The following is a 56548-nucleotide window of genomic DNA, read 5'->3' as shown; positions in this document are numbered from 1 at the left end:
ACTGCTGCAAGCCGGTGATATTTGGCTTGCCAGGCGGCGCCGAGGGCGCAGGCAATGGCGATCAGCCAGAGAATCACGAACACGCCAGAGCCCGGGATTTTCGGTCGATCGCCCCAAGTCAGTCCACTGGAATACATCGGGACGAAGCCTGCAATCAGCGCTGCAAACACCATCAGAAATAACTGCGCCTGCAAGCGGCGGGTGGTCAGCAGTCGCTCGAAACGTTGGGCCAGGCGCATGAAAATCACCAGCGAACGCTCAAACAGGCGCTTGCCGTTCAGGCGTGACACCAGCGGCGGGCCGTTGAAACGTTCGCGCTTGAGCGGGTTGCGCAGCAGCAGGTAGAGCACGATGCCGGCGCCCATGGCCACCAGACTCATGATCATTGGCGCGTTCCAGCCGTGCCAGATGGCCAGACTGTATTCGGGCAGTTCCCCGCCAACGACAGGCCGCGCGGCTGCGGCCAGCAACGGTCCCACCGATTGCGCCGGAAACACCCCGACAATGAGGCAGGCCAGTACCAGAAATTCAACCGGTGCACGCATCCAGCGCGGCGGTTCGTGGGGGGTGTGCGGCAAGTCGGTGGCCTTCGGACCGAAGAACACATCCACGGTGAAGCGCAGGGAATAGGCGACGCTGAACGCCCCGGCGATGGTGGCGATCACCGGCAAAGCCATTTCGACCCAGTCGGTCGCGCTGATAAATACTGTTTCGGCGAAGAACATTTCTTTGGACAGGAAGCCGTTGAGCAACGGCACGCCCGCCATGGAAGCGCTGGCGACCATCGCCAGGGTCGCGGTGTAAGGCATGAGCTTTATCAGCCCGCTGAGTTTTCTGATGTCCCGGGTGCCACTTTCGTGGTCGATGATCCCTGCAGCCATGAACAGGGACGCTTTGAACGTGGCGTGGTTGAGGATATGAAACACCGCCGCGACCGCAGCGAGCGGACTGTTGAGGCCCAGCAGCAGGGTGATCAGACCCAGATGGCTGATGGTGGAATAGGCCAGCAAGCCCTTGAGGTCGTTCTGGAAAATGGCCGAATAGGCGCCGATCACCAAAGTGCAGGCCCCTGCGCCGCTGACGATCCAGAACCATTGCTCGCTGCCGGACAGAGAGGGCCAGAGTCGCGCGAGCAAGAACACCCCGGCCTTGACCATCGTCGCCGAGTGCAGATAAGCCGAGACCGGTGTGGGCGCCGCCATCGCGTGGGGCAGCCAAAAGTGAAAAGGGAATTGCGCACTTTTACTCAACGCGCCAATGAGGATCAGCGTCAGCAGCACCGGGTACAGCGCATGGGCGCGGATGGCGTCGCCCGATGCCAGTACGCGGTCAAGGTCATAACTGCCGACCACATGCCCGAGCAGCATCATGCCCACAAGCAATGCCAAGCCACCGGCGCCGGTGACCATTAGCGCCATGTAGGCGCCGCGTCGTGCATCGGCCCGGTGATGCCAGTAGCCGATGAGCAGGAAGGAGAAAACGCTGGTCAGTTCCCAGAAGAACACGATCTGGATGAGATTGCCGGACAGCACCAGGCCGAGCATGGCGCCCATGAAGGCAAGGAAGAAGGAGAAGAAGCGCGGCACTGGATCGTTGGGAGACATGTAATAGCGGGCGTACAGCGAAACCAGAGTGCCGATGCCCAGGACCAACATGGAAAACAGCCAGGCAAAGCCGTCCATGCGCAGCGAAAAGTTCAGGCCCAGGCTGGGCAGCCAGAAGAACTCCTCGCGGATCACCCCGCCGTGGGCGATCTGCGGGTACCACAATGCCACCTGAACCGCGCCGATCAGGGCGATCAGGCCAGCCAGGATGGATTCACTGTTGCGAGCGTTATGCGGTAGTACCGCTGCGATACAGCTGCCAATGAACGGCAGAAGCAGTAGAACTATCAGGGACATAGGCTTCTAATCTGCGGGGAAATGTCAAGGATCATACGTGGCGCATCCGGGATCACCAAATGCCAAGGTGTCGCAGAATCCTACAAAGAACAACGCATTTGACTGTAGGAGATTTCCCTCGGGGCCGCTGCGCATCCCATCGCTGACGTCGTAACCTCCGTGAGCTCCTACGCCCTTCGGGCAGAAGCGGGAATGCGGCGGCATTACGCCCTCGGGCAGAAGCAGTAATGCAGCGTCATCACGCCCTTTGGGCAGAGGCGGGAACGTGGCGACCTCAGGCCCTTTGGGCAGAGGCCGGAATGTGGCGACCTCAGGCCCCTCGGGCAGAGGCGGGATTGCGGCGATCACACGTTTTGATTCTGGGCGGAGCCCGTAGGAGCCTCGCTTGCAGGCGATCTGGCGCAAAGCGGCAGTGAAACCGGTGCATGCGGTGTGTCAGATGTAACCGAGGTCGTTGAATCAGGGCCGCTGCGCACCCCATCGTCGGCAAGCCGGACTCCTACGCCCTCCGGGCAGAGGCGGGATTGCGGCGACCACACGTTTTGATTCTGGGCGGAGCCCGTAGGAGCCTTGCTTGCAGGCGATCTGGCGCGAAGCGGCAGTGAAACCGGTGCATGCGGTGTGTCAGATGTAATCGAGGTCGTTGAATCAGGGCTGCTGCGCACCCCATCGTCGGCAAGCCGGACTCCTACGCCCTTCGGGCAGAAGCGGGATTGCGGCGTCATCAAGCCCTTGGGGTAGAGGCGGGAATTCGGCGGCATTACGCCCTTTGGGCGGAGGCGGGGATGTGGCGACCTCAGGCCCTTTGGGCGGAGGCGGGAACGTGGCGACCTCACGTTTTGATTCTGGGCGGAGCCCGTAGGAGCCTTGCTTGCAGGCGATCTGGCGCAAAGCGGCAGTGAAACCGGTGCATGCGGTGTGTCAGATGTAATCGAGGTCGTTGAATCAGGGCTGCTGCGCACCCCATCGTCGGCAAGCCGGACTCCTACGCCCTCCGGGCAGAAGCGGGATTGCGGCGTCATCACGCCCTCCGGGCAGGAAGCGGGATTGCGGCGTCATCACGCCCTTTGGGCAGAGGCGGGAATGCAGCGTCATCACGCCCTTTGGGCGGAGGCCGGAATGTGGCGACCTCACGCCTTCCGGGCAGAAGCGGAGGCGTGACAAGCCTCACTCCAGCAAAGTGCGGCGTTCAGTCATTTGGCGCCTGCAGTCATTTAGGCGACAATGCTCGCCAGTTTTTGGAGCCGCTTATGACTGAATCCATCGAAAGCCTTTCCGCCGACGCTGTCCTCGACGCCAGCGGCCTTAATTGTCCTGAGCCGGTAATGATGCTGCATCAGAAGGTCCGCGACCTGCACGCGGGCGGCTTGCTCAAGGTTATCGCCACCGACCCGTCTACCCAGCGCGACATTCCCAAATTTTGCGTGTTCCTCGGCCACGACTTGATCGAGCAAAACGCGGCTGACGGCGTTTATCTATACTGGATACGTAAAAAGCAGGACTGAATTCCCCCGCGACGCTGTCAGAAATCCTCAGCTAGCGGGCAGCTCCCCGCCGCACTGGCCCGCTGTCGCGCCAGCGCCTACACTGCCGCGACCTCAGGGAGCCCATCATGCGCATAGTTGCTGACGAAAACATTCCACTGCTCGACGCTTTTTTCGAAGGGTTCGGCGACATCCGCCGTTATCCGGGACGCACCATCGATCGCGCGGCTGTGGCCGATGCCGACATCCTGCTGGTGCGCTCAGTCACCAAAGTCAGCCGCCAGTTGCTCGAAGGCAGTGCGGTGCGTTTCGTCGGTACCTGCACCATCGGCACCGATCATCTCGATCTCGATTACTTCGCCCAGGCTGGCATCCAATGGTCCAGCGCACCCGGCTGCAACGCCCGTGGTGTGGTGGATTACGTGTTGGGTAGCCTGTTGACCCTGGCTGAAATCGAAGGCGCTGATCTGACTCAACGCACCTACGGTGTGGTCGGTGCTGGGCAAGTGGGCGGGCGCTTGATCGAGGTGCTACGCGGCCTTGGCTGGAACGTGCTGGTGTGCGATCCGCCACGTCAGGCAGCTGAAGGGGGTGATTACGTCAGTCTGGACGAGATCATCCAGCGCTGCGATGTCATCAGTTTGCACACCCCTTTGAACAAATCCGGCGACCTGCCGACCTGGCATTTGTTTGATCGCGCCCGCCTTGAGCAACTGAAACAAGGCACTTGGCTGATCAACGCCGCCCGTGGGCCTGTGATCGACAACGACGCCCTGCGTGAAGTGTTGCTGGCCCGCGAAGACCTGCAAGCGGTGTTGGATGTGTGGGAAAACGAACCCCACGTCGATGTCGATCTGGCAGAGCTGTGCGTCATCGGCACGCCGCACATTGCCGGTTATAGCCTGGACGGGAGGCAGCGCGGTACCGAGCAGATTTATCAGGCGCTATGCGCTCATCTGGGCAAGACGCCTGAACTGAATCTCAGCGATCTACTGCCCCAACCCTGGTTGGCGCAAGTAACGCTGGACGCAGCGACCGATCCGATGTGGGCGTTGAACACGCTGTGTCGCGGGGTGTACGACCCGCGACGGGATGACGCCGACTTTCGCCGCAGTCTGGTGGGCAATGCCGAGAGCCAGCGCCTGGCCTTCGATGCGCTGCGCAAACACTACCCGCCGCGCCGAGAGATCGAGGGCTTGCCGGTACGCATCAATGGCGAGTCCGATGTGTTGCGCAAGCTGGTCGCGGCGCTAGGCTGCAAATCTCTGTAGGAGCCAACTTGTTGGCGAAGGGGCTGATGCAGTGCGCCAGTCCTGACGCCTCGCGAACAAGTTCGCTCCTACAGAAAGGAGGCCAGGTTTCCTGTAGGAGCCAACTTGTTGGCGAGAGGGTTGGGCGTATTGCTTTATGAGCGCGCAGAAAAAACCCGGCCTGGTGGCCGGGTTTTAAATGAGGTTTCGCATCAATCTTGTTTTTCAGGTTTGACCCAGGACTTCTCGCATTCCTGACACGCAACCTGCACCATTTCCTCGGTAATCAGGATTTCTTTACCGTCTTTGTCGAGAATCGCTCCACCGACATTCAGGTTCGGATTGGCTTGGACCGCTGGTACGTGATTGCTGCTTTCATGCAAGCTCATGGCTTGTCTCCTCATCAGGTTTACGCTTTGAAACTACCCTACGTTTGATGACCGCTCCATGACGGGCTGGGGGGCTTCAAACGTTGTTTCAGTCCACCAGAATGGCTGGAAAACCACCACCCTGACGTTAGATCGATCGTGTCTAGCCCCCCTGCGGTACGGTCTAAGTCAACTGACTGAGGTAATTTCCCTGAGTTCAGCGCAAGCCGACGAGCGTGTCGTGCTCTGTGGGGTGTAGGCTCTGCGTTCGAGTCATTTCCCAGGGCAGTCCTCGTTATGGTTTCAGTGCTTTCCGGTCGCCAGCGCCATGCCCTTCGTCTGGCGCTGCGAATGATCGCGCCTTACCGCAAACAGGCCATTGGCGCGTTGTTGGCGCTGATCGTCACCGCCGGCATCACCTTGTCCATGGGGCAGGGCATCCGCTTGATGGTCGATCAGGGCTTCATGACGCGTTCGCCGACCTTGCTCAACGAAACGATCGGCCTGTTCATGTTGCTGATCCTGGCGTTGGCGGTTGGCACTTTCGCGCGATTTTATCTGGTGTCCTGGATTGGCGAACGCGTGGTGGCCGATCTGCGCAAGCAAGTGTTCGACCACCTGGTTAATCTGCATCCGGGCTTCTACGAGAACAACCGCAGTTCGGAGATCCAGTCGCGACTGACCGCCGACACCACATTACTTCAATCGGTGATTGGCTCCTCGCTGTCGATGTTTCTGCGCAACGCGTTGATGGTGATCGGCGGCATCGTTCTGCTGTTCTTCACCAACCCAAAACTCACCAGCATCGTCGTAGTGGCATTGCCTTTGGTGGTCGCGCCGATTCTGATCTTTGGCCGGCGCGTGCGCAGTTTGTCGCGGGAGAGTCAGGATCGGGTCGCCGATGTTGGCAGCTACGTGTCCGAAGCGCTCGGCCAGATCAAGACCGTCCAGGCCTACAACCATCAGGCGCAGGACAAACAGCGTTTCGGCAAGACCGCTGAAGATGCATTCGAGACCGCGCGCAAGCGGATTTTGCAGCGCTCATGGCTGATCACGCTGGTGATTGTGCTGGTATTGGGCGCGGTGGCGGTGATGCTCTGGGTGGGCGGGATGGACGTGATCGCCGGGCGAATTTCCGGCGGCGAGCTGGCAGCATTCGTGTTCTACAGCCTGATTGTCGGCAGCGCGTTCGGCACCTTGAGTGAGGTCATCGGCGAACTGCAACGGGCGGCCGGTGCTGCCGAGCGAATTACCGAGCTGCTGCAGGCGCGCAGTGAAATTACCGCACCGACCAACAATCTGCTGCACTTGCCGGTAAGGATCAGCGGGCGTCTGGTCTTGGATAACGTCACTTTTGCTTATCCGTCGCGGCCCGAGCGCAATGCTATCGATGCGTTGAGTCTGGTTATCGAGCCGGGCGAGACAGTGGCGTTGGTTGGCCCGTCCGGCGCTGGCAAATCGACGTTGTTCGACCTGCTGCTGCGCTTTTACGACCCGCAGCAGGGTCAAGTGCTGATTGAAGGCCTGCCCGCTGAGCGCCTGGACCCGCTGGACTTGCGCCGTTGTTTTGCCTGGGTATCGCAAGCCCCGGCGCTTTTCTTCGGCAGCGTCGAGGACAATATCCGTTACGGCAATGCTAACGCCACTCTTGAGCAGGTTGAGGCTGCCGCAAAAATCGCCCATGCCCATGAATTCATCCAGCAGTTGCCCAAGGGCTATCAGACTCATCTGGGCGACAGCGGCATGGGCCTGTCGGGCGGTCAGCGTCAGCGACTGGCGATTGCCCGTGCGTTACTGGCGGACGCGCCGATTCTGTTGCTGGACGAGGCGACCAGCGCATTGGATGCGCAAAGTGAACACTTGATTCAGCAGGCGCTGCCGACATTGATGCAGGGCCGCACCACGCTGGTTATCGCCCATCGGCTGGCAACCGTGCAAAACGCTGATCGCATTGCGGTGATCGATCAAGGGCGTTTGATGGCGGTCGGCACCCATCAGCAATTGATCGCCAGCAATCCACTGTATGCGCGGCTGGCGGCGCTGCAATTCAATCAGGGGGTCGAGGAGGGGGTGTAGCGATTGAGCCTGTTGGGTCGGCGCGGGTTCCTGTAGGAGCCAACTTGTTGGCGAGACGGCCAACGCGGAGTGTCAGCCAGAACGCTTCGCGAACAAGTTCGCTCCTACAGGGGGACGGCCGTTATCAGTGGTACTCACACAGGTAAGCAGTATCGACTTCTACTTTCAGCTGAAATTTACTTTCGCCCGGCACTTCAAAGGATTCACCGGCGGCGAAGGTTTTCCAGTCGCTGCTTTCCGGCAATTTGACGGTCAGGGAGCCTGAGACGACCAGCATGGTTTCAGGTTGGCCGGTGCCAAATTCGTATTCGCCCGGAGCCATGACACCAACTGTCGCAGTCTTGCCTTCAACGGGTGTGAACGCGATGGACTTGACCGTGCCGTCGAAATATTCGTTGACCTTGAGCATGAAGGGTCTCCTTGAAAGGGCTGAAAAGGCCCGACAGTATGCCGAACGTACAAAAGGTCGTCATCCGCTTTGAGCGATGCGTCATGGTCAGGCCGGAATGATCAGCGGCAGCAGCCTCGCCGTGTTGCGTGCATCGTTCAGGGCGCGATGTTGCTGGCCGTTGAAATGCATACCCGCCAGTTGCAACGCGCCGTTCAAGCCAGGTGCCTTCTGCAGTTGGCGAGCGTGGGCAAAACGCTGTTTGAGATTGAGATGGGGCAGGGTGCTCAGGGCACTGCTGATTTGCTGTTCGCGCCACTGCACTTCAAGCTGCAAACGATCGTAATCACCCCAGCTTGCCCAGCCGTCCAGCTTGTTCTGGTGATGCCCCAGCCAGCGTTCGAACATCGGCCAGACCACGCTGAACGGCGAGGCGCTGTCAATATTGCTCTGGCTGATGTGGGTCAGCTCCCTGCAAAACGGCGTCAGCAACGGGCGGCGCTGGGGGCGTACGAAACGCTCGAAATGATCGACCTCGCGTCCGTCCCGATTGACCACCGTGGCGCCGATTTCGATGATTTCCATTTCTGCTACCGGCCAACCCCCTTCTTCGGTGGTCGCCTCCAGATCAATCACCAGCCAATGCGGCATGTCGAACTCCAGTTTCAACCCAGTACGCAATGGACTGGAGCGTAGTCATATTCAGCCCGTGCCGTCCAACTGCAACGTGGTATTCGTTTAGATAGCCCAAGAATGGGGCTCACCGGGCAGCCGATGATTTCGCCCCGAGCCGATTTTTTGTCACGCACCCGCTAAATGCACCTGGACGAATGACTACCGAAAATAAAGGTTCATGTTGCACTTGTTTGATCGTTGTCTAATTGTGTCGAAACGCCTAGCTTAGCGGGACTTGATTCGCTTGAGGTGCTTTGTCTTGAGTTCTACGCCCGTGCGGATGGCGGTTGAAGCCGCTTCCATGAACCTGTTCAACGCTCTGACTCTGGCCGCATTAACGCTCTGGGCGTGCCCCTCTGGCGCGGCGCAAGTGGTCCGCATCGGTGCGGCGCATTTTCCGCCGTATGCGATACGTCCCGAGCGCGGTGAGCAAGCCGGCTTGCTCGCGCAGATGGTGACGGCGTTGAATGCCATGCAAAACGATTTCAAGTTTGAAATGGTGCCGACCTCGATCCCTCGCCGTTTCAGGGATTTTGAGCAGGCGCGCTTTGACATGGCGATCTTCGAGAACCCCGCCTGGGGCTGGAAAGATATCCCCCATGTCGCGGTGGACATGGGCCTGGAAGACGCGGAAGTGTTCGTCACGCACCGGATCGAAGGGCGCGAGCAGAGTTATTTCAATCACTTGCGTGGTAAGCGTCTGGCCTTGTTCAACGGCTATCACTATGCATTCGCGCAGTTCAACGCTGACCCCAAATACCTGAGCGATACCTACAACGCGACGCTGACTTACTCCCATGACAGTAACTTGCTGATGGTCCTGCGAGACCGGGCAGACATTGCCTTGGTCACACGTTCGTACCTGAGCACTTTTTTGGCAGCCAACCCCGTGGAAGTAGATCAGTTGCTGGTGTCAGACCGGATCGATCAGGTTTACCGCCATTACGCACTGCTGCGCCCCAACGCTCCCATCAGTGGCGCACAATTCGATGCTTTGTTGCAGCGGTTACGTGATGACGGCCAACTGTTCCAGATATTTCAGCCCTATCGGATAGCAGTGGTCCCGCAGACGGGTCATCGCGCCATGGCGTTTGATCTGGATCGGGATTAGAGAGGGGGGATGCAGGGGCGCGCTTGCCAGCGACGAAGTGGTATCTGCAGCATTGGTTTGGCTGACGGATAGCAGTCGCGGGCAAGCGCGCTTCTACAAACAGGAAAATCAGGATCAGCGATCCCGTGCTTCCTTGGCGTCCATTTCTGCATTGCGCTCATGGACGCGCTTGAGTTGTTCATCAGTCAGGGGCAGCTTCTTCGCTGAGTCTTTGAGCATCAACAGACCGCCAACGATCGAGCCGATTGCAATTACCAGAATTAACCAGGCATACCATGGCATTTGGGCTTTCCTCTTGTGATACCGGTTGGAACAGCAGCGTGGTCCAGTGGTTCAATTGTAGGTGCCCGACGGGCCCGCGTCGCCCTCGCGCGGCCCCGTTTTATGCTGGTGGTGAATGCTCGCGGATCAGAGCCCTGTAAGCATTGCGTCGGCGGGCGCCGCAGCACGTGAATGAGCGGTGAGGAAGAAGTAAACAAACCCCACTGCCATGAATGCCAGGAAGATCAGCCCGATCAGCGGGTTGAACCACGCCATCGCGATCAGGCAGACCACCGCCAGCACCAGTGCGATGCCTGGTACAACGGGGTAGCCCGGCGCGCGAAAGGTACGCTCCAGCGACGGTTCAGTTTTACGCAGCTTGAACAGGCTCAGCATGCTCATGATGTACATGACGATTGCGCCGAACACCGCCATGGTGATCATGGCCGCAGTCAGCGTCATGCCGCTCAGATTGATCAGGCCGTCGCTGTAGATCGCAGCAATGCCAATGATACCGCCGGCGATGATTGCCCGGTGCGGAGTCTGGAATCGCGAGAGCTTGGCCAGCGAAGAGGGCAGATACCCAGCGCGAGCCAGCGCGAAGAACTGCCGCGAGTAACCCAGAATGATGCCGTGGAAGCTCGCCACCAGACCGAACAAGCCGATCCAGACCAGCATGTGCAACCAGCCGGAGCTTTCGCCGACCACGGTTTTCATGGCCTGTGGTAGCGGGTCGTTGATATTCGACAGGGTGCGCCAGTCGCCAACGCCACCGGCGAAGAACATCACGCCCATTGCCAGCAATACCAGAGTGATGATGCCGCTGATGTAGGCTTTCGGGATGGTGCGCTTGGGGTCCTTGGCTTCTTCGGCAGCCATGGCGGCACCTTCGATTGCGAGGAAAAACCAGATCGCAAACGGGATCGCTGCGAACATGCCGGAAATCGCGCCGGGGCCGAAGCTGTCTGAGCCGGCCCAGCCGTTCAACGCAAAATTACTGAAGCTGAACGCCGGGGCTACCACGCCCATGAACACCAGCAACTCAAGAACGGCGAGTACACAGACCACCAATTCAAAGGTGGCGGCGAGCTTGACCCCCAGAATGTTGAGCGTCATGAACACGATGTACGCGCCCACCGCGGCATGCTTGGGGTCCAGTCCCGGAAATTGCACGTTAAGGTACGCGCCAATGGCCAGGGCAATCGCGGGTGGGGCGAATACGAATTCAATCAACGTCGCCAGTCCGGCGATCAATCCGCCTTTTTCACCGAAGGCGCGGCGGCTGTAGGCGAACGGGCCACCGGCGTGGGGGATCGCGGTGGTCAATTCGGTGAAGCTGAAGATAAAGCAGGTGTACATCGCGGCGACCATCATAGAGGTCACCAGAAAGCCGAGGGTTCCCGCCACGCCCCAGCCGTAACTCCAGCCGAAGTATTCGCCAGAGATGACCAGCCCGACGGCGATCCCCCACAAATGCAGCGTGCCCAGCGTGGGCTTAAGTTGCGTATTCATGCGTCTCTCCCTGGATTCATTGATTCATCGAGCAACCTGTTGCAGTGGTCATGCCAGTGCATGGCGGGTATGTCGTTATGTTTCAAATACCGTCGCATGCAGAACGGTTGTTACGGGATGTAAGCGTAGACGAGCAGCAATGGTGCAGGGGATGCTCGGCGGGGGTGCAGTTGGCGCAAATCGATGCTTGGGCAAAGGGCAAAGCGGGAGCGGCCTGGTCTTCAGCTATTTACCGATTGCCGGCCCCCGCGCGCCGACAGGTTCGGCTACAATGCGCGCCGATTTCGACTTGCCAGAGAACCCGCTCATGTCCGTCTGCCAGACCCCTATCATCGTCGCCCTGGATTTTCCTACCCGTGAAGCCGCGTTGAACCTGGCCGATCAACTGGACCCCAAGCTGTGCCGGGTCAAAGTGGGTAAGGAACTGTTCACCAGTTGCGCATCCGACATCGTCGAGACCCTGAACAGCAAGGGTTTTGAAGTGTTCCTGGACCTCAAATTTCACGACATTCCCAACACCACCGCCATGGCCGTCAAGGCTGCAGCGGAGATGGGCGTGTGGATGGTCAACGTCCACTGCTCCGGTGGCTTGCGCATGATGGCGGCCTGCCGGGACGTGCTGGATCAACGCAGCGGACCGAAACCGTTGCTGATCGGGGTGACCGTGCTGACCAGCATGGAACGCGAAGATCTGGCGGCCATTGGTCTGGACATCGAGCCTCAAGAGCAAGTGCTGCGGCTCGCTGCGTTGGCGCAGAAAGCCGGGATGGACGGGTTGGTGTGCTCGGCGCTGGAAGCTCAGGCGTTGAAAAGCGCTCACCCTTCGCTGCAACTGGTGACGCCGGGGATTCGTCCTGCAGGCAGCGCCGTCGATGATCAGCGTCGCATCCTGACGCCACGTCAGGCGCTGGATGCAGGTTCTGATTATCTGGTGATCGGCCGACCGATCAGCCAGGCGGCTGATCCGGCCAAAGCGTTGGCGGCGGTGGTGGCGGAGTTGGCGTAACAGCAGCGAAAACGCTTCTGTAGGAGCGCGCTTGCCCGCGATCCCGGTCTGTCAGTCGACGCATTCAGTCCAGACAGACCGCCATCGCGGGCAAGCGCGCTCCTACAGTTCGGATGTCCTAAGGCTTTAGAAATTATTACGCTTCAAAATCGCGTCCATGCTCTCCTTCGACGCACGACCGTAGAACTTCAACAGCTCCGAAGCGCGGTTGGTGAAGAAGCCATCGACACCGTCGGCGCTGATCGCCTTGAAATCCACCGCGTCGTCCACCGTGTACGGGTGTACAACCATCCCGCGGTCATGGGCCATCTTGTTCATCCACGGCTGCACCAGATCCATATAGCTCTGATCCCCGCCGTTCTTCAGCGCTGACGCCGGGCCCGTGCCGACTGCACCGTGATCTTTGGCCCAGTCCATCCACGCGGCAAACTCTTCCTTGGATTTCACCTGCTGGCCTGCGTAAAACGTCGCCTTGTCCTTGGCGCCCGAGGTTTTGAACGTTGCGTCGGAGCTGGCCTGGATCGAGCCGTCACCCAACCACAGCAACAGGACTTTGGGCGTATTGGGCATGCTTTTCTGCAGCAGTTCCAGGCTCGGTTTTTCGAAGGTTTGCAGCACCACGCGGCCCGGCATATGGGCGGTGTTGACGTAGCCTTTCTCGGCGGCAGGGCGCTGACTCAACCAGCCCCGTTGTTCGAGCTTCTTCTGCAGGTCCGCTTCGATGCCCGGAAACTGCGCCGGCACCTTGGTTTCGATGTACAGACCAGGCTTGTTCTTGCCGCCTTCGGCAATGTCGATCACCTCATCCAGGGTCAGGATTTTCAAGCCCGCGTAGCTGGCGCGGGCGCGGTCCGGGAACGCCTTGTTGAACCACGAACCCGCGTCCAGACGCTTGATTTCTTCCAGGGTGAAACTGCTCAGCGGCTGCTTGGCACGGTCGGGATAGACCTGGGCAATGTTGGTGGTACGTTCCAGCGTGTCATCGTGCAGCGCGATCAACACGCCATCTTTGGTGCGCTGGATATCCATTTCCAGGTAATCAGCCCCCAGTTCCCGGGCCAGCGTATAGGAGGGAACGGTTTCTTCAGGCGCATCAAACGACGCGCCTCGATGGGCAATCACCGCAGGCCACGGCACGCCGATCTTCTGTGCAATGGCTTTGCCCGGCTCGTCGGCGGCGACCGCCATGCCCGACGACAACATCACACCAGCCAGTGCCGCAGTGCTCAGGGTTCTGGAAATTCCTTTCAGCATGGTTTCAACGTTCCTTATGTACATGATGGAGTCATGACGGGGCACGACATCGTTCAAGTCAACGCCCCAGGGGATCAGGCAAAGCATTATCAGCTACACCACCTGCGGGCAACCCACGCGTCGTTGTGGGAGAGAATCTGTCGCGGGGAATGCGCTTGGCGAGTGTTCGAGGCACACCCCTGATCTGGTTCGGCGCTATGTCCGGCAGCTTGCGGTTTGCAGTAGTGAGTGTCATGGCCCCGGATGAAGACACGTTGTCGGGTGTGTGACGGTTTAACTTCTCAATGAGCTTGAGCGAAGAAGGGTGTGGGAGCCTGTTTGAGCGGTGAGTCGATCTATTGATTGTCGACGAGCTTGCGCGGACGTCCACCTTTCAGGCCGTTCGCCCGCGAGGCGCTTGCTTTTGCACTGCTGCTGCGACGCCCGTTGCGGGCAGCGATGACACTGGCGGCCATTTCCATCAGCGACTTGCTGTCTGAAATCATGCCAGCCAGGTCAAGGTGCAGATCCTGCGATTCCAGGCACAAGGCACTGCCGCCGAATCCGAGCGTTACCTGGCTAAGTTCATCGACCGTCAGGTCCGCCAGCTCTGGGTAGTTGTTGATGGGGAGCAGCACCGCCGTCTGATCCGCAAGCCCCACCATCAGCGCTTGAAACTCCTCCAGATAGCGCACTGTTGTTGCGTTTAACGCACATTGAGTGCGCTTGCGCCCTTTATTGAGCGCCTCGGCCAGCACCGCATCTGTGACGGCCTGATCGTGCTGTTCTGACGCTTTAATCGGTTTCATAACTCTATCTCCAGCAGGCTCGCGTGCCCTGATAATCGTATTCGTGTGGTGTAAGCCAGTGGGTCAAAGCTGGCGGACAAGATGGGACAAGTGGCAGGCCGGTTCAGTCCGATGGGTGCGACTTCCTGAGCGTCCACATCCCAGCCTTGATTCTCCAGACACAGGGTGCTTCGGCTGATCCACCAGCATTCTCGAGCGCGTCGCAGATTCCTGCGACGCTTGAGCACTTGCCTCAGCTCCTCCAGCACTCTCGTGCAGGGCGTGTGTTGCGTCGGTGTGACATCCCATAGCGAAACACCGTTGTGCCAGAAGCTGAATAAAAAGCGCGCATCCCACTCCTTGGTGCCGACGTGAACATGAGGCGGACAATGCTCATCGCGAGTGAACACGGCGATTCTGTAACCCTTGTGACTGCACACCTTCATCTTTAACCCATCAGTTAGGTTTTTGAGTCTACGCCTCTGACTGCATCCGTGCGACGCTCAAAAGCTCGAAATACCGACCGGCCGGTTTTTTCGGAAATCGGCTACAGCCAAGGGGGAGTTGATCGCATACCCGCGCGAGCTGCCACGTCGCAGCCAATACAAAATTTGGCTGTGTTCTCGGACCCATGCGCTACGTGGTTGGCGCAGATGTAACGTGAAATTTGCGCGTTCGACCTGCCCAACCGCTCTAACTCGCGCTACTGTCTGCCCATTATTTTTTTTCTGCGGAGCGGGGCGATGTCAGCGACTGTTTTGGTGTTGGTCGAGAGTGTGAACGAGTATTTGCCGATTCTTGAGGCCAGCGGGTTCCGACTGATTCTGGCGCCCACCCCGGCGATGCGTGCTGAGGCGGTGGCCACCCGGGGTGACGAGATCACGGCGGTGCTGACCCGCGGGCCGTTGGGGTTTTTTGATGAGGAGATGGCCGCGCTGCCCAAGCTTCAGATCATCTGCGTGATCGGTGCCGGCTATGAGCAAGTGGATTTGCCAGCCGCTGAGGCGCGGGGTATCACCGTCACTAACGGGGCGGGCGTCAACGCGCCAACGGTGGCAGATCATGCGATGGCGCTACTGCTGTCGATGGTGCGTGACATTCCCCAAGCTGACGCATCGGTGCGCCGCAGCGAATGGCGCAAGGTGACGCGGCCGACGTTTGCGGGTAAACGCATCGGCATTCTCGGACTGGGTTCGGTAGGCATGGCCATCGCCAAACGCGCTCTGGGGTTTGACATGCAGGTGAGCTACCACAGCCGCACACCGCGCACCGATGTGGATTTCCAATACTGCGACACGCCACTGAAGCTGGCTCAAGCGTCGGACTTTCTCATCGTCGCGACGCCGGGCGGCGCAGGCACACGTCACCTGATCGACAGCGCTGCGCTGGACGCCTTGGGGCCAGGAGGTTTCATCGTCAACATCGCTCGCGCCAGTGTGATCGCCACTGATGATTTGATCGACGCGCTGCAGCAAGGCCGCATTGCCGGTGCCGCGCTTGATGTGTTCGACGATGAACCGCAGGTGCCGGACGCACTGAAGACGCTGAACAATGTCGTACTGACGCCCCATGTGGCGGGCCTGTCCCCGGAAGCCTCGCGGGACACCGTGCAATTGGTCGCCGATAACTTGCTGGCCTATTTTGCTGGCGAACCGGTGCTGACGCCGGTGCACAGCTGAGTACGCTTGAGTCCATTTTCCCAACAAAAACAAGGAAACCCTATGTCCACATCCCCCACATTGAAAGTCGCGCTGGTCACTGGCGCAGGCAGCGGTATTGGTCGCGCGGTCGCTGAACAGCTGCTTGAAGATGGTTTCGCCGTGGTGCTTGCCGGGCGCCGCATCGAACCGCTGAATCAACTCGCTGAACAAGCCAAAGCGAGAGGTCAACAGGCGTTGGCGGTATCCACGGATGTGCGTGATCCGGCAAGCGTCGAGGCCTTGTTCGCGCAGATCGAGCAGACCTACGGGCGCCTGGACGTGTCGTTCAACAATGCAGGGATCGGCGCCCCGGCCGTGCCGATGGATGAGTTGTCGGCCGAGCAGTGGAAAAACGTTGTCGACACCAACGTGACCGGGGTTTTCCTGTGTGTGCGGGCGGCGTTCGGGCTGATGCGTCGACAGGTGCCGCAGGGCGGGCGGATCATCAACAACGGCTCGATTTCATCGCACACGCCACGCCTGTTCAGCTCGCCCTACACCTCCAGCAAGCACGCGGTATTGGGGCTGACCAAAAGCACAGCGCTGGATGGCCGTCAGTACAACATTGCATGCGGGCAGATCGACATCGGCAATGCGCTGACGGAAATGACCCAACGCATGACCCAAGGCGTGCTGCAGGCCAACGGCGAGCTGGCAGTGGAACCTACGGTTGACGTGCGGCATGTGGCAGAGGCGGTGAGTTACATGGCCGGACTGCCATTGTCGGCCAACGTGCTGAACATGACCGTGATGGCCAGCAGCATGCCGTTTGTGGGGCGCGGGTAAAGCGGTGATTGACGCTTACATCTGACGCATCGCAATCGCGGCCAGGGAAATGTTCAGGCGTCCCAGGCCTGACGCGATCCTCGTAGGAGCTGAAGAGCCACGCGAGGCTGCGATCGCGGTACATCCGACAAACCGCAATCTGAGCTTCGCGGGCAAGCCTCGCTCCAACAGGCGTCAGGGCAACACCGTTGTTGCGTCCAAAATCCTGTGGGATCTGTCCAACCCGTCGCGCAGGAAACCGCCCACACTGGCGTCATCCCGATCACCGTTCATTTGAGGAGCAATCATGAGCGAATTCGTCATCGCACCTGTCGCCGTCCCGTCGCTGGCCGTCGAAGGTACGTCCAGCCGCTTTCCGATCCGTCGTGTGTTCTGCGTGGGCCGCAACTATTCCGAGCACGCCCGGGAAATGGGCCACGACCCTGACCGCGAACCGCCGTTCTTCTTCATGAAGCCCGCCGATGCTGTCGTCCCCGCCGAAGGCAACATTGCCTATCCGCCGCTGACCCAGGACCTGCACCACGAAATCGAACTGGTGGTGGCCATCGGCAAGGACGGCGTCGACATCAGCCCGGAAAATGCCCTGAGCCACGTATGGGGTTATGGCGTGGGTCTTGACCTGACCCGTCGTGATTTGCAGGCGCAGGCCAAGAAAATGGGCCGCCCGTGGGAGTTCGCCAAGGCGTTCGACGCCTCCGCACCCGCCACGCCGCTGCTGCCAGTGAGCAAGATCGGGCACCCGGCCAAAGGCTCGATCTGGCTGGACGTGAACGGCGAAAGCCGCCAGCGCGGTGACTTGTCCGATCAAATCTGGCCGGTGCAGGACGTCATCGCCTATCTGTCGCAGTCGGTAGGCCTCAAAGCCGGGGATTTGATCTACACCGGCACGCCTGCAGGCGTTGGCGCGCTACAAGAAGGTGATGTGGTCACCGCCGGCGTCGAAGGCATCGCCGAGCTGACCGTCACCATCGGCTGATCCGACTTGGTGAAGTGACACCCAAATCGCTTGGTCCGACTGCAGCCGTTGCCCTAACATGCGGCGGTCAGATCCGGCGATATCAGGTGTTTGAGCGATGACCAGTCAGTCCCGCATCCCCACATACGGCATGCAACAACGCAGCGACCGACCGGATTTTTACATCCGTGACAAGTTGGGTCGTCCGGCCCTGACCTCGCCCCATCGCCACGAATACTTCCAGATTCAGATCAACCTCGGCGGCGACACCGTGCAGCACATCGGCGGCGCGATCCGGCCGTTTCCGCGCAACACGCTGGCTTTCATCCTTCCTCATCGATTGCACGTGATTCCCCACCCCGATGACGGAAATTTCGTGTTGATCAACTTCTCACAGGAATTTCTCCTACAGCACTTGCATTGCGACCCCCTGGATCTGGAAGACATCCCTGTGGCTCAGGCCCCCGAGCTGGCGCCGTTTCGCTTTCAGGAACACCTGGATTTCATTCTGAACGATGAGGATTTCGCCCGGGTCCAGGCGTTGTTGGTGCAGATGCGTGTGGCGGACCAGTCTCGGCAGTTGGGCAGTGGGTCGATTCTGCGCGGCTTCCTGCTGCAGCTGATTGGCATGATCTGCAATGTGTTTGAGGCGCAACTGCTGGCGTTGGCGGCCAGCAAGGCCGAGAGGCGAGGGCGCCGCGATGCGATGGGCCGGGTGATCGAATACATCCGGGCGCACATCGCTGACCCCGCCATGACACTGACCGATGCGGCGGCTGCGGCATTTCTTTCGCCCAATTACCTGACGCACCTGTTGCGCAAGGAAACCGGCAGTACGTTTTCCGAGCTGGTGCTTGAGCGCCGCATGCGTCTGGCGCGGACCCAACTGATGAACAGCGATAAACCCCTGAGCCATGTGGCCGAAATGTGCGGGTTCGCCGATGAAGCGTATTTCTCGCGACGCTTCCGCAAGGTCCATGGTGTGCCGCCTGGGCAGTTTCGGCGCGAGCGGCAGGGAGTTTGAGCGCGCAAATGGCGCCGTCTGGTTGAACAGCATCGCGAGCAAGCTCCCGCCCACGATTGCGTTGGACCGATTAGGTTGCACCGACGCGGTGCCGCTGTAGAAGGGAGCTTGTTCGCGATGGGCTTATCATGCCCACTGGATGGCTTTGGTCAACTCGCGGAACAACGCTGAGACGGAGCGCAACGCCCGGCAATCTGGCCGAGTCAGCAACCACAAGGCAGAGTCATGACCCTCTAGCGGTCCAACCAAGCGCTGTAGCTCGCCTTCGTGCAGCAAAAAGTCCGGCAGCGCCGCTACCCCCATTCCCGCCCTTACCAGTTGTGCTACCGCCAGCATCGAACTGCAACGATAGGCAAGATTAACTCCCGGAAAATGCTGACGTCGCCAAGTGACGGTGGGGTGGTCGGGGAGGAATTCATCCGGCGCGATCCAGTGCATTTTTTCCAGACTTACAGGGCCGGCGCGCCGCAAATAGTCGGCGCTGGCGCATACGTGATAGGACACCGTGCCCAATCTGTTGCCCACCAAATGCTCCGCAGGGCGAGTGGTGAGGCGTAAGGCAATGTCGGCGTCTCGCCCGCTCAGGTTGGCAAACTGGCTGGAAGTGTTCAGCTCCAGTTTCAACCCTGGGTAATCAGGCATGAAGCTGGCCAATGCTGGCAGCAACAGACTTTGCAAAACCGCTTCGGTACAGGTCAGCCGCACGATACCGCTGATGATTTTCTGGCCGTGTTCAAGGCGCACCTGCGCCAATTGCAGTGCCTGCTCAGCACTTTCGGCCTGTTGCGCCAGCTCCAGCGCAACGCTGGTCGGCTGATAGCCCGCGCGGCTCTTGTCGAACAGCGCGGTACCCAGCGATGTTTCAAGCCGGCGCACCGAGCGAAACACCGTGGACACGTCCAGCATGAGCCGTTCTGCCGCCCGCGCCAGCGTTTTGCCGCGCACAAGTGCGAGAATCAGTGCGAGGTCGGAATGGTTAATTCGATAGTGCGCGACTGCATTGATCACTTGTTAAAACGCCAATTTTGATTGCAGGGCCACAAGCTTATAGTCCCGCCCAGACAATCAGCAAAGCGTTTTAACAGCATGGAGCAGTCATGAATCAACAGAGCGTTATACGCGTTGCATTGGTCGGTGATTACGACGAAGACGTGCCTGCACACCGGGCGATCCCCGTGGCTCTGAAGCGGGTCGCAGATGAACTCGGTATCAGTCTGTATTGGCAGTGGTGCCCGACTTGCGAGGTCGGCGAGGGAAATGATCTTCGCACCTTCGACGGCATTTGGTGCGTGCCCGCCAGTCCTTACCGCGACATGGATGGCGCGTTGACCGCCATTCGTTTTGCCCGGGAGCAACGGGTCCCTTTTTTGGGTACTTGCGGCGGTTTCCAGCATGCGTTGCTGGAGTTCGCGCGTAATCAATTGGGCTGGACAGACGCCGAACACGCCGAGACGGCGCCTGATTCAGATCGCGCGATTATCACGCCGCTGAGTTGTTCCCTGGTGGAAGCGTTTGCGCTGATTCGGCTGACTCCGGGCTCGCGGATTGCCAACGCGTATGGCGCGCTGGAAACGCAGGAGCGCTACCGATGCCGCTACGGACTGCGCAAGGAACTGGAAAGTGCGATATTCGCCGAGTCGATGAAGGTGTCGGGCTATGACCTGGATGACGAAGTGCGGGCAATTGAACTCCGAGGGCATCCGTTCTTTGTCGCGACGCTGTTTCAGCCTGAGCGCGCGGCGCTGGAAGGGCTTACACCGCCGCTGGTGAAGGCATTCGTTCAAGCGTGCAGGGTCCAGGAGGGCTGAATAAGATGATCGCTGATACCTTTCCTATTCCCTATTACGCTGTGGTTTTTACCTCGATTCGCCGCCAGGAGGACGCCGAAGGCTACGGCCTGGCGGCGCAGCTGATGCTTGATCTGGTTCTCGAACAGCCGGGTTTTCTCGGCGTCGAGTCGGCGCGAGGAGAGAACGGGGTGGGCATTACCGTGTCCTATTGGGCCAATGAGGCGGCAGTTGTTGCGTGGCGAGATCATCCCGACCATCAGGCGATTCGCGAACGTGGGCGCTCGACTTGGTATCAGTGCTGCACCACCCGTGTCACCAAAGTCGAGCGTAACTACAGCTATTGCGCCTGAGGCGAGCCGAGGCTCTCTGTTTTTACATGCCGCGGCGTCGGTGCGGTATCGGCGCTGCGCACCAGCAGCCAGGCCAGCACCGAAGCCGTGAGGGTGATGCCTGCGGCGACGAACAGGATTGACTGATAGCCCGAGCCGAAGCTGTGCAGCGCCAGCTGCTGCAGGTCGGCGTTACCGGCCAAAATGTGAGCGCCGCCGCTAAGATCGCCGGCCGCGATGCTACGGGTCAGCGCCAGGGCATCCGCTGATGAACCCGTAGGCAGGCCGGCTTCCAGGCTCTGCGCCACCCGATGGAAGAGAATCGCGCCGAGTGCTGCGAAACCCACGACGATTCCGCTGAAACGCACCGTACCGGAGATCCCAGAGGCCATTCCGGCGCGTTCCGGCGGAATCACCGACATGCTGACCTTGGCCGTTTCTCCGTTGAGAATCCCCGCGCCGATCCCAGCAATCAGCAGGCCGCCCACCATCGAGGGATAGTCGAATCGTGGGCAGGCAATCCCAAGCCACGTCAAGCCAACCCCGATGGTCGCCAGCCCCGTCGTCAATAATCCGCGTCCGCTGAAGCGATGGGTCAGGTGCGCGGCGACGATGCGTGGCACCACGAATAGCGGCACAGCCATTGGCAGCATCAACAGACCGGCGGTTTGCGGATTGAATCCCAGCCCGCTCTGAAAGTAGATCGGCAGGTAAGTGAACATCGTCAGCAGTCCGGCGGCGAACGCCAGTCCTGAAATGTTGGCGCCAATGTAGGTCGGGCGACGAAAAAAACTCAGGTCGAGCATCGGCCGTTGTTGCTTGGATTCCACCAGCAAAAACAGCGCAAACAATCCCGCCGAGCAGGCGAATTCGGTCAGTACGCGGGGGCTGTCCCAGCCTTCATGATTGCCGGTAATCAACGCCAGCGTCACCAGAAAGAGGCTGCTGCTGAAGGTGACTGAGCCCATTACATCGACTTTGCGCGCGTGGGGGTCTTTGGATTCATCGACTGCGTACAGGGTCAGGGCGATCATCGCCGCTCCAATCGGCACGTTGATGTAGAAGGCCCATTCCCAGCCGAAATGCTGGGTGATAAAACCGCCGACCACCGGGCCCAGCGAGGTCGCGATGCCAATGACCGAGCCCCAGAACGCGAATGCTCGCGCGCGGTGTGGACCACGGAAGGTGTGGGACAGGGTGGCCAGCGCAGAACTGAGCAGTATCGCCGCGCCGATGCCCTGCAGTGCCCGCGCGCCGTTGAGCAGGCCGACGCTGGTGGCCGCGCCGCAGATGAACGAAGCAACGCCAAACACCAGCAGTCCGATCATCAGCATGCGCTTACGCCCGTATCGATCCGCCAACGCGCCTGCGGGCATTACGAACGAGGCAAAGGTCAGGGTGTAGGCGCTGATCACCCATTCGATGTCGGCAAAATCTGCGTGCAGCGAGTGGGCGATGGAGGACAGCGAGACCGCGACGATGTTGGAGTCCAGGTTGATCATGAACGACGGAATCGACACGCACAGCAGAATCAGAAAACGCTGAAGGCCATCGGTAGGGGAAACGTGTTCAGTGGTCATGAGCAGGGTCTCGGGCGTGCGAAAGGTGTTTTAGCGGTATATGCTCCTATTGCAATTTGCGGGGATATGCCAGCATTGGTCAAGTGTTAATGCCACAGACCGCCTGAAGAACAGGATTTACGGACCGATGGACAGGTTGGAGGACCACACATGAACGACAAACAAAAGGGCCAGGTTCTGGTTCCGGAAGGGCTGCGCATCCCGATGCAGGTGGTGTGCCACGCCACGCATCTGCGTAAGGCAACTCGCCGTATCACGTTGCTTTATGATGCCGCGTTGGCCCCGAGCGGTTTGCGCTCGACCCAGCGTTCGATCCTCATGCAGGTCGCCCGCAGCCAGGCGCCGAGCATGTCCGAACTGGCAGCGGCTCTGGTGATCGACCGCTCGGCGCTGGCGCAGAATCTCAAGCCGCTGGAGCGCGAAGGTTTGCTCGCGGTGAAGGTCGACCCGGCAGACAAACGCAGCCGCCTGGTGACCTTGACCCAAGCCGGGATGAACAAATTGTTGGAGTCCCAGCCAATGTGGGAACAGGCCCAAGCCAGTTTCGAGAAAGGGTATGGCGCCGATCAGTCGCAGGTGCTGCGTGACGCGCTCGCAGCGGTGACAGCAGGGGAGTACGACGAGGTAGAGCGTTGACCTCAATCCTACAGGGGCTAATCATTTTGCAACCGCTGCAGCCCGCACTGCCGTTTGCGGCCCCCTCCGGCGCCCTGTCTGCAACAGATAAACCCCGCCCAGAATCGCAGCAATCGCCAGTAGATCCATGCCGTGAACCGGCTCGCCCGCGATGAAAATACCTGTCAGCAGCGCGATCACGGGCGGGATGTACGTCACGGACGCGGCCACCACAGCGCCCAGTTTTTCGACGATGAAGTAATAAAGAATGTACGCCACGCCGGTTCCCAGCAGACCCAGGCCCAGCGATACGCCGAGCATGGCTTTCGGGCTTTGGGTGATACGTTCGATGCCGCTCCAGTCGCTGACCACGGCGATCACCAGCAGCGCCAGACCGATCTGGTAGGTACACAACGCCACCGGCGAGATATTCAGCCCGGTCACGAAGCGTTTGGCGTAGACGAACGAACAACCGACGCTCAGCGACCCCAGCACCATATACATCACACCCGGCACCGAAATGGCCCCGTCGCCGCTGGCCCACGGGCGGGCAATCAAAAGCACACCGACGAACCCCAGCAAGACCCCGGCGGTCATCCGCGCGTTGAGCTTTTCTTCGCGCAGAAACAGGAACGCGCAGACGAAGGTAAACAGCGGAATGGCGCCACTGAGCAGACCCGCGACGCTGGACAATAGCAACGACGTGCCCTTGGCATAGAAGTAGTAACACACCACGGTCGCCAGCAAGGCCATGACCAGAAAGTGATGAGCATGGCGCAGATGGCTCCAGCTGAGGGCTCGGCGCATCAGTGCGTACAGCAGAATCGGCAGGAACCCGAACAGCATGCGCAGCAACACAATCTGTGCCGGGGAAATCCATTCCACCGCCCATTTCATGAACATGAAATTGGTGCCCCAGATCAGACCAAGCAGCGCGAAGGCGAGGTAGGCGATATTTTTCATGAGGTCTGTCCGCCAGCTGTTCAAAAGAAGTTGATTGTCCTGCTGCCACGTATCGGCTACAACCGATCATCCTTGCGCCATGAAGTAGAAAAACTCTGCCATGAACACGTCTGCGCCATTAAAAGCATTGGCCTGCTTCGACTCAGCCATGCGCCACAATAGTTTTTCTCTGGCAGCCGAGGAGCTGAATGTGACGCCCGGCGCGGTCGGACAGCAGGTTCGTAACCTGGAACAGTGGCTGGGGATTTCGTTGTTTGTCCGGCACATACGACGGATTGAGCCTACACCGGACGCTATGGCGTATTGGGCGCGGATTCAGCCAGCGCTGGCGCAAATCATCGACGCCAGCCAGGCCTTGCGTGACCGCAACAACGACAACGTCTGGCTGAGCATGCCGCCGAGCCTGGCGGCCAAGTGGTTTGCGCGGCGCATGGCTAACTTTCTAGAGTCCAGCCCCACTGTCTCGCTGCACTTGAGCTCCTCCACGGCACTCACGGATTTCTCCAGTGAACGCGCGGATCTGGCGATTCGTCATTTCGACGGGATTGCCCCCGAACTGGACGTTCAGTTGCTGCACCGGGACGACGCCCGGGTGTATTGCAGCCCGGCTTACGCGTGCCAACTCAAATTACGCTCGCCCGCGGAGTTGCGCGGCGCGACATTGCTGCACAACACGTTGCACCCTCATTGGCCTGAGTGGCTGGCGCGTTTTGCCGGGATTGAAACCCAAGAGGCGACGCAGATTGCCGGCATTCATTTCGATCAGTCATTGATGGCGATCGAGGCGGCGCGGCGGGATCAGGGCGTGGTCATCACCAGCCAATGGCTGACCGAGGAAGAGATAGCAAACGGGACATTGATCGAACCCTTCGAGCAGCGTTTGCCGCTGCCCAAGGGCTACTACGTGGTGCAACCCAAACACGCGATCCAGCGCCCGTCGGTGCAGGCGCTTAAAGAGTGGTTGATCGGTCAGGCCCTCTAATATTGCGCCGTCAGCGAAACCGCTCGCGAACAAGTTCGCTCCTACAGATGATTGCTCCAACGCGGTTCGATCTGTAGGAGCCAACTTGTTGGCGAGGCGTCTACGGCATCACCGGCGGGACATACGCCAGTGTCGTCCCAAGCGCCCACAGCAGAAACAGCACCAGCGGCGTGTGCACCAGCAATTGCACGAACGAGAAGCCGATCAAGTCCCGAGCCTTCAGGCCCAACACGCCCAGCAGCGGCAGCATGTAGAACGGGTTAATCAGGTTCGGCAGTGCTTCAGCCGCGTTGTAGATCTGCACCGCCCAGCCCAAGTGGTATTTCAGATCATTGGCCACCTGCATCACATACGGCGCTTCGATGATCCATTTGCCGCCGCCCGATGGAATGAAGAAACCGAGGATCGCCGAGTACACGCCCATCAGCAGCGCGTAGGTATCGTGGGAGGCGATGCTGGTGAAGAACAACGAGATGTGGTGCGCGACGGTCTGCGCGTCGCCACCTTTGACTGTGGTCAGCAAGGCGGCAATCGAGCCGTACAACGGGAACTGAATCAGCACGCCGGTGGTGGTCGGCACGGCACGGGCCACCGCATCGAGGAAGCTGCGCGGACGCCAATGCAACAGCGCGCCGACCATGATGAACAGGAAGTTGTAGGTGTTCAGCCCGGAAATCGCCGTGATCGCAGGTTTGGTCGAGAACTCGTTGAACAACCAGCCAGACGCCAGAATCACCATCAGAATGATCAGCAGTGGGCTGTATTCCAGCCACTCACCAGGCCGGGTGCGTGGTGGCAGTGGCGGCAGGCTGAAGGCTGGATCGATCCCGCAATCCTTCGCGTCGCGGGCACTATTAGGGCCGGGGGCGGTGGCGTAAGCGATGATGATCGACACCACCACCAGCGCCAGCAGCATGACACCGGACTGCCATAGGAAGATGGTTTCGGTAAACGGAATGACGCCGGTGATCGCCAGGATCGACGGCGGCAGGCTGCCGGGGTTGGCTTGCAGTTGCGCAGCCGACGACGACAGACCCAATGCCCACACAGCGCCAAGACCCAGATACGCAGCAGCACCTGCGGCGCGATAATCCATCTTCAGATCGGTACGGCGGGCGAGGGCGCGCACCAGCAAACCGCCGAACACCAGCGACAAACCCCAGTTGAGCAACGACGCGACCATGGAAATCAACGCGACCCAGGCCACCGCCGAGCGGCCGTTTTTCGGGATGCGTGCCAGACGGTCGATCAACTTGACCGCAGGCGGCGAGCTGGCGACCACATAACCGCCGATGACCACGAAGGCCATTTGCATGGTGAACGGGATCAGGCTCCAGAAGCCGTCGCCAAAGGCTTTGGCGGCATCCGCCGGTTTGGCGCCGACCGCCAGTGTGGCGACAGTGACGATCACCACGGCCAGCGCGGCGAACACCCATGAATCAGGAAACCAGCGTTCAGCCCATCGAGCACAACGCAGGGCAAAGCGGGCATAGCGGCTTTCTTCGATTTCAGCGGCCACGTGTGTTACCTCTTGGAATTATTGTGTTAGTGCTATTGAGATAGCTGTTTTGAGTGTTGGCGATGCAGCGAAAAATGTCGTGGTGCAGATACAGCAAAGCCCCTTCATTGCTGAAGGGGCCGGTGTCGCAGAGTCTGTCTCGATCTCTGTAGGAGCGTACGAGCAGCGCGAGGCCGCGATCGGCTGCGAAGCAGTCGTAAAAATAGTGAATTCACCATTTTTGCCAGCGCTGCGCACTGGATCGCGGCCTCGCGGTGCTCGTACGCTCCTACAGTTTCTGGTCGTATTCGACTCGGACGGCGTCGATTAAAACGTCATCTCAACCACATCATCCGGCACGATCAATTTCATTGCTGAAGGGGCCGGTGTCGCGGAATCTGTCTCGATCTCTGTAGGAGCGTACGAGCAGCGCGAGGCCGCGATCGGCTGCGAAGCAGTCGTGAAAATAGTGAATTCACCATTTTTGCCAGCGCTGCGCACTGTATCGCGGCCTCGCGGTGCTCGTACGCTCCTACAGTTTCTGGTCGTATTCGATTCGGACGGCGTCGATTAAAACGTCATCTCAACCACATCATCCGGCACGATCAATTTGCCGGCGGTCTTGGCGATGATTTCTTCGACGGTCACGCCCGGTGCGGTTTCGCGCAGGATGAACGCGCCGTTCTCGATCTCCAGATAAGCCAGGTCCGTCAGCACTTTGCGGATGCAGCCAGCACCGGTCAGCGGCAGGCTGCAGCGTGACAATAGCTTGGACTCACCGTCTTTGGAGGCGTGGGTCATGGTGACGATGATGTTGTCGGCGCCAGCCACCAGGTCCATCGCGCCACCCATGCCCTTGACCAGCTTGCCGGGGATCATCCATGACGCGATGTTGCCTTCCACATCGACTTCGAACGCGCCCAGCACAGTCAGGTCGACGTGACCGCCACGGATCATGGCGAACGATTGGGATGAGTCGAAGATCGAGGCGCCTTTGCGCGCCGTCACGGTCTGTTTGCCGGCGTTGATCATGTCGGCGTCGATGGTTTCTTCAGTAGGGAATTCGCCCATGCCGAGCAAACCGTTTTCCGACTGCAGCATGACGTCGATGTCGTCTGGAACGTAGTTGGCGACCAGGGTCGGAATGCCGATACCCAGATTCACGTAAAAGCCGTCTTGCAGTTCGCGCGCAACGCGCTGAGCCATTTGTTCGCGGGAGAGTGCCATGATCTTGGGTCTCTTTTATTGTGTCCAGCCGCTGAGTGGCTGGAGCATTCCAAGTAATAAGCTTCAGAGCAAAAGCGCTTCGGGTACTTACGCGTCTTTAAGCGTGCGTTTCTCGATGCGTTTCTCGAAAGTGCCCAGGATCACGCGGTCCACATAAATGCCGGGGGTGTGGATCTCGGTCGGCAGCAGCACGCCGGGCTCGACGATTTCCTCGACCTCAACGACCGTGATACGGCCAGCAGTGGCAACCACAGGGTTAAAGTTCTGCGCGGTGTGACGGTAGACCACGTTACCGAAATGGTCGGCCTTCCAGCCTTTGACGATGGCGAAGTCGCCGGTGATGGCTTCTTCCAGGATCACGTTGCGACCGTTGAACTGGCGGGTTTCCTTGCCTTCGGCCACAGGCGTGCCATAACCGGTCGCGGTATAGAAAGCGGGGATGCCAGCACCGCCTGCGCGCATTTTTTCAGCGAGGGTGCCTTGGGGTGTGAGTTCTACTTCGAGTTCGCCGTCGAGCAACTGGCGCTCGAACAAGGCGTTTTCGCCTACGTAGGAGGCGATCATTTTGCGGATCTGGTGATCTTCGAGCAGGACGCCCAGACCGAATCCATCGACGCCGCAGTTGTTGGACACAACGGTCAGGCCCTTGACGCCACGGCGCTTGATCTCGGCAATGAGGTTTTCCGGGATACCGCAGAGGCCAAAACCGCCTGACAGCACGGTCATGTTGTCGGTCAGCCCGTCGAGGGCCTCTTCGTATGTTGCAACGCGCTTGTCGAGTCCAGCCATGGTAGATCCCGCCTTCTTTGTAGTTGTGTCCGACAATTTAGTTGCCGGATAGCGTTGATCGCATCTTCTCTCGGGTTCAGTGATTTGTTAATTTTGTTTTTTTCATAGATTGATAAGAAAACCAAATATATGAACGTGAAGCAGCTTCGTGCGTTTCTGGCCGTGGCGCAGTGCCTCAGTTTTGCCCAGGCCGGGGAGCGGCTGCACCTTTCCCAGCCTGCGCTGAGCCTGACCATCAAGGCACTGGAGGAAGACCTTGGCGGGCAACTGCTGACCCGCACTACCCGCAATGTCAGCCTGACGCCGGAAGGTGAAACGCTGCTGCCAATTGCCCGCCAACTGCTGGCTGACTGGGACAATACCGAAGAGCTGCTGCGTCAGCGATTTACCCTGCAACTGGGCAAAGTCTCGGTGGCGGCAATGCCTTCTTTCGCTGGCAATCTGCTGCCAGCCGCGCTGAAAGTGTTTCGAGAGCGTTACCCCAGGGTCAACGTCGCAGTGCACGACGTGATCAACGAACAGGTGCTGGAAATGGTAGACCATCGGCGCGTGGAGCTTGGGATCGGTTTCGAGCCGGAATCGAGTAATACGCTGTCGTTCACTCCGTTTTACATGGACCGGTTTGTCGCCGTCGTGCCCCTGGATTCGCCATTGGCAGAGAAGGGAGTGGTGACTTGGGATGAACTGCTGCATCACGACTTCATCACGCTGCAACGCCCGTCTGCCGTGCGCTTGCTGTTGGAGCAGGACCTGCACACCCAGCACGGCAAGTTGTCGGTGGCGTTTGAAAGTCATCAGCTGTCGACGGTGGGCCGGATGGTTGCCAATGGCTTAGGGGTCAGTGCGGTGCCGTCGCTGTGCATTCAGCAAATGCAGGAATTGGGCGCGCGCTGTATTGCATTGGAAGGCCCGGTTATCGAACGGCGGATCGGGTTGATGACGCTGGCCGATCACAAGTTGTCGGCGGCGGCGCAGGCGTTGCGCGATGTATTGATTGAGAGTGCTGATGTAACGCGATCGTTGTAGGCGCGGTAAAACGCCTGCCAGACGCTTCGCTGTCAAAAAATTCACTGCGGCTCAATGTCGCATCCGGTATCGTTTGGCAAATTGCTACCAATTGTTTCGACCTCGGGTTGATCAACTCCAAACGATAAGGAGTCCTCTGTTGGACGCTTCTTCTGCTGCCTGGGCGTTTCACGACACCCAACTGATTGTCTGCTGCCTGATCGCAATCGCTACCATCATTATCCTCATCAGTGCGACCAAACTGCCGCCGTTTCTGTCCATCCTCGTCGGTACGTTCATTGCCGGGATCGGCGCCGGGCTGCCTGCTGAAGCGGTGGCCAAGGCGTTCAGCAAAGGGGCGGGCGGGATTCTCGGTGAAGCCGGGATCATCATCGCCCTGGGGGCGATGCTCGGCGCATTGATGGCTGAATCCGGCGCGGCGGATCGCATTGCCTCGACCCTGCTGGGGATCGGCAAAGGTAAAGCGCTGCCTTGGGTGATGGCGCTGGTGGCGATGGTCATCGGGCTGCCGCTGTTTTTCGAAGTGGGACTGGTGATGATGGTGCCGATCATCTTCGTCATGGCCCGCCAATCCGGGCAGCCGTTGCTGAAGATCGCGATCCCGGCGCTGGCGGGGATGACCACGCTGCATGCGCTGATGCCGCCGCATCCCGGGCCATTGATTGCAGTCAGCGCCTTGCACGCGGACCTTGGCCTGACGATGTTGCTGGGGTTCTGCATTGCGGTGCCAGCTGTGATTCTGGCCGGTCCTTTGTACGGCAACTGGCTGTCCAAACGCCTGCACATCGAAGCCCCCGCCGAGCTGGGCGAGTTGTTCTCCGCCAAGCCCACTGCCACGCGCCAGCCGAGCTTTGGCGTGTCGCTGTTGATCATTTTGTTGCCGGTGATTCTGATGCTCGGCAGCACGCTGGCGAAAGTCGCGCTGGAGCCGGAAAGCAACGTCGCGCTCACGCTTAAGTTTCTTGGCGAGCCTTTGGTAGCGTTGGGTATCGCGGTGCTGGCGGCAGTGATCTGCCTGGGCTGGGCCAATGGCATTTCCCGCGAACATGTGGGCGGTACGCTGCGCAAAAGCCTGGCGCCGATTGCGGTGTTGTTGCTGACCATTGGTGCTGGCGGCGGCTTGAAGCAGACGCTGCTGGATGCGGGCGTGAGTCAGACCATCAGCAAAGTCGCCGAAGGCGCGCACATGCCGTACCTGTTGCTGGCCTGGTTGATTGCCGTGGCGTTGCGTCAGGCAACCGGTTCGGCGACGGTGGCGACCACCACGACAGCGGGGATTCTTGCGCCGATGATGGCGGGGCTGGAGGCCACTCAAGCTTCGCTGGTGGCGTTGGTGATTGGCGCAGGCTCGGTGTTCTTCTGCCACGTCAACGATGCGGGGTTCTGGATGGTGCGTGAGTATTTCGGCCTGGAATTGAAGCAGACGATCTGGGTCTGGTCGGTGCTGCAGACCATTGTTTCCGTGGTGGGGCTGATCGGCACGTTGCTGTTGTGGCATTTTTTGACGTGATAAAGCCGGATCGGCTGGGTGATCAGTCTGTGGGAGCGGACCCGTCCGCGAAGAGGCCCAGTACATCCCATGCATGTTTATGGGCTGATACATCGCCTTCGCGGACAGGTCCGCTCCCACGGGATTGAGGTGTATGCCGGCATGTGTGTGATGTCAGGTTTGTGCAGTGCGATCGGGCTTTCGTTCAGGTTGGCAATAGCGACTATTAAGACGGGTGATTTCTGCTGATGGAGCTGCGGGCGTAGCCTTGGCTCATTCCAGAAACGAGCCGAATGGAGGCTCTCATGAACCGTCTTGTCACCCTCGCCATGTTGCTTTCAGTCGCCGTTGTTTCTGGCTGCGCCGCAGACCATCATCCGGAATTGCGCCCTTACACCGCTGAAGAAACCCATCAGTTGGCCCTCGAAGACCTGAACCGTCGCGGTCTGTCTTACGAGGAATACCAGACCCGGAAAAACCAGCTGATGGAGCAGCCGCAGATCCAGCGCGCTCATGAATTCGACAATCGTGGCGAATCCAACGCGCAAGTCACCGTGCAGACATCGGCCCGTCAAGGCTGAGTTGCGGGGCTCGACTTGAATAGAAACAGTTCTGTGATGACTGCGAAGAGTTCAGAACTGTACGGGTGAAAGTCAGCGTCACTGTCCATGTGTTTGCAGCCCTGGCTTCGATAGCCTCAGGGCTTGTTTTCACAGCCCAATGGACTGCCCATGTTTACTGCCGACCTGCTCATTGCCTTCGTTTTATTTGCCTTCGTTTCATCGGTCACGCCCGGCCCCAACAACACCATGCTGTTGTCTTCAGGGGTGAACTTCGGTTTCAACCGCACCATCCCTCACATGCTCGGCATCAGTTGCGGCTTTGCCGTGATGGTTCTGGCTGTCGGTCTGGGACTGGGCGCTGTGTTCAAAGCCTATCCCGTTCTCTATACCGTGCTGCGTTATGCTGGCGCGGCCTATCTGTTGTATCTGGCGTACAAGATCGCGACGTCCGGACCGGTCACTGATACGACCGACAAGAAAGCCCGGCCGATGAGTTACCTCGGCGCTGCAGCGTTTCAGTGGGTCAATCCCAAGGCGTGGGTTATGGCAATCGGCGCGATCAGCACTTACACGCCGATGAATGGCTATTTCACCAATGTGCTGATTATTGCCCTGGTGTTCGGCATCGTGAATCTGCCCGCAGTGAGCATGTGGGCCGGATGCGGCAGCCTGTTGCGCAACGTACTGCGCGATCCGTTCTGGCTGCGAGTGTTCAACGGCGTGATGGCGGCATTACTGGTGCTGTCGTTGTATCCGTTGTTGCAGGGCTAACTCTTTAGTCTGTAGGAGCGAACTTGTTCGCGAGGCGGTGCGTCAGGCGGACCGCCTTGTATGTCTCGCCAACAAGTTGGCACCTACAGACGTGATTACAGCGCCAGCTTGAGATGCCCACCCGCTTCCTTGTGCCGCGCACCTGCCCGGTGTTGCAGGCTCAGCTGGAAATGCTCCAGCCCTTCATGCAGGCGTTCGGTCAGGATCTCGTCCAGCTCGCCGCCCGATTCGTGTTCTTCGTTGTAGTTGATCTGGCTGTCGATGGCGTAGATGCCGTGCAGCACTTCCTGGCATTTGAGCGCCGAGAGCACCGGTTTCAACGCGTAATCCACCGCCAGCATGTGGGCGATGCTGCCGCCGGTGGCCAGCGGTAACACCACTTTGCCGTGCAACGATCGCTCCGGCAGCAAATCGAGCAGGGTTTTCAACGCGCCAGAGAAGGAGGCCTTGTACACCGGCGTACCGATCAACAGGCCGTCTGCCTGTTTCACTGCTTCGATGAAAGCCACCACCGCCGGGCTGTCGAAGCGCGCAAACAGCAAGTCTTCGGCGTTGAAATCATGAATCCGCAGCGCCTTGACCTCGACGCCACGGTCCTGCAACCAGCGCGCCGCATGTTTGAGCACCACACCCGAACGGGATCTGAGCGCCGGGCTGCCTGAAAGTGAAACTACCAACATGCTTAATATTCCTTGGATCAGGTCACCGTTGTGCAGACACAGGTCGTGCAGTGAACGTTGAGCGCGAATGTCGTGGTTGTTTCCAACCCTGTCCCGTTCATAGCAGCATGCATGCCAGTGCGGTTGAGGTGACGATACCGCCTTAAAAAGGGGGCAAACGGTACATTGCCACGAGCGGGCAAGCGCGGCGATCTGCTCAAAAGCCCGACAATTGTTGATCAACTGTTTCTCCAGCAACACTTGCGCTGAATGGATTTACGACTGCTGCGCAGCCGATCGCGGCCTCGCATTGCTCGTGCGCTCCTACGGGGATTTATGTTCGCCGCGTGTATGTGGTCGCTACAAAACCTGTAGGAGAGCCCGCGAAGAACGATAACGCGGGTGCCGGTTGAGCTCCGTCGTCAGCTTCGCGGGCAAGCCTCGCTCCGACAGGTCTGAATCGAAACCAAAAAAAATCCCCGCAGTCGGCGCCTGCGAGGATTTTGCTGTTGGTACTAACTTGCTGCTTGAAGCTTGAAGCTTGAAGCTTGTCGCTGCCTCAGTTCCTGAACATCGCACCGGTCTGAACGATGTTGTTGGAGCCCAGCAACTGGCTGATGAAGCGGTTCCAGCGGGTGATGTTGGCCGGGCCGACGAAGACTACGTCTTGCGCTTCGAGCTCGAACTGTTTGGCCAGCAGGTAGCCCGTAGGTTTTTCGGCGTTCAAATGGTAAACGGTCGAACCGTGAGTCGCATCCTGCCCGCCACGGATCACATACACCGCATCACCGTCGGCCGCATCGGGACTAAGGCCGCCGGATTCACCCAGCGCTTCGAGCAAAGTCACGCTGGTGGTGCTGAACGAAATCGTGCGGGGACTCAATACTTCACCCAATACGTAAATCTTGTTTTTCGAGTTGCTGTTGAGGTGCAGGTAGTCACCGTCCTTGAGGTAAATCTTGCTCAGTTGCGAGTCCTTGCGGTTGAGCGAATCGACGTCGATCACGTAATCCTTGCCGTCACGACGCAACGTCAACCCAGCCAGGTTGGCATCGGTCAGGTCCAGACCCGCCTGGCTGATGGCTTGCACCAGGCTCAGCGGGATGTTGGTGATCGGTTGCGGACCGGCTGTTCTGAAAGAACCGGACAGCAGTACGCGCTGACTGTTGTAACGCAGGACTTTAACGTCAACCTTGACCTCGGTGTACTGAGGCAACAGGCCCATACGCAATTGTTCACGGATCTGCGCAACGGTTTTGCCAGCGGCTTGCACACGGCCAACGTAGGGGAAAAACACTGTGCCATCGTTCAGCACTTCCCGACTGTTGGCGTCCAGCTGCTCGGTGGAGCCAGGGGCAGTCAACTCAGGATGTTCGAAAACGGTCACCAGCAAGGCGTCGCCCGGGCCGACGATGTATTCAGGCGTCTTGTAGTTCAACAGTTCCGGCGGCAACGGTTTTGCCAGAGAGGCCGCACGCTGTTGCTGCTGTTGCAGCGTGGCCGGGGTGATCTTGATCAGTGTGACGTTCGGACCGTCCGGGTCCTTTTCGGTGACTTCATCCAGGGTCATGTGCTGCCCGGGGGCAAAAGCACAGCCTTGCAAAATCAGACTGGAAAGCAGCACAACAGCTAACGTTACTTTCATATCGATGATCCTTCCTAATAGGTGCGTTCTGGCACCACAGTGATTTCATTGCATCCCTTACCAACACCGAACTTCTGATTACAGGCACTCATGCAGGTGGTCACCTCCTGCCGAGCGTCGTGCGCCTCGGCCGTTCTTTATTGTTCTGGCTGAATATGAGTAGTCGCTAAAAAGCGTTCTTGTTGACGAAGCCTTTGAAGAGCGTCAGCAGGATGATTTTCATGTCCAGCCAAACCGACCAGTGCTCGATGTACTGCAGGTCGAATTCCACGCGTTTCTGCATTTTGTCCAGCGTGTCGGTCTCGCCGCGCCAGCCGTTGATTTGGGCCCATCCGGTGATCCCCGGCTTGACCTTGTGGCGCAACATGTAGCCCGAAACCTGCTTGCGGTACTGCTCGTTGTGCGCCACGGCGTGTGGCCTGGGCCCGACGATGGACATCTCGCCGCGCAGCACATTGAAAAACTGCGGCAGTTCATCCAGCGAAGTGCGCCGTAAAAACGCGCCCAGCGGGGTGATGCGGCTGTCGTTGCGAGTGGCCTGGGTGACCACGTCGCCGTTTTCCTGAACGCTCATGCTGCGAAACTTCCAGACCATGATCGGCCGTCCATCCAGGCCGTAACGGCGCTGGCGAAACAGCACAGGGCCACGCGAGGTCAGTTTGATCGCCAGGGAAATCAACAGCAGGGGCAGGGCAATCAGGGTCAGAATGATGCTCGACAGCACCACGTCTTCCACGCGCTTGACCATGCTCCAGGCGCCATCCATGGGGGAGTCGAAAATACTGATGCTCGGCAGCCCGTTGATACTTTCGCTACGCGCATGCAGCAACTCGAACATGAACACGTCCGGGATCACGTAGACCGAGGCCGTGGTGTCGCTCAAACCTTTGATCAGTTCCTGCAACCGCGCCTGGCTGTCCAGGCTCAAGGTGATGTAAACCTTGTCGATCCGGCCCTCGCGGGCATCGACGATCAACTGATCCAGATCCCCCAGCACCGGAATACGTCGCCCGATGCGGGCCAGGTCCATCTGCTGCGGCTGCTCGTCGTAGAAGCCCAGCAGATCAAGCCCCATCCACGGCGCGCTTTCGATGGACTTGGCCAGTCGCTCGCCACAGTGGCCGGTGCCCACCACCGCTACCCGGCGGGTATTGAAACCGTGACTGCGCAGCCCGTGCAGCAGGCTGCGAATGCCCAGGCGATAACCGCACAAGGCAATCAGCACGGTAGCGAACCAGGTCATCTGGCCGTTATCCGGCAGATCGGCGTGATTGAGCAGCAGGTAATCCACCGAGAGCAGAATGACGAAGGTCAGCCCCCAGAAATTGAACACCTTGAGCAGCTCGCGAACGATCCGTTCGCCGCGCCAGGATCCGTACAACTGGTGATATTCGCCCAGCCAATGGAAAACCATCACCGCCAGCAGGATTTGGGTCCAGGTCTCTGACGTCATGGGTGCGTCGGTGACCACGCTCTGGCAATAGCCGCCCAGTACGATCACGGCCAGGTCCAGCAGACGATGAGCCACCGATAGCGACGATTGATGTGCCTTGAGGATGCCGCGTAAGGGGGTTCGCATGACGATGCTCGCTCAGACAGATTTGATCGGGACGACCCGGCCAGACAGTTCGTTACTGACCAATACAGGCGCCGCTTGTGGGGGCCGATATTGCGCAGGTGTGCGCGCCTGGCGCGCCATGCTCAACCGAACCTCCACGAACTGGCGCATCTCGTTTTCAAAACGTTCTTCGGAAAACCGCTCGGCATTGGTGCGGCATGCCTGGGCGCTGATCCTTGAGTGCGAGCTCTCGAATTCGCCCACGGCCGCCACCAGCGATTCCACCGTCTGGTGTTGGTAAAACACCCCGGTGGGTTGCGGATGATCAAGGCCGCAGACGGTCTCCAGCGTGCCGCCTTTGCCGAAAGCGATCACCGGCGTTCCGCAGGCCTGGGCTTCCACCGGGCTGATGCCAAAGTCTTCTTCGGCAGCAAACACGAACGCTTTGGCATTGCGCATGTGCTCCAGCAATACCGGGAACGGCTGGTAGCCCAGCAGGGTGACGTTGGGTGCGTTGATCGCTTTGGCCTTTTCCATTTCCGGACCGTCGCCGATCACGATCAGGCGCTTGTCGGGCATGGCGGCGAAGGCTTCGATGATCATTGGCATGCGCTTGTAAGGCACCATGCGCGAGGCGGTGAAGTAGTACTCCTGTTTGTGCTCCTGCAGGGTGAAACCCTTGGTGTTCACGGGGGGGTAAATCACCGTGGACTCGCGGCGATAGGCTTTGGAAATCCGTCCGCCGATGAAGTATGAGTTGGCGATGAAGTCATCGACCCCGGCCGCCGTGCGCTGATCCCACATGCGCATGTAGTGCAGGATCATCCGCGCGACCTTGCTTTTGAGGCCCACGGCGAGGCCAGCTTCGTTGAGGTATTGATGTTGCAGGTCCCAGGCGTAGCGGATGGGCGAGTGCACATAGCTGATGTGCACTTGATCCGGGCCGCACAGCACGCCTTTGGCAACGGCGTGGCTGCTGGAGATGATCAGGTCGTAACCTGACAGATCGAGTTGTTCGATGGCCATCGGCATCAGCGGCAAGTAACGCTGATAGCGCGTCTTGGCTTTCGGCAGGCGTTGAATAAAGGTTGTTTTAGCGACTTTGCCACCTAGATGGGCGCGGTCTTCGTCGCTGAGGAAATCGATGACGGAGAATAGATCCGCCTCGGGCCAGATATTGATCAGCGAAGCCAGTACCCGTTCGGCACCGGCGTATGTCACCAGCCAGTCATGGACGATTGCAATTTTCATTGGAATTCTCTGCTTTAGCGGCCGAAGAAAAGTCCTGTACGACGAGGCAAGCTCTCGAGGACGTCCCACTTCCTGTGTTTACGCAGGCGCTACTTCAGACGCTGAGAGGCTGCGTCTTGGCGTTGCGATTGTTGAGGCGTTTACCCAACTGGATAAAAGGTGTTTCGATCAGGCGGAAGCTCAGGTGGGCAACACCGAGCGTCAGTACGGTGGCAAACAGCGCGTTGATCAGCGCCGGGGCGCCGGTGGGTTTGAGCAAAAACTCGCTCAGCATCAACATTGACGGGTGCAGCAGGTACAGCGAGTAACTCACGGCCCCCAGCCACACCAGCGCCGGATGATTGAGGCGCACGCTGCGCGTCAGCAGCAGGAAACTGCTGATCGCAACGAAGTAGGTGAACAGGTAACGGCCCCAGGTTTCGCCAGTGCCCATGTCCTTGCTGTAGGCCATGATCAACGTCGGCGGCAGCAACACGGTGAAGCCGACCAGCAGCATCACCAGGTTTCGCGTGAGCTGGCGGCTGTGTTCGCCCAGCAGCCACTGGCGCCAGACGGAGCCGAAAAACATCAGCGAGAGCGCCAGCGGCAGGGCCACGGGCAGCTTGCGTTCGGTGACTGCGCGAACCATGCCCATGGCCAGCGCCATCAGCAGAAATATCAGCGCACAGCGGCTGCGAAAAGTCAGGTCGTAGAGCTTGCCGGCGACAAACAACGCCAGGCACAGCGCGTAAAACACCACTTCGATGAACAGCGTCCAGTACAGCCCGATCACGTCATCAAAGCCCATGGCCGCTTGCACCATGGTCAGGTTGGCAATGATTTGCGGCCAGCCTGGAAACTCTGCGCCGGTCAGCTTGAGCATCACCAGAAAAACCAGCAATGACAGCCAGTACGCGGGGTACAGACGCATGAAGCGCGAGATCAGAAAGCGCCGCGGCCCGTCAGGTCCCGGTTTGAGGCTGAACGGGATCACCACACCGCTGATCATGAAAAACCACAGCACCCCAAGCTTGCCCGGATCAATCAGGTAATCGAGCACCCATACATGCCCGATGATCGGCGCATACAAGTGAGTGAAGACCACCATCAAGGCGGCGATGCCGCGCAGTGCATCAAGATAGGCCAGACGTTTCATGCAAATGCCTCACAGCTTGCTCGAAGAAGATTCGCGCTGCAGGGTGTCGCCGCTGGTGTTTGAGCCGCGCCGATCCATGGAGGCGTTGATCAGGGTGTCGATGCGTTGCGAGACACGCCGCGCTGACTCTTCCCAGGAAAACCGGCTGACGTTGTTCAAGCCGCGACGGCGCAACGACTGACGCAGCGGCAGGTCGACAAGAATGCGTTCCATGGCCGAGGCCATGTGACTGACGTCCAGCGGATCGAAATACAGCGCGCTGGCTTGCAGCACTTCGGGGATCGACGCCGCGTTGGCTGCCAGGACCGGGCAGCCACACGCCTGAGCTTCCAGGGGGGGGATGCCGAAACCTTCGTACAGTGAAGGGAATACGAATGCCGTGGCGCCTTGATACTGGGCGATCAGTTCGCTGTCACTGAGCCGCCCCAGAAAGCGGATTCGCGAATCGCGGGCCGCCAGCTGTTGCAGGCTTTCATCCGCGAAGATCTCGCTGGCGGCGCCGACGATGTGCAGTTGCAGATCGTCGTGGTTGCGCAGCATCAGGAACGCCTGAATCATCCGGTTGAAATTCTTGTGAGCGCTGGGCGACGACACCGCCAGCAGGTAATCGGCGCCGTCTTTGATCGGCGGCCCCGGCTGAAAAGCGCCGCTGACAGCGTTCGGCACTACGAGGATTTTCTTTTCCGGGTAGCGATAAAACTGGGATATCTCACCCTTGGAAAAATTGCTCACGGTCAGCAGCGTCTTGATCCGCGAGAGCATGATCGGGGTCATGGTCCGGTACAGCATGCGGAACGAGCGGGTGTAGCTTTCCGGATGGCGCACGTAGGTGATGTCGTGGTGCGTGGCGATCTGGTTGCCGTACAGCAACGGGGCGGTGCTGCACAGTGAGATCAGCAGCGGATTGCCATTGCGTCGCAGGTACAGCGGCAGGTCCAGTTGTTCCCACAAGTGACCGCCGTGGCTACCGATGCACTGCACCTCCAGCGCTTTTGCGCTTTCGTGCATCCTGATGCCGTGAGGCGCCACGAACACGACGTCGTCGCGCAGTTGCTTGAGCGCAAGGCAAGTCTGTTCGGCAAAGCGCTGGACACCGCGCAGTTCCTGGGTGAGAAAGCGAGCATTGATCACAATCATCGGTGTCGACCTGTTGTAAAAAGTGATGGGTCGTTGCAAAGCGGCACAAGTGCGCCCCTGTAGGAGCCAACTTGTTGGCGAGAGCTTTATGCGGTGTGTCAGGCATGCCTCGCGAAAACGTTCACCCCTGCAGGTCCGCCTCAGGGCAGGGCGAACAGAGCAGGGCGCGTACCCAGGCTGATGATTTTCGGAAACTCGTCGATCGGCACCTGCGCCGAGCAGCGGCCGTCGTTGCAGGACCAGGCAATGCCGCTGTCCACCAGGCCGTTCTGCGGATGCGCGGTGTCGATGTAATGCACATTGCCGTGCAGCACGCTGCTGGCATCGACTTTGATCGGACGCGCCAGGCCGGTGCTCCAGGCCACCAGTACTTGCTCCGAACCCTTGGCAAAACGCAGCAGAAATTGCGAATCGGTTTCGCGGCTTTTTTCAGGGTCGTAGCGGAATTCGTGCAGTATCGGGCTGATCGCTTTCAGGGTCAGGTACGCAGGTTTGACGCTGAGGTCCTGATTGAGCAGACCAAAATTCTGTTCCGGATCATGGCTGTCGGCACCGTCGTTGAGCAGGCCGTTCCACCACAGTCCCTTGATGTCCGGCAGCGTCTGGGCCAGAAAAAAACTGCGCGCCAGGTACGCCGATTGCATTTGCTCACTTACCCCGCACTTGCCGTCGTTGCTTGGCCAACCCATCTCGGTCAGGTACAGCGGCACGGGGCGGGCGGCGATGGTTCGCAGGTCTGCATCCACCCAGCGCAGCCATGCAATCCATCGCTCCGGGGTGTGACCTTCCTCAAAACGGCAATGCACATACGGGTGCAGCGACAGCCCATCGACATGGTTGAGAATTCCGGATTCCACCAGCCGGTCGGCAAACCCAAGGTCCATGCCTTGGCTGGTGACCGCGCCTGCCAGAATCATCATCGGCCGTTCGTTGCTGCGGATTCTTCGGGCACTTTCTTCGACAAGCAGGCCGTAGTCCCGAGCGAATGCGGGGTCCACCGGATTTTCCTTGTCCCACTCGTTCCAGACTTCGTAAAAATCCACGCTGTCGGTGAGTTGCCGGGTGACGAAATTGACGTAGTTGCCGAACGCCTCTCTGACCGCAGGGACTCGAGGTTTGGCGTAGTTGTCATAGAACGGGCTGCCATACCCGAGCACTAACAGCGGGCGCAAATGATGTTCCTGCGCTTTGCTCAAATAAGCCTGCCAGGCGGGTTCGATCCTCATCAAGCCCCGCCTGGGCTCGGCGGTAGACCAGTAAGCGTCATCGCGAATTGAATCGACACCTGCGGCCTCGAGCATCTGCAATGCTTTGGCCGAGGTCGCGTTTTTGTTCATCAGGTGAGTGTCGACGCCAATGATGAACGACTCTTCGGCAACTGCCGCATAGCTGAAAAACAAGCCCAGGAGGAGAACCATCAACGGTTGTCGTAACGTTTTCAGGTGCGTGTTGGGCATGGTGTGTCTCAATGAAGAGGCGCGGTCCGGAGCGCTTGCTCAGGTAAGTCTTGGGCCGTAGGAAAAATGACGGCATCGGCAATTGAGCGTTTTGAACGATTGAGACGCTGAATGCGAAGGTCTGGATCAGACTGTCTTGCTGGCGATCCGTGGGTCATGGCGTGCGGTGTTATCCAGGACGGTCTGGGCAAAGATGCTTTCGTAGCTGTCGAGCATCAGATCGACACTGAGCAGCGCCGCAACACTGACTCGCGCTTGCTTGCTCAAGCGCTTGAGCAGCTCCGGTTGCTGGTGCAGTTTGAGCATCGCGTGCCCCAAGGAGTCCGGGTCGCCCGGGCTGCACAGCAAACCATTGAGCGAGTCCTGAATGATCTCCGGCAGGCCGCCCATGCGACTGGCAACCACTGGCACCGAATGCGCGCAGGCTTCAACGGCGACCAGGCCGAAAGGTTCGTTCCAGATCGACGGCACCACGGCGACGTCGATCTGGTTGTAAAACACTTCAGGCTTTTGGTAGCCCACAAAGCTGATGTTGGGCGATGTCACCAATGCCTTGAGGCGCGCTTCATCATCGAGTTGCCCGCGCCCGGCGATCTGCAGGGTCGCGTCGAACGGCAGACGCTGGAACTGCTCGATCAACCAGCGCACACCTTTCTGATCCGACAACGTGCCCATGTAGCCAAAGCGCAGCGGCGCTTTAGTCATCCGCAGGTCAATTTGAAGCACCCGGGCCGGCGCACTGCGCACTGCTGCGTAGGGGCTGGCGTTGTGCACCACGTAACCTCGGGCGCCTTTGAAGTAACCGTGCTTTTGCAGTTTTTCGAGCATGTAGTTGCTCACCCCGACCACTGTCGATACCTGGGCGGAGCGTACGTCATGGCCTTTGCGGAACTGCTGACAGGTGCCGCATTGCTGTTGGCAGCAGCGACCCTTTTTGAACATGTTGCTGCTGGGGCATATCAGGTACATGTCATGCAGAACCTGAACGATTGGCACGCCGGCAGCGGTGATTTCATCCCACACCGAGACTGACCACCCCGCCAGGTTCTGGCAGACAACGACATCAGGTTGTTGCTGCTCGATCACTTGTTTGACGTACGCCCGCATGGCGCCGTTGTAGCGATCGCGCAGATGCCAGCCCAGGCGCGCCAGCCGTCCTGGCCGTTGCGAACTGAAATGCCAGAAAAAGTTGTGCAACCCCGCGCGGTAGACTTTGACCTGATTGACCATGTCGACACTAAGGCCCGCGTCAGGGCCTGTGACCAGCACGCTGACTTCGCTGCCACGCTGTTGCAGGCCTTCGGCAGTGCGCTGAAGAATGATTTCCGCGCCGCCGCCGATATGAGGCGAATAGAGACTGCTGATAAAAAGAATTTTCATAGCGGATACGACTGATTCAGGCCCAGTACGCCGGACTCGCCGTCCCGGATGGCTTTTTCGATCAGGCTCAAACGCTCTTCGGCGCCGCGTTGCTTGGCAATCAGGCGCAGCAGGCGAAAGAACACCCAGCGGTTGAGGCCATACAGCATGGAGGAATTGGACCAGATGTTTTTATCGAACCAGGCCTGGTTGCGTGCGCCGTAATAGGCCCGCAGATCAGATCCGCCAAGCAGAAAGCTTTCGTAGATGTTGTTGGTGCGCGCCTTGATGTTCCAGGAGCTTTCCAGGTCATCGAGCAACGCATCCGGGACCAGGAAAATCCGGCCGCCGCCAGCGGTGATGCGCCAGGTGTATTCGCTGTCGTCGGCGTACAGCATCAGCGCGTCCAGCGGCAGACCAATCCTGCGATACAGATTGCGGTGTGCGAGCAGACCGCCGTAAGTGGCGAAGGGCAACTGCACCAATGGCAGTTTTTTCTCGGGCTGTTGCGGCGCACCCCATGGCATACGGCGCCAGATCTTGTACGGCAATTGAGCGATGTGAAAGCCGAAAAAACTGGAGCGACGCTGAATGGCAAAACGCTTGGGCACACCTGCTGCGATGTCGGCCTGGTGCGTAGGGCGGAAACCCAGAACCGCAGCCTTGTCTTCGCCGTCGATGATCTTGCGGTCTTCGAGCACGCTGTGCAGGGTAGCGATGGCATTGATGGTCGGCGCGTTATCGTCGTCCATCAGCCAGATGTGCTCGGCACCTGCGTCCAGCGCTGCCTGGATGCCCACCGAGTAACCCCGGGCGGAACCCGTGTTCTCGTGCAGGTAAATCACGCTGACCTGATCGGGCCAGCTGCGGCGCAGGGTTTCCAGCGGCGCAGTGGAGGCGTTGCTGACAATGATCACCCGGTCGATCAACGGGCTTTCCAGCGAACGGCTGACCAGCGTGTGCAGGTAGTTGAAACGATCACCATAGGTGAGCGTCACCAAAGTCGTTTTGTTGGTCATGGTGAGTTCCGGGGCGAAGGGGGACGATCAACCGCGCGCAGGCACGGCCAAGGGGAAGAAAAAGTATTGAGTTCAGAAGTAGGAGCGCGGGTGCCCGAAGGCGTTTTACCTGACTGCTTTACGTTGTCTGACACAACGCAATCGCGGGCAAGCGCGCTCCTACAGGGAATGCGCGAATCCGGCATCTCTGTAGGAGCGAACTTGTTCGCGAGGCGTCTTCGCTGACCCACCGCAACAGCCGTCTCGCCAACAAGGTGGCTCCTACAGAGCGCCCGAAGGGCTAAGCCCGGACTTCAGCGCGTACCAGACTGCTGACAGGAAGCGTCACTTTCTGCTCACGTTGCAACAGGTTGAGCAGGATCACGGCGCGTTCATCACCGTCGGCAGTCAGGAAAATAGCTTCTACATCGTTGAAGCCTTCGGCGGTTATCCGCACCGCTTCACCTTCCTTGAACTGAACCGTAGGCGCCGGCGTGAGCAGACGTTCGCGGATCTGGTCGATCAACGCGTCCTGCACCGGCACCGGCATGCCACCGAATGTCACGATGCGTGCAACGCCCCGGGTGGAGCGAATCGGGTACCAGTTGTCATGGGTCTGGTCCATGCGGATGAACAGATAACCTGGGAACAACTCTTCCTCGCCTGCCGCCCGGGACCCGCGTTTTTTCTCGCCGGCTTTCAAGGGCCGGTAGCATTCAAACAGCTGACGCTGCAAATGCTCGGCGGCGCGGGCTTCCTGGCGGGGCTTGGTCTGAATCAAATACCAACGCGCTGGATTATTGGCTTGGGACATATTCTTCACTCCACTGCAATCTGGTTTGGCAAGACAGAAGCGATGTCAGGATGCCGCGCCAATCCGGCCATCAGGTCGGGTTCAGCCATTGGGCCATCCTTGTCCAGCGTGTAACAGGTAAGCAATTGCTGAACCTGTTCGACGCAATTGAACATCAGCACATCAATAATCGACAGGTTTGCGACGAAAGGTTGCCTGAACTGCCGGTATACGATCGGATCCATCCGGAAGAAACGTACCAGCAATCGGTTGCGCGCAAAGTGGTCTCGGTCATACAGCACCGATCCACCTTCAGGATTGATGAAGGTGGTCGCCTCAAAGGTATGAGCAATGCGGATGATGCGTTCCTGCTTGTCCGCCGGCTTGCCCAGGATCAGGTCAGAACCGCGCATGATAGGCGTCACGATGTGTAGGTAAGCACACATTTCGCGGATTGCGTGTTCGGTGTACAGCGCAATGTTCATCTGTGGGAAGCGGATCAACCGTTCAATCAGCGGCATCACCTGGGCGAAATAGGGCGCCTTGACGTAGCAGTAGGTGATCAGTCGGATCAGCCGTTCTGCTTCCTCGTCGAAGTTGTCGCACAGTTGCCGCTGGTTGATCGGCAACTGAAAGCGGTCCTTCTTCAGGGGGAAGGTGATCAGTTTTGCTTCATGGTGATGCAGGATGCGATTGCGGTTGACCCAGCCTGAACGAATGTATTGCAGATCGTCTCCCAGGACGAAGACGTCTGCTGCGGCGATGAGCTGGAAATAGCCCAGATAGGGAAAGAGGTACGGCTGCATCACTGCAATGGTCCTGGCCATTAACATCTCCTTATGTCACTGCGTTATTGGGTGGCAAGCGTGTTACTTGCGGACCGTCGAGTAGTCGTAACCGTAGGCAGCGCAGTCGTAGTCGGCGGTGGAAGCCTTACGCAGTACACCGTTAAAAATCGCACCTTTGATGACAATGCCGTTCTGCCCCAGGCGGCGTTTGCATGCCTCGATTTCCTTGGCAGTGCTCAGACCGAATCGCGTCACCAGCAGACAAGTGCCCGATTGCCTGCCCACCAGGGCGGCGTCGGTGACTGCGAGGATCGGCGGAGTGTCCACCAGCACCAGGTCATACAGCGGTGACAAATCGCTGATCAGCTTGTTGAAGTTGTCATGCATCAACAGCTCCGACGGGTTAGGCGCCGCGAAACCGCAGGAGATGAAGTCCAGGTTGCGCACTTCGGTGTGGTTGATCACCTCGTTGCTCTTCAAGCGTGCAGCCAGCGTGTCGGACAGACCGTGCTTGGGCGTCAGGTTGAACACTTTGTGCAGATAGCCCTTGCGCATGTCAGCGTCGATCAGTAACACGCGTTTGCCGGTCTGGGCAATGATCACTGCCAGGTTGCTGGAGACGAACGACTTGCCCACACCCGGCGTCGGGCTTGAGATCATCAGTACGTTGTTGCGCGCTTCGAGCATCGCAAAATGCAGGCTGGTGCGAAGGCTGCGCAGCGATTCGATGGCCAGTTCCGTTGGCGCGCTGACGCTGAGCAATTTCGAATCCTTGGTGACGCGACCGTTCTGGGTGTTCTTGTCCATGCGCTCCTGCTGACGCGAGAACGGCAACGACGCGTACACCGGCATCCCGAGGTTTTCGATCACTTCCGGGTTGTCCACGCCGCGGTAGAACGCCTGGCGCACAAACACGGTGGCAACGGCAATCAGCAGACCGACGAGGGTGGCGATCAGCACGATGATTTTCTTCATCGGCTTGGCCGGATCTTCGACGTTGGCGTCGGCATTGTCGATGACCCGTACGTTGCCGATGCTGCCAGCGCGCAGAATGTCCTGCTCCTGGCTCTTGTCGAGCAGCAGCGTGTAGGTCTGCGACGTCACTTGCATGTCACGGGTCAGGCGCAGCAGTTCCTGTTGCGTGGCAGGCAATGCTTCGATCTTCTTCAGCAGGCCTTGTTTCTGCGATTCGATCTGCCCGATCTGAGTGATCAGTGCGCGATAGGTCGGGTGTTCCGGGGTGTACAGGCGTTCGACTTCAACGCGCTTCATTTTCAGTTCAGACAGTGTGCCGTCCAGTTTGACCACTTGATCGAGCACCGCTTTGGTCTCGATGCTCAGGTCAACCGACTTGGCGCTGGTCTGGAAGTTGTTCAGCGCGGTTTCCGATTGCTCCAGTTGCTTGCGCACGGCAGGCAATTGCGAACGCAGGAACTCAAGGCGCTGAGCGGCTTCGGCCGAGCTGCGTTCAACGTTCTGGCGCACATACAGACGGCTGACTTCGTTGAGGATGCGCTTGGCCAGAACCGGGTCCGGGTCTTGAATCGTCAGGTAGACGATCCCGGAGTCCTTGCCGGCTTCGGCGATCTTCAGACGGTCCTGGTAGTCCAGGGCTGCGGTCAGAGTGCGTTGCTTGATCACGGTGAATTCAGTATCAGGGCGCGCGTTGAGCGTGGCGACCTGAATCTTGATGCCGTTGCTTTCGACCATCTGGTTGGTCGCACCCTTGAGCAGCAGGTTGTGATCCACGTCATACAGCGAGAAAGTCCCGGCTTTGCCGGCCACCAGGGTCATCTTGTCGCCTAGCAGTGCTTCGGGCACCTCTAGCTGGAAGATGTCGAGTTTCTCGCCACCCCAGGCGTAGCTGTTGAGGCCGAACAATGGTTCGGCCAGCGCGCCTTCATGATCAGGCTTGAACCGGCGGGCCATGTAGCTGCCGATACCCGGTATGTAGTTGGGCGTCTGCACGATGTTGAGTTTCAAGTCTTCGACGACTTTACCCAGCACGGCGCGGGACTTGATCAGCTCGATTTCGGTGGTCGCCTGGGACACCGACAGCGGTTTGCTGTTGACCTCAGTGCGGCCCTCGATGCCGATTTTCTTCGGCTCGATCTGAATCATCGCGTTGGCCTGATAGATAGGCGTTGCGACGATTGCGTAGGTCAACCCCAGGAGGGCACACACGCCGACAATCGATGCAATCATTCCTTTGTGATCGAATAATGTGCGCAAGATAGTCGCCAAATCGATCCGGGAGTCCTGAAAGTCCTCCAGGGAAGTACGGTTCATGACGGTCATTTATCTTGTTTCTCCTGACTGAAGATAAGGAAGCCAGTCGTCGACGCAACGCGAAAGCTGCTCGTAGGTCTGTTCAAAGGCTAATTTCGGGCGCCGGTACGGGTCGGCTATTTCCAGGTCTTGCTGCCACTTGCCAATCAAAAACGTCTTGCCTCGAACTTCCGGGGCAAGCTTGAGCACGCTTTGCATCTGTTTGTGTTCCATCAGCAGGATCAGGTCGGACTGGTGCAGCATCTGCACGTCGACCTGGCGGCTACGATGTTTGTGGGCGGGTACGCCGTTGACTTGCAGGACGGCTTGGGCAAGCGGGTCAATGGTCGAGCTGAGCATGGCGTGGGTGCCAGCCGATGAAATCATCACACCTGAACCTGCGACCCGATCCAGGAGCATCGCTTCGGCCATGGGGCTGCGACAAATGTTGCCGACGCAGACCACCAGAACGTTATTGAACATGACCTTTGCTAAGCGTCGGCATCAGTCGTTTGCTGATGTTGGTACTGAAATTGACTGCTACCTGCGACAGCGTGAGCAGCTTGTTCTGCGGGGTCATGGCCGAGAGCGAATAGCCCACCAGTTGCGCCAGGAAGTACTCGTACAATTGCTGGTTGCCCAGGCGGTTGTAGTAGTTGGCCAAGGCGCCGGCCGTTTGCAGACTCATGTGCAGCTTGCGTTTGTTGGAGCGCATTGAGAACACGCCGCCTGCGTGGAGCCGGTAAGCGGCGGGTTTGATCTCACCCAGAAACTTGCCTTTGCCAAATGCCCCCAGCAGCGACCACCACACCAGATCATTGAGCGGCGCGGCCTGCAGCTCTGGCGGCAGCCGGTCGAAGACATTGCGAAAGCAGGTCGTCAGCGTCGAAATCGGTCGCGCCTGTTGCAGTTCAAGCGCCGTGGCATCACCACGCAGCTTGCCTTGCAGTTGCACGCCGTATTGACCGTTTTCATCGAAGGACACCGCGTCGTGGTAGGTCAGCACGTAGTCGGGATGGCTTTCGAGAAAGTCCACCTGTATCTGCAATTTGCGCGGATCGGTCCAGTAGTCGTCAGCTTCGCAATAGGCGATGTAGCGACCGCGAGCCACGCCGAACAGGCCCGGCACCGAAGGCTTGCCTTGGGAGTACTGATTCACTTCGCTGTAGAAGGGGCGAATCAGGTCCGGGAAACGTTTGGCGTAGTCAGCGATGATCCGCGCGGTGCCGTCGGTGGAGGCGTCGTCGTTGATCAGGATCTCGAATGCAAACGTCGTCTGCTGGGCCAGAAAGGCGTCCAGCGTCTGCGCGATGTAGGCTTCCTGATTGTAAGCCGGGCAGACGATGCTCAGCAGGGGAGCGGCAGGCTGCTCGGTGCTCGTCTTTGTGTCAGTGGCATCCATGGCTCAAGTACTCAATTTGCTGAACAGAATGGAAATCTTCGTAACCAGTGGTTTGTAGCTGGCGGCGACCACGATCAGGGTGATCAGGCCGCTGACTGCAAGCCCGGCGAAGGTGCTGAAGCGGTCTTCTCCTGCGATCATGCGGAAGATCGGTTCGCTGATCGCAAGCCCGACGCCGGTCATCACACTGATGCGGATGACATCGCGCAGCCATTCCCCGTGAACCCCGGGCGCCAGCTTGTTATGGATAATTGCCGGCCAGATGGCGAAGGAGACGATGCGCAGGACAAACCAGGCAATCGCCGCACCCATCGCGCCGTAGTAATGGATCGACACGAACATCACCGGCACCGTGATCAGTGCGGAAACCACGCTGTACCACATGTGCAAGCGCATCTCGCCGTAGGCGTACTGCAAGTAGAACTGGAACGCGCTGGCGGCCATGATCGCGCTGCCCAGCGAATACCACGGCAGGATCGAGCGGCACCATTGCGCTGCGGCCTGATCGCCCGACCAGGCGTACACCATCGAATCAGCGTGCAGTGCGATCAGCGCCGCCAGTGGAAACATGAACGTGCAGATGAAGCGGTGTGCGGCCAGAAACAGTGCGTGCATGTCGTCGCGGCGACCTTCGGCCATCAAGACCGTCAACCGCGGTAGCAGCGTCTGCGCCACCGGATTGCTGAGCATCATGATGCCGGTGGTAATCAGCGCGACCAGTGAGAAGTAGCCATACTCGTGCAGTGGCAACAGTTCAGAGAGCAGCACTTTGTCGATCTGGGTCAGCAGAATCCACAGGATCGCAGCGCCCGACATATTGGCTGCGAAAGGCAAAATCGGTTTCACCAGCGCCCAGTCGAAACCGGTGTACCAGTTTGGCGTCGGCATCTGCTGGTAGGCCCTGGCGGCGAAGATCAAGGTTTCGATCACCCCCACCACAGCCTGGAAAATGAAAAAATCGATCGGGTCCTGGGAGTACACGCTCACCAGCAGCAGCCCGCCGAAGTAGCGCAAGGTGGCGATGATGACGTTGGCGGCGTTGAGCCAGGCGTGTTGCTCAAGGCCTTGAATCCCGCTTTTATAGAGCGTCGCATACAAGCGCAGCGCGATGATGATGCCCATCAGGCAGATGCAGTCGATCAGCGTCTGCGCGCTTAGCTGTTTGGCGTTGAGCCAGTGAACCGCGATCCACTCGCTGCCCAGGTACATCGCCAGGCAACACAGTGCAGCCAGCGGCAGGAAAATCATTTCGAACGAGCGCAACAGCCGCCCGGTGCTGCGTTCGGCAGCCAACGTGCCTTGTTGGTGAGCCACGGCACGAACCAGGCTGGGCGACAAACCCGCATCGAGCAATTGCAGCCAGGCCTGCATGACCGAGAAAAATCCGATCAGACCGTAGGCCTCGGCGCCCAGATGGCCGAGATAGAACGGCATGATCAGGATTCCCACGAGTAAGGCGTAGGCCTGTCCTGCATAGCTCAACGCAGTGTTGCGTATGACTGAGCGCCTGGTTTGCATGGGGTCAGATAACCTGAGCGAGTGTGGGCACCTGGTACTGCGCACGGCCCAGGCTGCATTCGGCGATGATCGTGTTGATCACGCGTTCCTGATCTTCGATCTTCAACCCTGGGTAAATCGGCAGGCACAGCACACGTTCGCTGAGCGCGCGCGATGCAGTTTGCGCCGCCTGGGGTTGCAGATATTCCAGCGTATCCAGCGATGGATAGAAGTAGCGACGCGGGTTGATGCCGTTGGTGTTCAGCGCGGTGCGTACCCGCAGCAGTTGCTGCTCATCGGCCAGACCGATCGGGAAATAGCTGTTATTGAGTTGGCTGTCGGCTTCGGGCTGTTGCAGGTCAACGTAGTCGCTGAGTCGGCTGACGTAGCGCTCGGCAATTTCAGCACGCTCCTGAAGAATGTTCTCGATGTCGTCGAGGATGCACAGACCCATCGCTGCCGAAAATTCGTTGAGCTTGGCGTTGATGCCGATGCCTTCGATCTTGTCGACGTCGGCGATGCCGAAGTTGCACAGCAAGTGAACCCGGCGTGCGGTTTCATCGTCGTTGGTGATGATCGCGCCACCCTCGATTGTGTGAAACAGCTTGGTGGCGTGGAAGCTCAAGGTGCTGATGTCGCCCCAGTTGAGGACCGACTGGCCAGCATGGCGCACGGCAAACGCGTGGGCGCCGTCGTAAACCACCTTCAGATTGTGCTTCTTGGCGATGGCCTCTATGCGTTCAACCGCGCAGGGGTTGCCGAATACGTGGGTGCCGACGATGGCCGTGGTGTCTGAAACGATGCGACTCTCGATGTGGTCCGGGGAGATGTTCCAGGTGTGCGCATCGATGTCGGCAAAGATCGGGCGAATGCCTTCCCACTGCAATGAGCTGCTGGTGGCGACAAAGCTGAATGGCGTGGTGACCGCGCTGCCGCTCAGGCCCAGTGCCCGATAAGCCACTTGCAGGGCGAGGGTGCCGTTGTTGGTGAGAATGACGTGTTTGACACCCAGGTACTCGCGAAGCCGAGCTTCAAGTTCACACACCAGCGGACCGTGATTGGTCAGCCAACCACGGGAATAAATGCCTTCCACGTAGGTTTTGAACTTGTCGATGTCGCCTAGATAGGTCTTGGTTACGTTAATCATCAAAGCCTCCATGTCGGACGAAGTGCGTAAGGCAGGTAGCGAAAATTCTGCGGGGGCTTAACCTTGGCCTTGGGTCGAAGCCGGGGGCTGGTTGCCGGTCTTGTTGCTGATGCGTCGAGCGCGACCCTGGTTGAACTTGAGGATCCAGCGCGTTGCCAGGCTTCCGGTGTGCGGATCGCCGAAATGAAACAGCGCGGTGGCGCGCTTCACGTCGGGGCTGCACGCCTGATTGGCATGCAGGGTCCGGTAACCCCAGAAGAAATAAATGTTGCCCGGCTCAAGCTTCAGCACATACGGCTTTAGCCAGCCGCGCTGCATGCCTTTGCAAATCAGCGAGCGGGTAAACCGGTTTTGCAGAAGCGCCTTTTCCAGCACGTTGAACAAGACCCATGAGCGCACCCCGCGAAGGTTGGGGAACAGCATCAAATCGCCTTGCTGCGCGCCTTCGGTGGGAATGAACACCGGTATCAGCGCAGTCACCAGGCTGGCGTCGTAATGAAAGCAGTTGGATTCGCGTTGACCGTGGGTGCCTTGTACGCAGCGCAGCACTGGAAAGATCCGCTCGCTGGCCGCATCGTGGTTGGCTGCCCGGCGATACAGACCCGCCAATAGATGCTTGAGTCTGGGGTCAGCCCAGAACCCGGCGAGCAGGCTGCCGGCAAGCATCTGCTCGCCGTGATACGCGAAGTATTCGCCTTGATGCTGCTGCGCCTGGGCATCAGTCCAGGCCCGCAGTTGCTCAAGGTCCTCATCGGTAACGGCAGCGCCTAATTTTGCAAAACCCTGGGTATCGATTTCGTCAGCAAGGCGTTGAACCTGCTGCTCATCCGTGTCGAAAGATAGTGGCATTGCAGTGAGCTCTCGAAGGTATGTGGGCAAGCCCATGTCCGGATGTCGGTGCAAGGCATTTCGGCATTGCCTTATGTGCAATCAGGCACGCTACCGCCCGAATCTGCAGATCCAGTGGGTCATTTGCGAATGAAGCGCAGGTTGCCAAGTGTTTGATTTGTCGAGCGTGTCTAACTGCTTTCAACATTTATCGGGCAAAGCTACCGCCACACCGAGCACACTCAGTAATTTTGAAAATTTCTTTTTTCCAACACGTTCCCACCAACGCAAAAGACGCGTCGTGGAGTAACTAACTTCGTTGGCAGAACGGGAAAGGTAAGAGTCGTATGAGTTCCGCGTAGCGCTCTTTGGCACTGCTGCATTTCTGGAAAACATTTGACATGCATATATATCGACGGCGGCGCTCATCCTGTCAAATTATTTCGCCAACATTCTGTTAAGTTTTTGATAAACGGGTTTAGTAATTCTCTAAGTTATTGATTTTAAAGCGAGTCAAAAAACCATCGTTGCACCGTAGCGGTGCGGTGACGCTTTTCAGCCGCAGCCAAGGGCGGCGCAGCGGGCGGGGAATCAGGGGCAAAAGACGATTTTCCAACGTCAGAAGTTGGACGCCTGCAGTCAGTATCGGTTTTATGGCGCTCATTATTTGAACTTGAATCTGTGAACAATTAAATTGAATTTATTCGAAGTTATGTATGGAGGCTTTAAAAAAGTGTCAATTGAAGTGTGTGGCCACGCACAAATTCTCATCGCCAGCTGTTTTCAACTTTTGGTATCCATCCGAATACAACACACTTGAATGAGTGTGCTGCAATTAATGTGTTCAACATGTGTGCATGGGTGCATGCAGCCGTTGTTTGAAAAGCAACTGCTTGCGGCGAGGCGTCTACTGCGTGCTATAGCGTGTCGCGCGGTTGCTCAGCCGTGGGCGCTGCTCCATTATCTGACCTGTGCTACGCAAATTTTCGGGCAGGAGATTCGATGAATACGCAGATCAAAACCAATGGAGTGGTAGCTGAACGTTTGGCGCAGGCGCGCGCCCTGATGAGTCGCGAAGGTATAGATGCCTGGCTGGTGCCATCCGCCGATCCCCATCTTTCCGAATACCTGCCGGGGTATTGGCAGGGACGGCAATGGTTGTCGGGTTTTCACGGCTCGGTCGGCACGCTGATCGTGACCCCGACCTTTGCTGGCGTGTGGGCAGACAGCCGTTATTGGGAGCAAGCGACCAAGGAGCTGGCGGGCAGCGGTATTGAGGTGGTCAAATTACAGGCCGGTCAGCCAGGCCCGCTCGACTGGCTGGCTGACCAGGCAACGGCTGACTCGGTCGTTGCCGTCGATGGTGCGGTCATGGCAGTGGCGTCTTCGCGCACGCTGGCCAGCAATCTATACGCGAAGGGCGCGCGTCTTCGCACCGATCTCGACCCGCTCACTGAAATCTGGCATGACCGTCCGCAATTACCGGCTCAAGCTATATATGAGCACACTGCGCCCCAAGCCACTGTGCAGCGTGCCGAGAAACTGAAACAGCTACGCAGCAAGATCATCGAGCAAGGCGCCGATTGGCATTTCATCGCGACGCTGGATGACATCGCCTGGTTGTTCAACCTGCGCGGTGCCGATGTGTCCTACAACCCGGTATTCATTTCCTTCGCGCTGATTGGTCCGGACAGCGTCAGCCTGTTCGTGGCGTCCGACAAGGTAGATGCCGCATTACGCCAGACGCTCGAAAGCGAAGGCATCACTTTGCGCGAGTACACCCACATAGGCGCCGCGTTGCGGGAGGTGCCGACCCAGGCTCGATTGCTGGTAGATCCGGCGCGTGTCACTTGCGGTCTGCTCGACTATCTCGACAGTGAAGTGACGCTGGTTGAAGGTTTGAACCCGACGACGCTGTTCAAATCCCGCAAGACCGAAGGGGATGTGACGCATATCCGCCGAGCGATGGAGCAGGACGGCGCTGCACTGTGCGAGTTCTTCGCCTGGCTGGACTCGGCCTTGGGCAAAGAGCCGGTCAGCGAGTTGACCATCGATGAGAAGCTCGGCGCGGCGCGGGAACGGCGTCCGGGCTACATCTCACCAAGCTTTGCCACAATCGCCGGATTCAACGGCAATGGCGCCATGCCGCATTATCGAGCCACTGAGCAAGAGCACGCGCAGATCGAAGGCGACGGGCTATTGCTGATCGATTCGGGAGGTCAATATCTGGGGGGTACGACTGATATCACGCGCATGGTGCCGATTGGTCAGCCAAGCGCCGAGCAAAAGCTTGATTGCACACGCGTGCTTAGAGGGGTTATTGCCCTGTCCAGAGCGCATTTCCCCAGGGGGATTCTTTCCCCGTTGCTGGATTCGATTGCTCGTGCGCCGATCTGGGCAGATGGCGTCAATTACGGTCATGGCACCGGACACGGCGTGGGTTATTTCCTGAACGTGCACGAGGGCCCCCAAGTGATCGCCTATCAGGCGCCCGCCACTCCACAGACGGCCATGCAGCCCGGGATGATCACTTCTATCGAGCCCGGCACCTATCGCCCGGGACAGTGGGGCGTGCGGATAGAAAATCTGGTGATCAATCGCGAAGCCGGTAAGACCGAGTTCGGCGATTTCCTCTCGTTTGAAACGCTGACGCTTTGCCCGATCGACACGCGCTGCCTGGAGACAGGCCTGCTGACGCAGGAAGAGCGCAACTGGCTGAATGACTACCATGGCGAAGTCAGGGCACGGCTGAGTCCTTTGCTTCAGGGATCGGCGCTTGATTGGTTGAATACCCGAACTGCAGCTATTTAAGGCACGGGTTTAATAGCTGTACGAAAGGGCACGGTCTTACAGCCGTGCCCTTTTTTTGCATCATTGGATGCGACAGCGCTGGCGAGGGGATGCTGAAGAGCGCCCCTAAGGCGAGAGTGGTTTCTTGCAGATAATGATCATGCTACGACTGGTGTAGCCAGCAGGATTCAAACCAAATGGGTAATCGCCTGGATCTTCTGACGCATCGCCGGATTTGGCGATGACCCGATAGGTTTTTGACGCGCAGGAACTGGTTGCCAGTTCGTAGCATCGGTCCCAGGAAGACGAAAGGCCGGAACAGTTAATGTGGATACCGCGCTTGCCTTGTTTCACTGGCTTGGAAGTGGCGGCGCATCCAGCCACAGTCACCACCGCCAGCATTATTAATATGTATTTCATCCTGTCCCTTACCTGGCCGACGTCTGCCAGCCAGCAACTAGCTTGAATTCGCGTGTCATGCCTAAGCCAACAACTGTGCGTTTTGCGAGATGCTCACAGTGGTAGGTCGTCGGGCGTAAACATGGCCTAACAGCGCTATAAATGCCAGTGACATCGTGTAACGAATACCATTTCGCAATCAGTCAGCGCAGACCAGGACCGGTTGTGGTGAGCGTGATGTCAGCGTAGAGCCCGCAGAGGCAACGATGATCGCGAGGATTGCAAGCCACTGAGTCAGCGAAAGATGCTCCTGAAGAAAGATTAAACCCGAAAGCGCGCCGATGGCAGGCTCCATGCTCATGAGTGTGCCGAAGGTGCGCGCGGGGATTTTGGTCATCGCGATCATTTCCAGGCTCAGGGGTAGGGCAGTAGAGAGGATCGCAAGACCGATGGCTGCGGGTATCAGCGCTGGAGAGAACAAGGCAGTCCCGGCATCGGCAATACCGATGGGTGCGACGCAGATTGCCGCAATGAGAACACCCCAGGCCGAGATCTGAACGCCATGTTCAGAGCCTGCCCTCTGACCGAACACTATATAGGCGCCCCAGCAAACGCCTGCGCCGAGGGCATAGGCGACACCGGCCATGTCGAGCCTTTCGGTCTGGCCCATCGGGATCAACAGCCCCAAGCCAATGACAGCCATGGCTATCCATATATAGTCGACAAGCCTGCGTGAGTGGTACATCGCGACCGCCAGCGGCCCGGTGAATTCCAGCGCAACCGCGATTCCCAGGGGGATTCGACTTATAGCTATATAGAAGAGGAGATTCATGGCGCCTAATGCAACGCCATAAAGAATGATGATTCGCAGCGAGCTGGCAGAGAACGGCGCGCGCCATGGGCGCAAGAACACCAGCATAAGCACGCTGGCGAGCGCCAGTCTCAGGGCAGTGGTGCCTGGTGCGCCAATAACGGGGAATAGAGTCTTCGCTAGCGACGCTCCTGACTGGATGGATACCATCGCAATCAATAGCAGCCCTATGGGCAGTAGTAGTGAAGAAGGGCGACCGGTGGGCGAATTCATTGTGCTGTCGAGACCAGAGCAAAAATTAGAGAGGCGGCTATCATCCTTAAGTATTGTGATGTGGGCAATATAATGCTCAGTTGGTATCGATCGGATTAAGTTCAGATGATTTTTGAATTAACTATTGACGCCCCTGAGGATCTGTCTATAATTCGCCCCACTTCCGGCGCAGACGAAACGGAAAACTTCTTGTTAATCAAGTAGTTGGACGAA

51 protein-coding genes (1 of these 51 cut by a window edge) are annotated in these 56548 nt (G+C 58.8%); 18 read left to right on the top strand and 33 right to left on the bottom strand.

What is annotated here, in order from left to right; all coding sequences use genetic code 11:
- Positions 1-1901 carry the 5' portion of a monovalent cation/H+ antiporter subunit A gene (locus ACWKV9_RS10465; protein ID WP_483836044.1) on the bottom strand. 1015 nt of this gene lie to the left of the window's left edge, so 1901 of the gene's 2916 nt are visible here — the first part of the coding sequence; it begins with the start codon at positions 1899-1901; its stop codon lies off the left edge, out of view.
- Positions 1902-3151: 1250 nt separating this feature from the next.
- Here ACWKV9_RS10465 and tusA point away from each other — a divergent pair.
- Both tusA and pdxB read left to right on the top strand, forming a co-directional pair.
- Positions 3152-3406 (top strand): sulfurtransferase TusA, encoded by a 255-nt coding sequence (gene tusA / locus ACWKV9_RS10460; RefSeq protein WP_483836043.1) that lies wholly within the window; start codon positions 3152-3154, stop codon positions 3404-3406.
- Between the two features lie 107 nt (positions 3407-3513).
- Positions 3514-4656 (top strand): 4-phosphoerythronate dehydrogenase PdxB, encoded by a 1143-nt coding sequence (gene pdxB / locus ACWKV9_RS10455; RefSeq protein WP_483836042.1) that lies wholly within the window; start codon positions 3514-3516, stop codon positions 4654-4656.
- A gap of 191 nt (positions 4657-4847) precedes the next feature.
- Here the strand turns inward: pdxB and ACWKV9_RS10450 are convergent, their stop codons facing one another.
- Positions 4848-5024, bottom strand: a complete 177-nt coding sequence (locus ACWKV9_RS10450; protein WP_483836041.1) for a PA1571 family protein — start codon at positions 5022-5024, stop codon at positions 4848-4850.
- Between the two features lie 276 nt (positions 5025-5300).
- On the opposite strand from ACWKV9_RS10450, the gene ACWKV9_RS10445 reads away from it, so the two are divergent.
- Positions 5301-7079, top strand: coding sequence for an ABC transporter transmembrane domain-containing protein (locus ACWKV9_RS10445; protein WP_483836040.1), 1779 nt, complete (start codon positions 5301-5303; stop codon positions 7077-7079).
- Positions 7080-7203: 124 nt separating this feature from the next.
- On the opposite strand, the gene ppnP is transcribed toward ACWKV9_RS10445, so the two are convergent.
- Positions 7204-7488 carry a pyrimidine/purine nucleoside phosphorylase gene (ppnP, locus tag ACWKV9_RS10440; protein WP_483836039.1) on the bottom strand — a complete coding sequence of 95 codons (285 nt, stop codon included), beginning with the start codon at positions 7486-7488 and terminating at the stop codon, positions 7204-7206.
- 87 nt (positions 7489-7575) lie between these two features.
- Positions 7576-8118, bottom strand: coding sequence for a 3'-5' exonuclease (locus tag ACWKV9_RS10435; RefSeq protein WP_483836038.1), 543 nt, complete (start codon positions 8116-8118; stop codon positions 7576-7578).
- A gap of 304 nt (positions 8119-8422) precedes the next feature.
- Between ACWKV9_RS10435 and ACWKV9_RS10430 the strand changes: the two genes are divergently transcribed.
- On the top strand, positions 8423-9253 hold the full coding sequence (locus ACWKV9_RS10430) for a substrate-binding periplasmic protein (RefSeq protein ID WP_483836203.1): 831 nt from the start codon (positions 8423-8425) through the stop codon (positions 9251-9253).
- A gap of 114 nt (positions 9254-9367) precedes the next feature.
- Here the strand turns inward: ACWKV9_RS10430 and ACWKV9_RS10425 are convergent, their stop codons facing one another.
- Positions 9368-9535, bottom strand: coding sequence for a DUF2897 family protein (locus tag ACWKV9_RS10425; RefSeq protein ID WP_483836037.1), 168 nt, complete (start codon positions 9533-9535; stop codon positions 9368-9370).
- Positions 9536-9661: 126 nt separating this feature from the next.
- Entirely contained in the window at positions 9662-11026 is a 1365-nt protein-coding gene (gene eat / locus ACWKV9_RS10420; protein WP_483836036.1) for an ethanolamine permease, read from the bottom strand.
- A 307-nt stretch (positions 11027-11333) separates the two neighbouring features.
- Here eat and pyrF point away from each other — a divergent pair, with 307 nt between their 5' ends.
- Complete coding sequence (gene pyrF, locus ACWKV9_RS10415; RefSeq protein WP_483836202.1) at positions 11334-12032, top strand: orotidine-5'-phosphate decarboxylase; 699 nt, start codon at positions 11334-11336, stop codon at positions 12030-12032.
- Between the two features lie 126 nt (positions 12033-12158).
- On the opposite strand, the gene ACWKV9_RS10410 is transcribed toward pyrF, so the two are convergent.
- The gene (locus ACWKV9_RS10410; protein WP_483836035.1) at positions 12159-13286 is read right to left on the bottom strand and encodes a glycerophosphodiester phosphodiesterase; all 1128 of its coding nucleotides are present in this window, start codon (positions 13284-13286) and stop codon (positions 12159-12161) included.
- A gap of 335 nt (positions 13287-13621) precedes the next feature.
- Positions 13622-14074, bottom strand: coding sequence for a DUF2442 domain-containing protein (locus tag ACWKV9_RS10405; RefSeq protein WP_483836034.1), 453 nt, complete (start codon positions 14072-14074; stop codon positions 13622-13624).
- Positions 14075-14796: 722 nt separating this feature from the next.
- Between ACWKV9_RS10405 and ACWKV9_RS10400 the strand changes: the two genes are divergently transcribed.
- The 4 genes from ACWKV9_RS10400 (at position 14797) to ACWKV9_RS10385 (ending at position 18518) form a co-directional block, all read left to right on the top strand.
- Positions 14797-15732, top strand: a complete 936-nt coding sequence (locus ACWKV9_RS10400) for a 2-hydroxyacid dehydrogenase (RefSeq protein ID WP_483836033.1) — start codon at positions 14797-14799, stop codon at positions 15730-15732.
- Positions 15733-15774: 42 nt separating this feature from the next.
- The gene (locus tag ACWKV9_RS10395) at positions 15775-16539 is read left to right on the top strand and encodes an SDR family oxidoreductase (RefSeq protein ID WP_483836032.1); all 765 of its coding nucleotides are present in this window, start codon (positions 15775-15777) and stop codon (positions 16537-16539) included.
- A gap of 286 nt (positions 16540-16825) precedes the next feature.
- The gene (locus tag ACWKV9_RS10390; protein ID WP_483836031.1) at positions 16826-17515 is read left to right on the top strand and encodes a fumarylacetoacetate hydrolase family protein; all 690 of its coding nucleotides are present in this window, start codon (positions 16826-16828) and stop codon (positions 17513-17515) included.
- A gap of 97 nt (positions 17516-17612) precedes the next feature.
- Entirely contained in the window at positions 17613-18518 is a 906-nt protein-coding gene (locus ACWKV9_RS10385; protein ID WP_483836030.1) for a helix-turn-helix transcriptional regulator, read from the top strand.
- Positions 18519-18644: 126 nt separating this feature from the next.
- On the opposite strand, the gene ACWKV9_RS10380 is transcribed toward ACWKV9_RS10385, so the two are convergent.
- Positions 18645-19526, bottom strand: a complete 882-nt coding sequence (locus tag ACWKV9_RS10380; RefSeq protein ID WP_483836029.1) for a LysR family transcriptional regulator — start codon at positions 19524-19526, stop codon at positions 18645-18647.
- An 89-nt stretch (positions 19527-19615) separates the two neighbouring features.
- Here ACWKV9_RS10380 and ACWKV9_RS10375 point away from each other — a divergent pair, with 89 nt between their 5' ends.
- Both ACWKV9_RS10375 and ACWKV9_RS10370 read left to right on the top strand, forming a co-directional pair.
- On the top strand, positions 19616-20326 hold the full coding sequence (locus tag ACWKV9_RS10375) for a CTP synthase C-terminal region-related (seleno)protein (RefSeq protein WP_483836028.1): 711 nt from the start codon (positions 19616-19618) through the stop codon (positions 20324-20326).
- 5 nt (positions 20327-20331) lie between these two features.
- The gene (locus tag ACWKV9_RS10370; RefSeq protein ID WP_483836027.1) at positions 20332-20658 is read left to right on the top strand and encodes an antibiotic biosynthesis monooxygenase family protein; all 327 of its coding nucleotides are present in this window, start codon (positions 20332-20334) and stop codon (positions 20656-20658) included.
- On the opposite strand, the gene ACWKV9_RS10365 is transcribed toward ACWKV9_RS10370, so the two are convergent.
- Positions 20646-22217 (bottom strand): MFS transporter, encoded by a 1572-nt coding sequence (locus ACWKV9_RS10365; RefSeq protein ID WP_483836026.1) that lies wholly within the window; start codon positions 22215-22217, stop codon positions 20646-20648. The genes ACWKV9_RS10370 and ACWKV9_RS10365 overlap by 13 nt on opposite strands.
- A 150-nt stretch (positions 22218-22367) precedes the next feature.
- On the opposite strand from ACWKV9_RS10365, the gene ACWKV9_RS10360 reads away from it, so the two are divergent.
- A complete protein-coding gene (locus tag ACWKV9_RS10360) occupies positions 22368-22853 on the top strand; it encodes a MarR family winged helix-turn-helix transcriptional regulator (protein ID WP_483836025.1) in 486 nt (161 codons plus the stop codon).
- A 21-nt stretch (positions 22854-22874) separates the two neighbouring features.
- Here ACWKV9_RS10360 and ACWKV9_RS10355 read toward each other — a convergent pair whose 3' ends face one another.
- Complete coding sequence (locus tag ACWKV9_RS10355; RefSeq protein WP_483836024.1) at positions 22875-23795, bottom strand: DMT family transporter; 921 nt, start codon at positions 23793-23795, stop codon at positions 22875-22877.
- Between the two features lie 100 nt (positions 23796-23895).
- Between ACWKV9_RS10355 and ACWKV9_RS10350 the strand changes: the two genes are divergently transcribed.
- Complete coding sequence (locus ACWKV9_RS10350) at positions 23896-24777, top strand: LysR substrate-binding domain-containing protein (RefSeq protein WP_483836023.1); 882 nt, start codon at positions 23896-23898, stop codon at positions 24775-24777.
- Between the two features lie 100 nt (positions 24778-24877).
- Here the strand turns inward: ACWKV9_RS10350 and ACWKV9_RS10345 are convergent, their stop codons facing one another.
- The 3 genes from ACWKV9_RS10345 to ACWKV9_RS10335 all read right to left on the bottom strand — a co-directional run bounded on the left by ACWKV9_RS10345 (position 24878) and on the right by ACWKV9_RS10335 (position 28291).
- Positions 24878-26296: a short-chain fatty acid transporter gene (locus ACWKV9_RS10345; protein WP_483836022.1), complete on the bottom strand. Its 1419-nt coding sequence runs from the start codon at positions 26294-26296 to the stop codon at positions 24878-24880.
- A 549-nt stretch (positions 26297-26845) separates the two neighbouring features.
- Positions 26846-27502, bottom strand: a complete 657-nt coding sequence (locus tag ACWKV9_RS10340; RefSeq protein ID WP_483836021.1) for a CoA transferase subunit B — start codon at positions 27500-27502, stop codon at positions 26846-26848.
- An 87-nt stretch (positions 27503-27589) separates the two neighbouring features.
- Positions 27590-28291, bottom strand: coding sequence for a CoA transferase subunit A (locus tag ACWKV9_RS10335; protein WP_483836020.1), 702 nt, complete (start codon positions 28289-28291; stop codon positions 27590-27592).
- 129 nt (positions 28292-28420) lie between these two features.
- On the opposite strand from ACWKV9_RS10335, the gene ACWKV9_RS10330 reads away from it, so the two are divergent.
- From ACWKV9_RS10330 to ACWKV9_RS10315, 4 genes are all read left to right on the top strand, one after another.
- Complete coding sequence (locus ACWKV9_RS10330) at positions 28421-29317, top strand: LysR family transcriptional regulator (protein ID WP_483836019.1); 897 nt, start codon at positions 28421-28423, stop codon at positions 29315-29317.
- 139 nt (positions 29318-29456) lie between these two features.
- Entirely contained in the window at positions 29457-30827 is a 1371-nt protein-coding gene (locus ACWKV9_RS10325) for a GntT/GntP/DsdX family permease (protein ID WP_483836018.1), read from the top strand.
- Positions 30828-31111: 284 nt separating this feature from the next.
- A complete protein-coding gene (locus tag ACWKV9_RS10320; RefSeq protein WP_483836017.1) occupies positions 31112-31387 on the top strand; it encodes a hypothetical protein in 276 nt (91 codons plus the stop codon).
- A gap of 150 nt (positions 31388-31537) precedes the next feature.
- Positions 31538-32140 carry a LysE family translocator gene (locus tag ACWKV9_RS10315; protein WP_483836016.1) on the top strand — a complete coding sequence of 201 codons (603 nt, stop codon included), beginning with the start codon at positions 31538-31540 and terminating at the stop codon, positions 32138-32140.
- A gap of 95 nt (positions 32141-32235) precedes the next feature.
- Here ACWKV9_RS10315 and ssuE read toward each other — a convergent pair whose 3' ends face one another.
- The 17 genes from ssuE to ACWKV9_RS10230 form a co-directional block, all read right to left on the bottom strand.
- Entirely contained in the window at positions 32236-32820 is a 585-nt protein-coding gene (gene ssuE / locus ACWKV9_RS10310) for an NADPH-dependent FMN reductase (RefSeq protein WP_483836015.1), read from the bottom strand.
- 538 nt (positions 32821-33358) lie between these two features.
- The gene (locus ACWKV9_RS10305) at positions 33359-34444 is read right to left on the bottom strand and encodes a polysaccharide biosynthesis/export family protein (protein ID WP_483836014.1); all 1086 of its coding nucleotides are present in this window, start codon (positions 34442-34444) and stop codon (positions 33359-33361) included.
- A gap of 166 nt (positions 34445-34610) precedes the next feature.
- On the bottom strand, positions 34611-36023 hold the full coding sequence (locus ACWKV9_RS10300) for an undecaprenyl-phosphate glucose phosphotransferase (RefSeq protein WP_483836013.1): 1413 nt from the start codon (positions 36021-36023) through the stop codon (positions 34611-34613).
- Positions 36024-36035: 12 nt separating this feature from the next.
- Entirely contained in the window at positions 36036-37253 is a 1218-nt protein-coding gene (locus ACWKV9_RS10295) for a glycosyltransferase family 4 protein (protein WP_483836012.1), read from the bottom strand.
- A 94-nt stretch (positions 37254-37347) separates the two neighbouring features.
- Complete coding sequence (locus ACWKV9_RS10290) at positions 37348-38388, bottom strand: acyltransferase family protein (protein ID WP_483836011.1); 1041 nt, start codon at positions 38386-38388, stop codon at positions 37348-37350.
- A gap of 9 nt (positions 38389-38397) precedes the next feature.
- Positions 38398-39525 carry a glycosyltransferase family 4 protein gene (locus ACWKV9_RS10285; RefSeq protein WP_483836010.1) on the bottom strand — a complete coding sequence of 376 codons (1128 nt, stop codon included), beginning with the start codon at positions 39523-39525 and terminating at the stop codon, positions 38398-38400.
- A gap of 140 nt (positions 39526-39665) precedes the next feature.
- On the bottom strand, positions 39666-40982 hold the full coding sequence (locus tag ACWKV9_RS10280; protein ID WP_483836009.1) for a hypothetical protein: 1317 nt from the start codon (positions 40980-40982) through the stop codon (positions 39666-39668).
- Positions 40983-41108: 126 nt separating this feature from the next.
- Positions 41109-42362 (bottom strand): glycosyltransferase family 4 protein, encoded by a 1254-nt coding sequence (locus ACWKV9_RS10275; RefSeq protein ID WP_483836008.1) that lies wholly within the window; start codon positions 42360-42362, stop codon positions 41109-41111.
- The gene (locus ACWKV9_RS10270) at positions 42359-43360 is read right to left on the bottom strand and encodes a glycosyltransferase (RefSeq protein ID WP_483836007.1); all 1002 of its coding nucleotides are present in this window, start codon (positions 43358-43360) and stop codon (positions 42359-42361) included. The genes ACWKV9_RS10275 and ACWKV9_RS10270 overlap by 4 nt, the downstream gene beginning before the upstream one ends.
- A 280-nt stretch (positions 43361-43640) precedes the next feature.
- On the bottom strand, positions 43641-44153 hold the full coding sequence (gene rfaH / locus ACWKV9_RS10265; RefSeq protein ID WP_483836006.1) for a transcription/translation regulatory transformer protein RfaH: 513 nt from the start codon (positions 44151-44153) through the stop codon (positions 43641-43643).
- Positions 44154-44158: 5 nt separating this feature from the next.
- Entirely contained in the window at positions 44159-44959 is an 801-nt protein-coding gene (locus tag ACWKV9_RS10260) for a WbqC family protein (RefSeq protein WP_483836005.1), read from the bottom strand.
- Positions 44960-45001: 42 nt separating this feature from the next.
- On the bottom strand, positions 45002-47218 hold the full coding sequence (locus ACWKV9_RS10255; RefSeq protein WP_483836004.1) for a polysaccharide biosynthesis tyrosine autokinase: 2217 nt from the start codon (positions 47216-47218) through the stop codon (positions 45002-45004).
- The gene (locus tag ACWKV9_RS10250; protein WP_483836003.1) at positions 47219-47671 is read right to left on the bottom strand and encodes a low molecular weight protein-tyrosine-phosphatase; all 453 of its coding nucleotides are present in this window, start codon (positions 47669-47671) and stop codon (positions 47219-47221) included.
- Positions 47661-48590 (bottom strand): glycosyltransferase family 2 protein, encoded by a 930-nt coding sequence (locus ACWKV9_RS10245; protein WP_483836002.1) that lies wholly within the window; start codon positions 48588-48590, stop codon positions 47661-47663. Before ACWKV9_RS10245 ends, ACWKV9_RS10250 begins: the two co-directional genes overlap by 11 nt.
- A 3-nt stretch (positions 48591-48593) precedes the next feature.
- Positions 48594-50108, bottom strand: coding sequence for a lipopolysaccharide biosynthesis protein (locus ACWKV9_RS10240; RefSeq protein WP_483836001.1), 1515 nt, complete (start codon positions 50106-50108; stop codon positions 48594-48596).
- A gap of 4 nt (positions 50109-50112) precedes the next feature.
- Positions 50113-51234: a DegT/DnrJ/EryC1/StrS family aminotransferase gene (locus ACWKV9_RS10235; protein ID WP_483836000.1), complete on the bottom strand. Its 1122-nt coding sequence runs from the start codon at positions 51232-51234 to the stop codon at positions 50113-50115.
- 57 nt (positions 51235-51291) lie between these two features.
- Positions 51292-52083, bottom strand: coding sequence for a hypothetical protein (locus ACWKV9_RS10230; protein ID WP_483835999.1), 792 nt, complete (start codon positions 52081-52083; stop codon positions 51292-51294).
- Positions 52084-53064: 981 nt separating this feature from the next.
- Here ACWKV9_RS10230 and ACWKV9_RS10225 point away from each other — a divergent pair.
- Positions 53065-54873 carry a M24 family metallopeptidase gene (locus ACWKV9_RS10225; RefSeq protein WP_483835998.1) on the top strand — a complete coding sequence of 603 codons (1809 nt, stop codon included), beginning with the start codon at positions 53065-53067 and terminating at the stop codon, positions 54871-54873.
- Between the two features lie 105 nt (positions 54874-54978).
- Here the strand turns inward: ACWKV9_RS10225 and ACWKV9_RS10220 are convergent, their stop codons facing one another.
- Entirely contained in the window at positions 54979-55272 is a 294-nt protein-coding gene (locus ACWKV9_RS10220) for a hypothetical protein (protein ID WP_483835997.1), read from the bottom strand.
- A 178-nt stretch (positions 55273-55450) separates the two neighbouring features.
- On the bottom strand, positions 55451-56335 hold the full coding sequence (gene rhtA / locus ACWKV9_RS10215) for a threonine/homoserine exporter RhtA (protein ID WP_483835996.1): 885 nt from the start codon (positions 56333-56335) through the stop codon (positions 55451-55453).
- Positions 56336-56548 lie beyond the last annotated feature (213 nt).

This window comes from Pseudomonas corni (assembly GCF_057128765.1).
The sequence above is the reverse complement of the archived record's forward strand: the minus strand, read 5'-3'. Positions and strand labels throughout refer to the sequence as shown.

Bases quoted from the DNA above. Each gene is read 5' to 3' on its own strand.
- ACWKV9_RS10320 (WP_483836017.1), top strand. From the start codon at position 31,112: ATGAACCGTCTTGTCACCCTCGCCATGTTGCTTTCAGTCGCCGTTGTT.
- ACWKV9_RS10260 (WP_483836005.1), bottom strand. From the start codon at position 44,959: ATGGCCAGGACCATTGCAGTGATGCAGCCGTACCTCTTTCCCTATCTG.
- ACWKV9_RS10430 (WP_483836203.1), top strand. From the start codon at position 8,423: ATGGCGGTTGAAGCCGCTTCCATGAACCTGTTCAACGCTCTGACTCTG.
- ACWKV9_RS10335 (WP_483836020.1), bottom strand. From the start codon at position 28,291: ATGGCTGGACTCGACAAGCGCGTTGCAACATACGAAGAGGCCCTCGAC.
- ACWKV9_RS10255 (WP_483836004.1), bottom strand. From the start codon at position 47,218: ATGACCGTCATGAACCGTACTTCCCTGGAGGACTTTCAGGACTCCCGG.
- ACWKV9_RS10400 (WP_483836033.1), top strand. From the start codon at position 14,797: ATGTCAGCGACTGTTTTGGTGTTGGTCGAGAGTGTGAACGAGTATTTG.
- ACWKV9_RS10435 (WP_483836038.1), bottom strand. From the start codon at position 8,118: ATGCCGCATTGGCTGGTGATTGATCTGGAGGCGACCACCGAAGAAGGG.
- ACWKV9_RS10295 (WP_483836012.1), bottom strand. From the start codon at position 37,253: ATGAAAATTGCAATCGTCCATGACTGGCTGGTGACATACGCCGGTGCC.
- ACWKV9_RS10410 (WP_483836035.1), bottom strand. From the start codon at position 13,286: ATGCTGAAAGGAATTTCCAGAACCCTGAGCACTGCGGCACTGGCTGGT.
- pyrF (WP_483836202.1), top strand. From the start codon at position 11,334: ATGTCCGTCTGCCAGACCCCTATCATCGTCGCCCTGGATTTTCCTACC.
- ACWKV9_RS10270 (WP_483836007.1), bottom strand. From the start codon at position 43,360: ATGACCAACAAAACGACTTTGGTGACGCTCACCTATGGTGATCGTTTC.
- ACWKV9_RS10385 (WP_483836030.1), top strand. From the start codon at position 17,613: ATGACCAGTCAGTCCCGCATCCCCACATACGGCATGCAACAACGCAGC.
- ACWKV9_RS10290 (WP_483836011.1), bottom strand. From the start codon at position 38,388: ATGAAACGTCTGGCCTATCTTGATGCACTGCGCGGCATCGCCGCCTTG.
- ACWKV9_RS10235 (WP_483836000.1), bottom strand. From the start codon at position 51,234: ATGATTAACGTAACCAAGACCTATCTAGGCGACATCGACAAGTTCAAA.
- ACWKV9_RS10225 (WP_483835998.1), top strand. From the start codon at position 53,065: ATGAATACGCAGATCAAAACCAATGGAGTGGTAGCTGAACGTTTGGCG.
- ACWKV9_RS10370 (WP_483836027.1), top strand. From the start codon at position 20,332: ATGATCGCTGATACCTTTCCTATTCCCTATTACGCTGTGGTTTTTACC.
- ACWKV9_RS10365 (WP_483836026.1), bottom strand. From the start codon at position 22,217: ATGACCACTGAACACGTTTCCCCTACCGATGGCCTTCAGCGTTTTCTG.
- ACWKV9_RS10300 (WP_483836013.1), bottom strand. From the start codon at position 36,023: ATGCGAACCCCCTTACGCGGCATCCTCAAGGCACATCAATCGTCGCTA.
- ACWKV9_RS10360 (WP_483836025.1), top strand. From the start codon at position 22,368: ATGAACGACAAACAAAAGGGCCAGGTTCTGGTTCCGGAAGGGCTGCGC.
- rfaH (WP_483836006.1), bottom strand. From the start codon at position 44,153: ATGTCCCAAGCCAATAATCCAGCGCGTTGGTATTTGATTCAGACCAAG.
- ACWKV9_RS10220 (WP_483835997.1), bottom strand. From the start codon at position 55,272: ATGAAATACATATTAATAATGCTGGCGGTGGTGACTGTGGCTGGATGC.
- ACWKV9_RS10275 (WP_483836008.1), bottom strand. From the start codon at position 42,362: ATGAAAATTCTTTTTATCAGCAGTCTCTATTCGCCTCATATCGGCGGC.
- ACWKV9_RS10230 (WP_483835999.1), bottom strand. From the start codon at position 52,083: ATGCCACTATCTTTCGACACGGATGAGCAGCAGGTTCAACGCCTTGCT.
- ACWKV9_RS10245 (WP_483836002.1), bottom strand. From the start codon at position 48,590: ATGGATGCCACTGACACAAAGACGAGCACCGAGCAGCCTGCCGCTCCC.
- rhtA (WP_483835996.1), bottom strand. From the start codon at position 56,335: ATGAATTCGCCCACCGGTCGCCCTTCTTCACTACTACTGCCCATAGGG.
- ACWKV9_RS10450 (WP_483836041.1), bottom strand. From the start codon at position 5,024: ATGAGCTTGCATGAAAGCAGCAATCACGTACCAGCGGTCCAAGCCAAT.
- ssuE (WP_483836015.1), bottom strand. From the start codon at position 32,820: ATGTTGGTAGTTTCACTTTCAGGCAGCCCGGCGCTCAGATCCCGTTCG.
- ACWKV9_RS10240 (WP_483836001.1), bottom strand. From the start codon at position 50,108: ATGCAAACCAGGCGCTCAGTCATACGCAACACTGCGTTGAGCTATGCA.
- ACWKV9_RS10395 (WP_483836032.1), top strand. From the start codon at position 15,775: ATGTCCACATCCCCCACATTGAAAGTCGCGCTGGTCACTGGCGCAGGC.
- ACWKV9_RS10350 (WP_483836023.1), top strand. From the start codon at position 23,896: ATGAACACGTCTGCGCCATTAAAAGCATTGGCCTGCTTCGACTCAGCC.
- pdxB (WP_483836042.1), top strand. From the start codon at position 3,514: ATGCGCATAGTTGCTGACGAAAACATTCCACTGCTCGACGCTTTTTTC.
- ACWKV9_RS10340 (WP_483836021.1), bottom strand. From the start codon at position 27,502: ATGGCACTCTCCCGCGAACAAATGGCTCAGCGCGTTGCGCGCGAACTG.
- ACWKV9_RS10390 (WP_483836031.1), top strand. From the start codon at position 16,826: ATGAGCGAATTCGTCATCGCACCTGTCGCCGTCCCGTCGCTGGCCGTC.
- ACWKV9_RS10375 (WP_483836028.1), top strand. From the start codon at position 19,616: ATGAATCAACAGAGCGTTATACGCGTTGCATTGGTCGGTGATTACGAC.
- ACWKV9_RS10280 (WP_483836009.1), bottom strand. From the start codon at position 40,982: ATGCCCAACACGCACCTGAAAACGTTACGACAACCGTTGATGGTTCTC.
- tusA (WP_483836043.1), top strand. From the start codon at position 3,152: ATGACTGAATCCATCGAAAGCCTTTCCGCCGACGCTGTCCTCGACGCC.
- ACWKV9_RS10305 (WP_483836014.1), bottom strand. From the start codon at position 34,444: ATGAAAGTAACGTTAGCTGTTGTGCTGCTTTCCAGTCTGATTTTGCAA.
- ACWKV9_RS10425 (WP_483836037.1), bottom strand. From the start codon at position 9,535: ATGCCATGGTATGCCTGGTTAATTCTGGTAATTGCAATCGGCTCGATC.
- ACWKV9_RS10445 (WP_483836040.1), top strand. From the start codon at position 5,301: ATGGTTTCAGTGCTTTCCGGTCGCCAGCGCCATGCCCTTCGTCTGGCG.
- ACWKV9_RS10405 (WP_483836034.1), bottom strand. From the start codon at position 14,074: ATGAAACCGATTAAAGCGTCAGAACAGCACGATCAGGCCGTCACAGAT.
- ACWKV9_RS10285 (WP_483836010.1), bottom strand. From the start codon at position 39,525: ATGATTGTGATCAATGCTCGCTTTCTCACCCAGGAACTGCGCGGTGTC.
- ACWKV9_RS10330 (WP_483836019.1), top strand. From the start codon at position 28,421: ATGAACGTGAAGCAGCTTCGTGCGTTTCTGGCCGTGGCGCAGTGCCTC.
- ppnP (WP_483836039.1), bottom strand. From the start codon at position 7,488: ATGCTCAAGGTCAACGAATATTTCGACGGCACGGTCAAGTCCATCGCG.
- ACWKV9_RS10315 (WP_483836016.1), top strand. From the start codon at position 31,538: ATGTTTACTGCCGACCTGCTCATTGCCTTCGTTTTATTTGCCTTCGTT.
- eat (WP_483836036.1), bottom strand. From the start codon at position 11,026: ATGAATACGCAACTTAAGCCCACGCTGGGCACGCTGCATTTGTGGGGG.
- ACWKV9_RS10250 (WP_483836003.1), bottom strand. From the start codon at position 47,671: ATGTTCAATAACGTTCTGGTGGTCTGCGTCGGCAACATTTGTCGCAGC.
- ACWKV9_RS10355 (WP_483836024.1), bottom strand. From the start codon at position 23,795: ATGAAAAATATCGCCTACCTCGCCTTCGCGCTGCTTGGTCTGATCTGG.